General features: G+C 68.6%; 37 protein-coding genes, 1 pseudogene and 2 riboswitches. Of the genes and pseudogenes, 25 read left to right on the forward strand and 13 right to left on the reverse strand.

The genetic code is table 11. The features are described 5' to 3' along the window. From AC1D1G_RS15460 to AC1D1G_RS15475, 4 genes are all read left to right on the forward strand, one after another. The coding region (locus AC1D1G_RS15460) for a condensation domain-containing protein (protein WP_477952737.1) at positions 1 to 3,163 on the forward strand (3,163 nt) is incomplete at its 5' end. Between the two features lie 20 nt (positions 3,164 to 3,183). Continuing rightward, positions 3,184 to 7,614 (forward strand): condensation domain-containing protein, encoded by a 4,431-nt coding sequence (locus tag AC1D1G_RS15465; RefSeq protein ID WP_477952738.1) that lies wholly within the window; start codon positions 3,184 to 3,186, stop codon positions 7,612 to 7,614. Next, entirely contained in the window at positions 7,611 to 8,471 is an 861-nt protein-coding gene (locus AC1D1G_RS15470; protein ID WP_477952740.1) for a 3-hydroxyacyl-CoA dehydrogenase family protein, read from the forward strand. The genes AC1D1G_RS15465 and AC1D1G_RS15470 overlap by 4 nt, the downstream gene beginning before the upstream one ends. Next, positions 8,458 to 15,393, forward strand: a complete 6,936-nt coding sequence (locus AC1D1G_RS15475; RefSeq protein WP_477952742.1) for an amino acid adenylation domain-containing protein — start codon at positions 8,458 to 8,460, stop codon at positions 15,391 to 15,393. The genes AC1D1G_RS15470 and AC1D1G_RS15475 overlap by 14 nt, the downstream gene beginning before the upstream one ends. On the opposite strand, the gene AC1D1G_RS15480 is transcribed toward AC1D1G_RS15475, so the two are convergent. Then, positions 15,349 to 16,308 (reverse strand): alpha/beta hydrolase, encoded by a 960-nt coding sequence (locus AC1D1G_RS15480; protein WP_477952743.1) that lies wholly within the window; start codon positions 16,306 to 16,308, stop codon positions 15,349 to 15,351. The two genes, AC1D1G_RS15475 and AC1D1G_RS15480, sit on opposite strands and share 45 nt — an antisense overlap. Positions 16,309 to 16,400: 92 nt before the next feature. Here AC1D1G_RS15480 and AC1D1G_RS15485 point away from each other — a divergent pair, with 92 nt between their 5' ends. Further along, positions 16,401 to 16,742, forward strand: a complete 342-nt coding sequence (locus AC1D1G_RS15485) for a YidH family protein (RefSeq protein WP_005264833.1) — start codon at positions 16,401 to 16,403, stop codon at positions 16,740 to 16,742. Positions 16,743 to 16,797: 55 nt separating this feature from the next. After that, positions 16,798 to 17,805 carry a glucose-6-phosphate dehydrogenase (coenzyme-F420) gene (gene fgd, locus AC1D1G_RS15490; RefSeq protein ID WP_477952744.1) on the forward strand — a complete coding sequence of 336 codons (1,008 nt, stop codon included), beginning with the start codon at positions 16,798 to 16,800 and terminating at the stop codon, positions 17,803 to 17,805. 69 nt (positions 17,806 to 17,874) lie between these two features. On the opposite strand, the gene AC1D1G_RS15495 is transcribed toward fgd, so the two are convergent. Next, positions 17,875 to 18,789, reverse strand: a complete 915-nt coding sequence (locus tag AC1D1G_RS15495) for an AurF N-oxygenase family protein (RefSeq protein WP_283336664.1) — start codon at positions 18,787 to 18,789, stop codon at positions 17,875 to 17,877. A gap of 255 nt (positions 18,790 to 19,044) precedes the next feature. Here AC1D1G_RS15495 and AC1D1G_RS15500 point away from each other — a divergent pair, with 255 nt between their 5' ends. Beyond that, positions 19,045 to 19,305: a hypothetical protein gene (locus AC1D1G_RS15500; RefSeq protein WP_283336665.1), complete on the forward strand. Its 261-nt coding sequence runs from the start codon at positions 19,045 to 19,047 to the stop codon at positions 19,303 to 19,305. Between the two features lies 1 nt (position 19,306). Here the strand turns inward: AC1D1G_RS15500 and AC1D1G_RS15505 are convergent, their stop codons facing one another. After that, complete coding sequence (locus tag AC1D1G_RS15505) at positions 19,307 to 19,930, reverse strand: CatB-related O-acetyltransferase (protein WP_477952766.1); 624 nt, start codon at positions 19,928 to 19,930, stop codon at positions 19,307 to 19,309. 186 nt (positions 19,931 to 20,116) lie between these two features. Here AC1D1G_RS15505 and AC1D1G_RS15510 point away from each other — a divergent pair. Further along, positions 20,117 to 21,299 (forward strand): annotated as a pseudogene (locus AC1D1G_RS15510) (HNH endonuclease). Here AC1D1G_RS15510 and AC1D1G_RS15515 read toward each other — a convergent pair. After that, the gene (locus tag AC1D1G_RS15515; protein WP_477952746.1) at positions 21,245 to 21,754 is read right to left on the reverse strand and encodes a nitroreductase/quinone reductase family protein; all 510 of its coding nucleotides are present in this window, start codon (positions 21,752 to 21,754) and stop codon (positions 21,245 to 21,247) included. The pseudogene AC1D1G_RS15510 and the gene AC1D1G_RS15515 sit on opposite strands and share 55 nt — an antisense overlap. Before the next feature lie 62 nt (positions 21,755 to 21,816). On the opposite strand from AC1D1G_RS15515, the gene pta reads away from it, so the two are divergent. Continuing rightward, positions 21,817 to 23,937: a phosphate acetyltransferase gene (pta, locus tag AC1D1G_RS15520; protein WP_477952748.1), complete on the forward strand. Its 2,121-nt coding sequence runs from the start codon at positions 21,817 to 21,819 to the stop codon at positions 23,935 to 23,937. Continuing rightward, positions 23,934 to 25,127 (forward strand): acetate kinase, encoded by a 1,194-nt coding sequence (locus AC1D1G_RS15525; protein WP_477952749.1) that lies wholly within the window; start codon positions 23,934 to 23,936, stop codon positions 25,125 to 25,127. Before pta ends, AC1D1G_RS15525 begins: the two co-directional genes overlap by 4 nt. A gap of 3 nt (positions 25,128 to 25,130) precedes the next feature. Here AC1D1G_RS15525 and AC1D1G_RS15530 read toward each other — a convergent pair whose 3' ends face one another. From AC1D1G_RS15530 to AC1D1G_RS15540, 3 genes are read right to left on the reverse strand one after another with little or no spacing between them, the layout of a single operon-like run. Further along, a complete protein-coding gene (locus AC1D1G_RS15530; RefSeq protein WP_477952751.1) occupies positions 25,131 to 27,452 on the reverse strand; it encodes a serine/threonine-protein kinase in 2,322 nt (773 codons plus the stop codon). Between the two features lie 8 nt (positions 27,453 to 27,460). Beyond that, positions 27,461 to 28,441, reverse strand: coding sequence for a glutamate ABC transporter substrate-binding protein (locus AC1D1G_RS15535; RefSeq protein ID WP_477952752.1), 981 nt, complete (start codon positions 28,439 to 28,441; stop codon positions 27,461 to 27,463). Next, positions 28,438 to 29,820 (reverse strand): hypothetical protein, encoded by a 1,383-nt coding sequence (locus AC1D1G_RS15540; RefSeq protein ID WP_477952753.1) that lies wholly within the window; start codon positions 29,818 to 29,820, stop codon positions 28,438 to 28,440. Before AC1D1G_RS15540 ends, AC1D1G_RS15535 begins: the two co-directional genes overlap by 4 nt. A gap of 124 nt (positions 29,821 to 29,944) precedes the next feature. Here AC1D1G_RS15540 and AC1D1G_RS15545 point away from each other — a divergent pair, with 124 nt between their 5' ends. Continuing rightward, the gene (locus AC1D1G_RS15545) at positions 29,945 to 30,703 is read left to right on the forward strand and encodes an NUDIX hydrolase (RefSeq protein WP_280779799.1); all 759 of its coding nucleotides are present in this window, start codon (positions 29,945 to 29,947) and stop codon (positions 30,701 to 30,703) included. Here AC1D1G_RS15545 and thiE read toward each other — a convergent pair whose 3' ends face one another. After that, a complete protein-coding gene (gene thiE / locus AC1D1G_RS15550) occupies positions 30,704 to 31,402 on the reverse strand; it encodes a thiamine phosphate synthase (protein WP_144287983.1) in 699 nt (232 codons plus the stop codon). 24 nt (positions 31,403 to 31,426) lie between these two features. Then, positions 31,427 to 31,539: riboswitch (TPP riboswitch) on the forward strand. Here thiE and thiO point away from each other — a divergent pair. The 7 genes from thiO (at position 31,538) to AC1D1G_RS15585 (ending at position 37,947) form a co-directional block, all read left to right on the forward strand. After that, a complete protein-coding gene (gene thiO / locus AC1D1G_RS15555) occupies positions 31,538 to 32,605 on the forward strand; it encodes a glycine oxidase ThiO (protein WP_317568326.1) in 1,068 nt (355 codons plus the stop codon). Its footprint overlaps the riboswitch before it by 2 nt. Positions 32,606 to 32,607: 2 nt before the next feature. Beyond that, a complete protein-coding gene (gene thiS / locus AC1D1G_RS15560; RefSeq protein ID WP_280779801.1) occupies positions 32,608 to 32,832 on the forward strand; it encodes a sulfur carrier protein ThiS in 225 nt (74 codons plus the stop codon). Next, positions 32,825 to 33,592, forward strand: a complete 768-nt coding sequence (gene thiG / locus AC1D1G_RS15565; RefSeq protein WP_280779802.1) for a thiazole synthase — start codon at positions 32,825 to 32,827, stop codon at positions 33,590 to 33,592. Before thiS ends, thiG begins: the two co-directional genes overlap by 8 nt. Before the next feature lie 112 nt (positions 33,593 to 33,704). Beyond that, complete coding sequence (locus AC1D1G_RS15570; RefSeq protein WP_477952755.1) at positions 33,705 to 34,646, forward strand: ABC transporter ATP-binding protein; 942 nt, start codon at positions 33,705 to 33,707, stop codon at positions 34,644 to 34,646. After that, positions 34,646 to 35,440, forward strand: coding sequence for an ABC transporter permease (locus AC1D1G_RS15575; protein WP_280779804.1), 795 nt, complete (start codon positions 34,646 to 34,648; stop codon positions 35,438 to 35,440). The genes AC1D1G_RS15570 and AC1D1G_RS15575 overlap by 1 nt, the downstream gene beginning before the upstream one ends. A gap of 145 nt (positions 35,441 to 35,585) precedes the next feature. Continuing rightward, positions 35,586 to 37,040 (forward strand): M20/M25/M40 family metallo-hydrolase, encoded by a 1,455-nt coding sequence (locus AC1D1G_RS15580; RefSeq protein WP_477952757.1) that lies wholly within the window; start codon positions 35,586 to 35,588, stop codon positions 37,038 to 37,040. Between the two features lie 52 nt (positions 37,041 to 37,092). Further along, the gene (locus tag AC1D1G_RS15585; protein ID WP_005563843.1) at positions 37,093 to 37,947 is read left to right on the forward strand and encodes an adenylate/guanylate cyclase domain-containing protein; all 855 of its coding nucleotides are present in this window, start codon (positions 37,093 to 37,095) and stop codon (positions 37,945 to 37,947) included. A 32-nt stretch (positions 37,948 to 37,979) separates the two neighbouring features. On the opposite strand, the gene thiD is transcribed toward AC1D1G_RS15585, so the two are convergent. Beyond that, the gene (gene thiD, locus AC1D1G_RS15590) at positions 37,980 to 38,825 is read right to left on the reverse strand and encodes a bifunctional hydroxymethylpyrimidine kinase/phosphomethylpyrimidine kinase (protein ID WP_105421232.1); all 846 of its coding nucleotides are present in this window, start codon (positions 38,823 to 38,825) and stop codon (positions 37,980 to 37,982) included. A 10-nt stretch (positions 38,826 to 38,835) separates the two neighbouring features. Continuing rightward, positions 38,836 to 40,482, reverse strand: coding sequence for a phosphomethylpyrimidine synthase ThiC (gene thiC / locus AC1D1G_RS15595; RefSeq protein WP_477952758.1), 1,647 nt, complete (start codon positions 40,480 to 40,482; stop codon positions 38,836 to 38,838). Further along, positions 40,475 to 40,582, reverse strand: a riboswitch (TPP riboswitch). It overlaps the preceding gene by 8 nt. 133 nt (positions 40,583 to 40,715) lie before the next feature. Between thiC and AC1D1G_RS15600 the strand changes: the two genes are divergently transcribed. The 3 genes from AC1D1G_RS15600 (at position 40,716) to AC1D1G_RS15610 (ending at position 42,336) form a co-directional block, all read left to right on the forward strand. After that, on the forward strand, positions 40,716 to 41,102 hold the full coding sequence (locus tag AC1D1G_RS15600; RefSeq protein ID WP_280779808.1) for a GNAT family N-acetyltransferase: 387 nt from the start codon (positions 40,716 to 40,718) through the stop codon (positions 41,100 to 41,102). 101 nt (positions 41,103 to 41,203) lie between these two features. Next, a complete protein-coding gene (locus tag AC1D1G_RS15605) occupies positions 41,204 to 41,566 on the forward strand; it encodes a GNAT family N-acetyltransferase (RefSeq protein ID WP_477952759.1) in 363 nt (120 codons plus the stop codon). Between the two features lie 92 nt (positions 41,567 to 41,658). Further along, positions 41,659 to 42,336, forward strand: coding sequence for a hypothetical protein (locus tag AC1D1G_RS15610; protein ID WP_283336512.1), 678 nt, complete (start codon positions 41,659 to 41,661; stop codon positions 42,334 to 42,336). Here AC1D1G_RS15610 and AC1D1G_RS15615 read toward each other — a convergent pair. From AC1D1G_RS15615 to AC1D1G_RS15625, 3 genes are read right to left on the reverse strand one after another with little or no spacing between them, the layout of a single operon-like run. Then, positions 42,303 to 43,106 (reverse strand): exodeoxyribonuclease III, encoded by an 804-nt coding sequence (locus tag AC1D1G_RS15615; RefSeq protein ID WP_477952761.1) that lies wholly within the window; start codon positions 43,104 to 43,106, stop codon positions 42,303 to 42,305. The genes AC1D1G_RS15610 and AC1D1G_RS15615 overlap by 34 nt on opposite strands. Before the next feature lie 34 nt (positions 43,107 to 43,140). Next, positions 43,141 to 44,106, reverse strand: coding sequence for an N-acetylglutamate synthase, CG3035 family (locus AC1D1G_RS15620; RefSeq protein ID WP_477952763.1), 966 nt, complete (start codon positions 44,104 to 44,106; stop codon positions 43,141 to 43,143). Then, complete coding sequence (locus AC1D1G_RS15625) at positions 44,096 to 44,686, reverse strand: peptide deformylase (protein WP_317568332.1); 591 nt, start codon at positions 44,684 to 44,686, stop codon at positions 44,096 to 44,098. The genes AC1D1G_RS15620 and AC1D1G_RS15625 overlap by 11 nt, the downstream gene beginning before the upstream one ends. A gap of 178 nt (positions 44,687 to 44,864) precedes the next feature. Here AC1D1G_RS15625 and AC1D1G_RS15630 point away from each other — a divergent pair, with 178 nt between their 5' ends. The 4 genes from AC1D1G_RS15630 to AC1D1G_RS15645 form a co-directional block, all read left to right on the forward strand. Further along, complete coding sequence (locus tag AC1D1G_RS15630; RefSeq protein ID WP_144287974.1) at positions 44,865 to 45,203, forward strand: DUF3263 domain-containing protein; 339 nt, start codon at positions 44,865 to 44,867, stop codon at positions 45,201 to 45,203. Positions 45,204 to 45,227: 24 nt separating this feature from the next. After that, complete coding sequence (locus tag AC1D1G_RS15635) at positions 45,228 to 45,779, forward strand: LytR C-terminal domain-containing protein (RefSeq protein ID WP_477952764.1); 552 nt, start codon at positions 45,228 to 45,230, stop codon at positions 45,777 to 45,779. Positions 45,780 to 45,852: 73 nt separating this feature from the next. Then, positions 45,853 to 46,554: a superoxide dismutase[Cu-Zn] gene (gene sodC, locus AC1D1G_RS15640; RefSeq protein ID WP_280779814.1), complete on the forward strand. Its 702-nt coding sequence runs from the start codon at positions 45,853 to 45,855 to the stop codon at positions 46,552 to 46,554. A gap of 75 nt (positions 46,555 to 46,629) precedes the next feature. Beyond that, positions 46,630 to 47,687 (forward strand): glutamate--cysteine ligase (locus AC1D1G_RS15645; RefSeq protein ID WP_477952765.1); only part of this gene is annotated, 1,058 nt, incomplete at its 3' end.

Consider the following 47,687-nt stretch of genomic DNA (forward strand, 5'->3'; position numbering starts at 1 on the left):
CCCGCGGGGTCTGCGCCTGCTCCGCGCGCTCGTCGTCGGCGGCGAACGCTGCCCGCCGGAGTTGCTGGCCCGCTGGGCGTCCGGGCGCACCCTGCTCGTCGGCTACGGCCCGACGGAGACGACGGTGATGTCGAACATCGGCGACCCGATGACACCCGGCGACCCCGTGCGGATCGGTCACCCGATGCGCGGTGTCCGCGAACTCGTCCTCGACGAGTGGCTGCGTCCGGTGCCGGTCGGTGTGGTGGGTGAGCTGTACGTGCTGGGGGAGGGTCTGGCGCGCGGCTACCACCGGCGGGCAGGAACCACCGCGGCCTCGTTCGTGGCGAACCCGTTCGACCACCCGGGCTCACGCATGTATCGCACCGGCGATCTGATGCGGTGGACGAAGGAAGGCCGGCTGGAATATTGGGGCCGCAACGATTTCCAGGTCAAGTTGCGTGGCCAGCGGGTCGAACCGGGGGAGGTGGAGGCGGCGCTCACCCGCTGCCCCGGTGTCGCGCAGGCGGTGGTCGTGGTGCGCCGCACGCCCGCGGCCGAGGCGGTCCTCGCCGGATACGTCACCGCGGAGGACGGCGCGGACCTCGACACGACCGAGGTGCTGCAGTTCGCCGGATCCGTGCTCGCACCGTTCATGGTGCCGGCCTCGGTGACGGTCCTCGACCGGCTGCCGCTCGGGGCCAACGGCAAGGTCGACCGGCACGCCCTGCCGGACCCCGAATTCGCGCCCCGCATCTTCCGTGCACCCGGCACACCGTTCGAGTCCGCGGTGGCCGACGTGTTCGCCGAGGTTCTCGGGACCGGCGTCGTCGGAGCAGACGACGACTTCTTCGCGTCCGGTGGCAACTCCCTGACCGCGACGCAGGTGGTCGCGCGGATCAACTCCGCGCTCGGCACGGACGTCGGTGTGCGGGACGTGTTCGAGACCCCGACCGTGCGGGCGCTCGCGGCACGGATCGCGCGCGAGAGCGCGGGCGGCGACGCCCGGCCCGCGGTGACGGTGCCCCGGCGCCCCGACCCGGTGCCGCTGTCCTGGGCGCAGCACCGGATGTGGCTCCTCAATCAGTTCGACCCGTCCTCGCCCGCGTACAACGTCGCGATGATCGTCCGGCTGTCGGGTGACCTCGACGTCGACGCACTGACCGCCGCCCTCGCCGACGTGGTGGACCGGCACGAATCGCTGCGCACCCGGTACCCGTACGGCGAATCGGGACCCACCCAGGTGATCGTCGGTGCGGGCCACGTCGCGCAGCTCACCGTGTCGACGTCCGACGATCCGGTACGCGAACAGATCTCGGCACTCGTGTCCGCGGGTTTCGACGTCGCCACCGAAGTCCCGATGCGGGCAAGGCTGTTCGAACTCGGCGACCGGGAGCACGTCCTCGTCGTCGTGGTGCACCACATCGCGGCCGACGGGTTCTCGATGGTTCCGCTCGCCCGCGACGTGATGACGGCCTACACCGCGCGGTCCGAGGGCTGTGCGCCGGGATGGGAGCCGCTGCCGGTGCAGTACCCCGACTACGCCGTGTGGCAGCGAGAACTCCTCGGTTCGGAGGACGACGCCGACTCCCTGCTCTCGCGGCAACTGGACTACTGGCGATCCGCTCTCGCCGATGCGCCGGCCGTGACCGACCTGCCCACGGACCGTGACCGCCCGCCGCGGCGCTCTGCCGCCGGCGACCGGGTGACGTTCGGGATCGGCGCCGACCTGCACCGGGACACGGTGGCGTTGGCGCGGACCCGGCGGTGCACCGTGTTCATGGTCGTGCACGCGGCGCTCGCCGTGTTACTCGCACGGTCGGGCGGTACCGGCGACGTGGTGATCGGGTCGCCGGTCGCCGGCCGCGGCGAGGCCGTCCTCGACGACGTGGTGGGAATGTTCGTCAACACCCTCGTGCTGCGGACCGACGTGTCGGGGACCTTCGACGAACTGCTCACCCGGGTCCGCGAGACCGACCTCGCGGCCTACGCCCACGCGGACGTGCCGTTCGAGCGGGTGGTGGAAGCGCTGAACCCGCCTCGCTCCCAGTCGCATTCACCCCTGTTCCAGGTGTTGCTCGAGTTCCGGAACACCGAACACCCCGACCTCGCCCTCCCGCACCTGGAGGCCGAAGTCCTCGAACCCGACGTGGAGGTGTCGCTCTTCGACCTGCAGCTGACGGTGCGGGAGAAGTACGACGAGTGCGGAACACCGGAAGGGATGACCGCGGGATTCACCTACGCCACCGCCCTCTTCGATGCGGCGACCGTGCAGGCCCTGGCCGATCGGTTCACCAGGATCCTCGCCGCAGTCGTCGCGGATCCGAGTGTCGCCGTCGGAGACGTCGACGTGCTGGCCCCGGACGAACTCACCCGGATTCGCGAGTGGAGTGCGGCGGCCGAGACCGTCGTGCTCGATCCCCGGTTGCAGCTCACCCCCGAAGGCGTGACCGGTGCGGTGTACGTGGCCGATACGCGGGACCACCACGCCTCGGCGCGGGTGGCGGCCACGACGTTCGTGGCGAATCCGTTCGGCGCCCCGGGCTCCCGGATGGTCCGGACGGGCGCACTCGCGCGGTGGAACCGGTCCGGACGACTGCTGAGCGTCGGCGCCACCGGATCTCCGGCACGGTCGGTCACCGACGTCGTGGAGAGTCACCCGGCGGTCCGCGAAGCGGTGGTCCTCACAACCGCGACCGGTGTCACCGCCTTCTGGGTCCCGGCGGCCGCGGCGGCCGTGCTCCCGATGGCCGAAGACCTGCGGGAGTTCAGCGCCGGACGGCTCGACGCCCGATCGGTCCCCACGCGGTTCGTCGCACTCGGCGCGGTCCCGCGAACGCCGGACGGCGAGGTGGACGAGAACGCGCTGCGCACGCTCGTCTCCGAGACGGAGCCTGCGCGCGGCGAGTCGCGGCAACGCTGGACCGCGCTGCAACGGTCGGTCGCCGAACACTGGGCGGCCGTGCTGGGCCACGACGACTTCGGTTCCGAAGACGGGTTCTTCGACGTCGGCGGCAACTCGCATCGCGTCGTGGAACTGCAGCGTCGTCTCGACGAACAGTGGCCCGGGGCTCTGCGGGTGGGCCAGCTGTTCGACCTCGTCACCGTGGCGGCGCAGGCCGAGACGATTGCGCAGTCCACCGACACGAGCGAGGCGTCCGCGCCCGCCACCTACGAGTTCTGACCAGCAGGGAGGAGACAACCGTGAGCGTGCGACATCCCACACCGGGTGACGACGACATCGCCGTGGTCGGCATCGCCGCGCGCTACCCCGAGGCCGCGAACCTGGCGGAGTTCCGCGCCAATCTCGCGGCGGGCCGGGACTCGGTGCGCCCGCTGTCGCGGTCACGGGCAAAGGCGACCGGGCTGGGACCTCCCTCCCACTACCACGCGATGGGTTTCGTCGAGGACATCTCCACGTTCGACTACACCTTCTTCACCCTGTCGAAACGGGAAGCGTCGCTGATCGACCCGCAGCAGCGTCTCGCACTGGTCCTCGCGTATCAGGCGGTCGAGGACGCCGGTTATTCGGTGGCCGAGTTCCGCGACAGCGCGACGGCGGTGGTGTTCAGCGCCGCCACCTCGACGTATCCGGCGATGTGGGCGGAACCGGGCGTGCTGAGCACACTGGGCAACGTTCCGTTCGCCGTGCCGGCCCGGATCGCGTACCAGCTCGGCCTCACCGGACCCTGCTACGCCGTCGATTCAGGGTGCAACGGGTCGCTGATCGCGGTGCACCACGCCTGCCGGGAGCTGCGGTCGGGTGACGCCGATTTCGCCCTCGCGGGTGGAGTCAGTCTGCGCGTGAACGGCCTCCGCGCGGACATGGCCGAGGGATCCGCGGAACTGATGTCACCCGGCGGGCGCTGCCGCGCGTTCGACGCGAACGCGGACGGCACCGCGGTCGGGGAGGGTGGGGCGGCGCTTCTCCTCACCACGATGGCCCGCGCCCGTGCGGATCGCGTCCCGGTCCACGCCGTGATCCGTGGCACCGCAACGGTGTCCAGCGGTCATTCGTCCGCAACCATCAGCTCCCCGAGCGCGCGGGCGCAGGTGGCCGTCATCTCCCGGGCCTGGCAGAAGGCGGGTCTCACCCCGGACGATGCCGGGTACCTCGAGGCCCACGGATCGGGAACTCCACTGGGCGACGCGGTCGAACTCGAAGGGATCACGACCGCGTTCCGGGACCGTTCCGGCGTCCTGCCGATCGGTTCGGTGAAGACCAACATCGGTCACCTCGACCACGCCGCCGGGGTGTCCGGCCTCGTGAAGGCGATCCTGAGTGTCGAGCTCGGCGAGTTGTACCCGTCGCTGCACTTCGACCGACCCACCGGCGGAGTCGACCTCGCGGGCAACGGAATCGAGGTGGTCACCGAGGCCCGGACGTGGAGCGACGAGACCGGACCTCGGCGGGCCGGGGTGAGTTCGTTCAGCCTCGGCGGCATCAACGCACACTGCGTGGTGGAACAGCCGCCGGAGCGCGCCGCCGGATCCCGCGCGGGCACGACGGCTCGGCTGGTCGGGGTGTCGGCGAAGAGCGTGGGCGCCCTCGCGACGCTGTGCGCCGAACTGGCGACGGCCGTGCGCGGGCACGACCTCGACGATGTGGTGTTCACCCTCAATCGCGGTCGCCCGCACCACGACCACCGGGTGGCGGTGCACGCACGCAGCATTGCCGAACTCTCGCAGTCGCTCGCTGCGCGCGCCGCCGAACTGGGTGCCCGCGGCGAGGACTCCGCACCGCCCACCCGGCAACGCCCCGCCGTGGCGTTGCTGCTGTCACCCGACCGGATGCCACCCGCACTGCGCGGCCGCAGCCTGCCGTCGGAGCTTCCCGCCACCGGCGACGAGGCGGACCTCCTCGCCGGCCAGATCGCCGTCCACCGGGACCTCCGCGCCGCCGGGGTCACCGTCGACGCCGTCCTCAGCGGTGGCGTGTCCCGGTACGCGGCCCGGTATGTGCGGGACACACTGTCGGCGGTGGAGGCCGCCGACATCGCCGCCGCGGCCGCGGACCCCTCGATCGACACGGACCGGCTCGTCGCCGTCGCGAAGGGCATGCTCGCGGACGGACCCGTCGTCTTCGTGGAGCCGAGCCCGGAGGGACGCCTCGGGGCACTGCTCGCCGATGCCCTCCGCGACACGCCGGACGCCGACATACTCCGCGCGCCGGACACGTCCGACGCGGTCACACACCTCCTCGCCGGGCTGTACGAGCGCGGAATCGACCTCGACTGGGCAGCCGTCGACCGCGGTGACGACTCCGCCTGGCGAGTGCGACTACCCGGACACCCACTGCGCGGTTCGCGGTGCTGGTTCGACCTCCCGGGTCGACCCGACTGGGCCGACGCCCCGGACAATCCGTCGGCGGAACCGAGCCCGCAATCGGCGACGGCCGCGCCGGAAGACAGCCTCGACTGGTTGCAGACGACACTGCGCGAGTTGCTTCACAGCGAAAGGGACGTCGGCGCCGACGACGACTATTTCGACCTCGGTGGAAACTCGCTCATCGGCATGCAACTCGTCGACCGGGTGTCGGACCGATACGGGGTCCGGCCCAAACTCATCGACCTCTACGAAAGGCCGAAGGTCGCAGACTTCGCCGCACTCCTCGCGGCCGGCACGTCCGCGTCCGGTGGGCTGCCCCCGATCGTGCCGCGGGGGCGGCACGTGATGTCGTTCGGTCAGGTACGCATGTGGTTCCATCACCAACTCGACGCCGCGACGACCATCTACAACCTGCCGATGGTCAGCGAATTGCACGGTCCGATCGACGAATCCGCCGTCCGGGGCATGTGGGACGATCTCGCCGCACGGCATCGGGTGCTGCTGTCCAACTACGTCGAGGTGGACGGGGAGCCGGAACTGCGGATCCGCGAATCCCTCGGCGACTTCTTCCGCACCGCCGACGTGTCGGGCGAACCGGATCCGGTGGCCGCGGCCCGGGCACTCGTACACGAGGTCGCGGTGGCGCCGTTCGACCTGGCCGCCGACCCGCTGGTGCGGGCACTGCTCATCAGGATCGGCCCCGACGAGCACGTCCTGCAGGTCACCACCCACCATTCCGTCAACGACGGGGGTTCGCCGCGGATCTTCGAGCAGGAACTGCCCGCCCTGTACGCGGCACGCCGAGCCGGTCGCCGCGCCGATCTCGCCCCGCTCCCCATCGAGTACTGGGATTACGCCCTGTGGCAGCGGGAACTGATCGCGAGCGCCGCGCTCGACTCCGAACTCGAATACTGGAGAACCGTCCTGGAGGACGTTCCGCTGCTCCGGCTGCCCACCGACTTCCCGCGCCCGGAGCGGAAGAACTTCACCGGCGCGTTCCACACGTTCACCGTCTCCGAGGACCTGACACGGAGGCTGCGGGCCGTGGCGCGGAGGGAGTCCGTGTCGCTGTTCGTGGTACTGCTCTCCACGTTCTACCTCGTCATGGCGAGCCGCAGCCGCCAGCGCGACCTCGTGGTCGGGACACCCACGACCGGACGCAACCGGCCGGAACTGTCCGGCATGATCGGGTACTTCAACAGCACGGTGGCGCTGCGCGCCGACCTGTCCGGGGACCCGACAGTCGCGGAGTTGTGCGCACGCGTGCGTGATGTGGTGCTCGGTGCCCTCGAACACCAGGAGATCCCGTTCGACCGCGTCGTCACCGCACTCACCGGCGACCGGGACCTGAGCCGGACACCCCTGTTCGACGTCTGCCACGTCCATCAGGAACTGCCGGCGCTGCAGTCGCAGCAAGGACTCACCGAGACGCTGTTCGACCAGGAGGATCCCGCGGCGATCGCGTTCGGCGGGGTGCCGTCCGGCACGGCCAAGTTCGATCTCACCCTCGTCACCACGGAGCGGGGCGGCGAGGACGGCATGGCGGCCGGGCTCGAGTTCAGCACGGAATTGTTCACCGAGCAGACTGCCGCCGCGTTGTGCGCCGAGTACGTTCGCATCCTCGGCGGTGTCGCGGATTCTCGTCGTACACAAAACATTTCGGTGTTTCTGAACGACGCGGCGCCGGCGCCGATGTCGCGACTGGTGGCGCCGCCCCTGGTCCCGGCGGATCGGCCGCGGCAGCCCTCGACCGGCGCGGAACCGCCGAGCTACTCGACCGCACGGGTGACGGCCACGCTCGACGGTCAACCGGGCGACCCGGAACTGCTCGCCGCCTGGCTCACGCTCCTCGCCTGGTACACGGCGCAGGACGAGGTGGCGGTGGGCACGGCCGCAGGACCGGAGGCATCGCCGCGGATCGTGGCCGTGGACCTGTCCGGCGACCCCACCTACCCGGAACTGGTGGAGACCGTACGCCGGGAGCTGTCTTCGGGCAGTCGCGCGGCCGACACGGCGACGCAGCACTTCCCGGTGCGCTACGACGGGGAGCGCGACGACAATCCCGAGCGGGCAGACCTGTCACCCGTCGAACTCGGGCTGTCGTGGACCCGCGGCCCCACAGCCCTCACCCTCGAACTCGACTACGCCACCGACCTCTTCGACCGGACCACGGCCACCGCGATGCTCACCGACCTCCGGCGGCTGCTTGCCGGACTCGTGACTCATCCCGACCTGCCCACCCAGGAGGTGGCGATGGAGTACGTGCACCAGGACGACACAGGCTTTTCGACGGAGGCGGCGCGATGAGTGAAGGCAGTGCGATGAGCGTCGGTGTGGTGGGGGCGGGGACCATGGGCGCCGGGGTGGCCGAATGTCTCGCGCAGGCCGGCCACGACGTGATCGTCGTCGACCCCGACCCGCAGGCCGTCGAACAGGCGCGATCTCGGATGCGCGACTCGCTGCGGCTCGCGATACTCCTCGGCCGGGCCGGTGGTCCGAAACCCGCCGAGGTCACCGCGCGGGTGCACTGGACCGGGCAGCTGACCGATCTGCGGGACGCCGCCGTCGTCATCGAATGCGTCCCCGAGCGAATCGACCTCAAGGAGAAGGTCTTCGCCGAACTGGACCGTGTGTGCGCACCCGACGCGCTACTCGCGTCGTGTACCTCCGGCATCCCCGTCGACCGACTCGCCTCGAGTACCACGAGACCGGAACAGGTTGTCGGACTGCACTTCATGAACCCCGCCCCGCTCAAGGACACCGTCGAGGTGGTGCGGGGGCCGCGGACGTCGCCGCAGTCGCTGGACCGTGCGCTGACGCTCCTCGCCACACTGGACAAGACCGGCATCGTCGTCGGCGACGGACCCGGATTCCTGCTCAACCGTGTCCTCATGCTGTGTATCGTCGAGGCGGCAGCCGCGCTCGGCGACGGTATCGCCGACGCGGAGACCACCGATGCGTTGTTCGAAGGCTGCCTCGGCCATCCGATGGGACCACTGCGGACCGCGGATCTGATCGGCCTGGACAACGTCCACGACACGATGACCGCGCTGCGCGAATTGACCGGCGACGATCACTACCGCCCGCCCGAGTCGCTCGTCGCCCTGGTCGAGGCCGGTCATCTCGGGCGTAAGACCGGGCGAGGATTCCATGAGTACCGGTGAGGTGCTGCCCCTCACCTACGACCAACTCGCGGTGCTCCGTGCCGGGGCACACGACGCCTCCTTCGGTCAGTATCTCGAACTCGACGGGCCGCTCGACGAAGACCGACTCTGCCGGGCACTGCAGAAGACGTTGGCCGAATGCACCGGCCTGCACAGTACTTTCGTGCTCGACGGCCCGGAACCCGGCCAGGTCACCGGCGCCGCGGTGACCGGCCCGGACGTCCTCGACGCCGCCGGGTCCGACGATCCCGGCCGACTCGTGACGACGTGGATCGACCACGAGCTGAACCGGCCCATGGACCCCGGCACCGGACCGCTGTACGTGCACGTCCTGTTCCGGCTGCCGCACGGCGGATACGGGTGGTTCCAGCGTTACCACCGGCTGGTGAACGACGAACCGGGCATGACGGCGATCGTCCGCCGCGCCGCCGAGGCCTACGAGACGGGGGACGCCGCTCCCACCTCGCCGCCCGAGTCCCGGCCGTTCGTGTCGCCCTCCGTCCCGCTGACCGCGGATGCGCGATACCGCGAGAGCGCCGCGTGGGCGGACGACCGCCGCTACTGGGAGCACCTGCTCGCCGGAGCGCCGCGACACGAGACCCCGCCCGGACCGATCGCCGAAGGGGAGAACCTCGGCTCGTTCACCATTCCCGCCGACGGCGCGCTCGTGCGGCTCGCACGCCGCAGCGGTGGTGGTCCCGACGCCGTTCTGCTCGCCGCGCTGGCGGTGTACTGGCACAGCCGCACCGCCGTCGAAGATGTGCTGGTCGGGCATCGGTCGCACGGGTCCACCACACCCGTGAGGCTTTCCCTCGCACCGCAACTCACGTTCGACGCGCTGACACGGCACGTGGGTCTGCAACTGCGAAGATCCCGACGGCACCGGTACCTCGTTTCCGAAGATGGTGCGGCGGACTCCTGGCCGGTGGCGGGCGGCATGCGGGAACCGCTCGGCGTCGAGCGCATCGGTGAGGGTGCTGTCGCCGTCGTGAAGCGATGGGACTCCGGCGGCGACGGGATGGTCGTGGAGGTCGACGACCGCGACGGGTCCTGGACCGTCGACGTGCACGGTCCCGGCGACGCGCAACGTGTCGCCCACATTCTCGCCGCCGCGATCGGGGCACCGGATGCGCCGCTCGCCGGGCTGGATGTGTTGGGTTCGGGTGAGCGGGGTGTGTTGGTGCCGGTGMGGGGTGGGGTGGGTGTGGGGGTGCGGTTGTTGCCGGAGATTTTGGCGGGGGGTGTGGGGTTGGGTGGGGGTGGGGTGGCGGTGTCGTGTGGGGGTGTGGAGTTGTCGTATGGGGAGTTGGATGAGTGGTCGAATCGGTGGGCGCGGGTGTTGATCGGGCGGGGTGTGGGTCCGGAGTTGGTGGTGGGGGTGGCGGTGCCGCGGTCGGTGGAGTTGGTGGTGGCGGTGTGGGCGGTGGTGAAGTCGGGGGCGGCGTTCGTGCCGGTGGATCCGGGGTTGCCGGAGGTGCGGGTGCGGGAGTTGTTGGTGGATTCGGGTGCGGTGGTGGGGTTGTCGGTGTCGGGGGTGGTGTTGCCGTCGGTGGTGGAGTGGTTGCGGGTTGATGATGTGTCGGTGGTGGCGGGGGTGTCGGGGGGTGTGGTGTCGGATGGGGAGCGGACGGGGCGGTTGGTGGGTGGGTGTGCGGCGTATGTGATGTATACGTCGGGGTCGACGGGGCGTCCGAAGGGGGTGGTGGTGACGCATGGGGGGTTGGCGAATTTGGTTGAGGAGGTGCGGGTTCGGTTTGGTTTGGGGTCGGGGTGTCGGGTGTCGCATGTGGCGTCGCCGAGTTTTGATGCGTCGGTGTACGAGTGGTTGATGGCGTTTTCGGTGGGGGCGCGGTTGGTGGTGGCGCCGCCGGGGGTGTTCGGGGGTGCGGCGTTGGGGGAGTGGTTGGCGGTCAATGGGGTGACGCATTGTTTTGTGACGCCGTCGGTGTTGGCGACGGTGGAGGAGGGGGCGTTGGGGTCGGTGCGGGTGTTGGTGGTGGCGGGGGAGGTGTTGGGGCCGGAGTTGGTGGCGCGGTGGGCGCCGGGGCGGGAGTTGTTCGATGCGTATGGGCCGACGGAGGTGACGGTTCAGGCGACGGTGAGTGATGCGTTGGTGGCGGGGGGTGTGGTGACGGTGGGTGGTCCGGCGGTGGGGGTGGAGGTGGTGGTGCTGGATGGGTGGTTGCGGCCGGTGCCGGTGGGTGTGGTGGGGGAGTTGTATGTGGGGGGTGCGGGGTTGGCGCGGGGGTATTTGGGGCGGGCGGGGTTGACGGCGGGGTCGTTTGTGGCGGATCCGTTCGGGGGTGTGGGTTCGCGGTTGTATCGGACGGGGGATTTGGTGCGGTGGGATGGGTTGGGGTCGTTGGTGTTTGTGGGGCGGGCTGATTTTCAGGTGAAGGTGCGGGGGCAGCGGGTGGAGTTGGGGGAGGTGGAGTCGGTGTTGGGGCGGTGTCCGGGGGTGGCGGCTGCGGTGGTGGTGGTGGGTGAGGGTGGTCGGTTGGTGGGGTATGTGGTGCCGGAGGTGGGGGTGCGGGTGGATCCGGGTGTGGTGGTGGAGTTTGCGGGGTCGGTGTTGCCGGGGGGTGTGGTGCCGTCGGTGGTGGTGGTGTTGGGGGAGTTGCCGGTGACGGCGAGTGGGAAGTTGGATCGTGCCGCACTCCCCGCACCGGACGCTCCGGTGCGCCGATTCCGTTCTCCGGCAACCCCGTTCGAGGCCGTCGTCGCCGAAGTGTACGGCGACGTCCTCGGTGTCGACCGCGTCGGTGCCGACGACGACTTCTTCCGGTTGGGCGGAGATTCGCTGTCGGCCACCCGGGTCGTCGCACGGGTCGATGCCGCTCTCGGCGTCGACGTCGGCGTGCACGCCCTGTTCGAGGCGCCCACCGTGGCCGGGTTCGCGGAGCGCGCGGCGAAAGCCGGAGTGCTGACGCACCGGCCGGAGTTGCGGGCAGCGCCGCGCCCCGAGCGTATTCCCCTGTCCCTGGCCCAGACCCGCATGTGGTTCCTCAACCAGTTCGACACCTCTTCGCCCGCCTACAACATCGCCATGGCGTTCCGGCTCACCGGCGCACTCGACCTCGACGCACTGCGGGCCGCGATGACCGATGTGGTGGAGCGCCACGAATCGCTCCGAACCCGATTCCCGATGGCCGGCGACGAACCGGTGCAGGTGATCCTCTCCGCTGCGGATTCGATGCCGGACCTGCCTGTCACGACCGTGTCGAGCGACGAGGAGTTGCGGGAACGGCTGGCGGCGGCTGTCTCGGAAGGGTTCGACGTCACCGGGCAGATCCCCTTGCGGGCAGCCGTATTCGAGACCTCCCACACCGACCGGGTGCTGTTGGTCGTGGTCCACCACATCGTCGCGGACGGCGTGTCGATGGTCCCGCTCGCACGCGACATGATGGTGGCCTACACCGCGCGGGCGGCCGGGCACGCCCCGGAGTGGCACCCGCCGACAGTCCAGTATGCCGATTTCACGCTCTGGCAGCGTCAACTCCTCGGATCGGAAGACGATCCGCAGTCGATGGTGGCGCAGCAACTGGACTACTGGCGCACCACGCTCGCCGGTCTCCCCGCCGCCCTGGACCTGCCCTCCGACCGCCCACGGTCGATGCAACGCACACCCGACGGGAGCAGGGTCGGATTCGAGATCGAGGCCGGCCTGCACCGCCGGCTGCTGGCGACGGCGTCGGCGCACCAGTCGACCGTGTTCATGGTCGCGCACGCCGCCCTGGCCGCCTTCCTCGCGAGGATGTCCGGTACCGAGGACATCGCCGTCGGCACCCCGGTGGCCGGGCGCGGCGAGGCCGAACTCGACGACGTCGTCGGGATGTTCGTCAACACCGTGGTGCTGCGGACCGTCGTCTCCGACGCGAGCCGGTTCTCCGAACTGCTCGAACAGGTGCGCGACGTCGATCTCGGTGCGTACGCCCACGCCGAGGTGCCGTTCGAGAAGGTCGTCGAAGCGCTCGATCCGCCCCGCTCGACGGCACATTCACCGCTGTTCCAGGTGCTGCTCGAGTTCCAGAACGTCGAGCGCCCCGACCTTTCGCTGCCCGGCGTCGAGGTCGAGGGCATCGACCTCGGTGCCACGATCGCCAGGTTCGACCTGCAACTGACGTTGTCCGAGGAGTACACGGACGACGGAACGCCGGCAGGCATCACCGCCGGTTTCACCTACGCCACCGACCTTTTCGACGCCGAAACCGTCGCCGGCCTGGCCGACCGGTTCGTCCGGATGCTCGATGCGGCCGTGTCCGATTCGTCGATCAGGGTCGGCGACCTCGAGATCCTCGACGCCCTCGAACGGGACGAACTCGTGCCCATGCGAGGCTTCCCCGCGGTCGCGGAACGTACCCTCCCGGACGTCCTCACCGCGGGCGCCGCGCTCGCCCCGGGGGCCACCGCGGTGTCGTGCGACGGCGTCACCGTGTCGTACCGGGAACTCGACGAGCGGTCGAACCGGCTGGCCAGGGCGCTGATCCGTCGCGGTGCCGGCCCGGATTCCTTCGTCGCGATCGGCGTGCCGCGATCGATCGAATGGGTGCTGTCGGTGTGGGCGGTCGCGAAATCGGGGGCGGCCTACGTGCCGGTCGATCCCACCCTGCCGCCGGCGCGCACCGGCGGCATGCTCGAGGATTCGGGTGCGGTGCTCGGGCTGACGGTGACGGCGCACCGTGACCGGTTGCCCGGCGTGATGCCGTGGCTGCTGCTCGACGATCCCGACGTGGCGAACGGGTACTCGAGCGACCCGGTGACCGACGCCGACCGTCTGCGTCCGCTGAGAGTCGAGCACGCCGCGTTCCTGCTCTACACATCGGGATCGACGGGAACACCGAAGGGCGTCGTGATCACGCACGGCGGTCTCGCGAATCTCGCTGTGGAGGAACGGGAACGGTTCGCGTCGATGCACGGTGCCCGGGTGTCGCACCTGGCGTCGCCGAATTTCGACGCGTCCGTGTTCGAACTGCTGATGGCGTTCGCCGTCGGCGCGACTCTGGTGATCGTGCCGCCGAGAATCTTCGGGGGAAGGGAACTGGCCGAACTGCTCGAGGCCGAGCACGTCACGCACGCCTTCTTCACACCCACGATCCTGGACACCCTCCGCCCCGAGGACCTCCCCTCCCTGCGGATACTCGCGATGGGGGGCGAACGGTTCCCCCCCGAGTTGGCGGACCGCTGGACCCCGGGGCGCTTCGTCTTCAACGGGTACGGCCCGGCCGAGGCCACGGTCCAGACGACGATCAGCGAGGTGCTGTCCCCCGACGAACCGGTGAACGTCGGAGGCCCCGGGCGGGGCGTCGAGGTGATCGTGGTGAACACGTGGATGCAGCCCGTTCCGGTGGGCGTGATCGGGGAACTGTGCGTCGCGGGGCCGGGGCTCGCGCGCGGCTACCACCGGCGGTCGGCGCTGACGGCCGCGTCCTTCGTCGCGAACCCGTTCGGCGAACCCGGCTCCCGCATGTACCGGACCGGCGACCTCGTGCGGTGGAGCGAGGTCGGCAGGCTGGAGTATGTGGGACGCAACGACTTCCAGGTGAAGATCCGGGGCCAGCGGGTGGAACTCGGCGAGATCGAATCGGTGCTGGCCCGCTGCGACGGCGTCGGCCGCGCGGCGGTCACCGTGCACAGCGGCACCGGCGACCGGCTGGTGGGATACGTGACCGCCGAAGCCGGTGCGAGCATCGACACCGCCGAGGTGCTCCGATACGCCGGATCCCATCTCGCCCCGTACATGGTGCCCACCCAGCTGGTGGTGCTCGACCGGCTGCCCGTCGGCCGCACCGGCAAGCTGGACCGGCGAGCGCTACCCGCACCGGTGCTCGCGCCCAGAGAGTTCCGGGCACCCGCCACCCCGGTCGAGGAGGCGGTGGCGGAGGTCTTCGCCGACGTCCTCGGCATCGACCGCGTCGGGGCCGACGACGACTTCTTCGAACTGGGAGGGAACTCGCTCGTCGCGACCCGGGTGGCGTCCGCGCTCCGCGACCGGCTCGGCACCGACGTCGTCCTGCAGTGGATTTTCCGCAACCCCACGCCGGAGGGCCTGGCCCACCGCATCGTCGACCCGTCGGCGCTCGGAAGCATGCCCGCCGACGACGTGCTGAACGTCGTCGTTCCGTTCCGGGCGTCCGGTGCACAACCCGCGCTGTTCTGCGTGCACCCGGCGGGCGGACTCGCGCTGGGATACGCCGGACTGATGAAGTACGTCTCACCCGACCGTCCGGTGTACGGGCTGCAGCTGCCGATCCTCAGCGGCGGAACGACGTTCGAGTCGATGGAGCAGCTCGCCCACCGGTACGTCGTCGAGATGCGCGCAGTGCAGCCCCAGGGCCCCTACCACCTGCTGGGCTGGTCCCTCGGCGGTGTCATCGCCCAGGCCGTCGCCGTCGAACTCCGCGAGTCCGGCGCCGAGGTCGGCACGCTCGCGATGATGGACAGCTACGTCGCGGAGGGCGAAAACTTCGGTGACCTGGAGGTGAACGCCGAGGAGTGGCTGCACGGGCTGGGTGTCGAGTTCGAGGGCGAGGGCGAGGGCGGCACGTCGTACCGCGAGCAGCTGGTCGAGATGCTCGGACGATCCTTCGGCCGCGACCCCGCGTTCGCGTCGACCCTCCTCGGTCGCATCAGCACCGGCCTGGAGAACTCGAAGCAGATCTCCACCGGATACCGGCCGCGGGTGTTCGACGGCGACCTGGTGTTCTTCAGCGCCGCGCAGTCCGCCGACGGGGAGGAAGGCGAACGGCCGTCGCCGAGCGTCTGGCAGCCCGCGATCACCGGCGTGATCGTCGAGCACAAGGTGGAATGCGACCACCTGCGGATGACCACGCCGGAAGCCCTCGCGGTCATCGGGCCGATCCTGGAACACTCCCTGGGGTCACGCCCCGATCGCACTGCCGATGACGGGCCAGGACTCCCGTAACTCGGTCTCGAACAGCCCCCACGAATGCGTGCCCTGCGAGACGTAGGCGAACGTGGCGGGAATCCCCAGCGAGTGCAGCCGCGACTGGAACGCGGCCGCACACACGTTGGTCACCATCTCGACGACGCTGCCGCCGATCGTCTGGGGCACCACCAGCACGGGGTCGTGGTTGTCGATGCTGCCGGGAAGCCCGTTGCCGCTCGAGACGAACAATTCTGTGCCGCGCAGTCGTTCGGCATTCAGCATCGGGTCGTGTACCCGCCACCGCGGATCCATGGCGGAGCCCCACATGTTGGCCGCATTGCCGCCGCCCCGCAGTTCCACCATCGACCGCACCATCGCCTGACCCAGCAGTCCGCTCGTCGCGGCACACCCGCTGTACGAGCCGACGGCCCGATAGAAACCCGGAGCCTGAACGGCGAGGTCGAGTACCGCGCCGCCCGCCATCGACACCCCGCCGATGGCGTTCGCCCCGGTGGTCTCGAATCGGCTGTCGATGGCTGCGGGGAGTTCACTCGTCAGGTACGTCTGCCACTTGTTCCGGCCGAGGACCGGGTCGTCGGCATCCCAGTCGGTGTACATGCTGTACTGGCCGCCGATCGGCATTACCACGTTGACGTGCTTGTCGGCGAAGAAGTCCCGCACACCGGTGTTGTTGAACCAGGAGATCCCGTCCGACCCGCCACCGATACCGGTGAGCAGGTAGAAGGTGGGCGCCGGAGCGCCCGATGCGGGAGAGATGACGTCGTTGGCCACCCACCGGCCCATCGACTCCGAATACACGTCCACCCTGGTGATGCGGGGCTCCGCCGAAACCGACACCGGGCCGAGCGCCGCCCACCCGGAAACAACCAGCAACATCACCGCCAGCACACGCAGAGAGAACGCGGATCGCAGAGCTTCGAACGGTCGCATGGACGCTCCCTGGCTGTGGCCTGCCCTTCCAATCTAGGACTGCGGGGTACCTGCTTGGTGCGGTTCCATCGAACCGGTGTAAAGATGATTCGGTGACCGACAACGACCGGCCCGACGAACGTTTCACCCTCGCAAGCGAGCGGACATTCCTCGCCTGGATGCGGAGTTCTCTTGCACTTCTGGCCGGTGGCATCGCGATGATCCACCTGGTCCCCGAATTCAGCACCGGGTGGGTGCGGACGACCCTCGGCCTGATCCTGATCGGTCTCGCCGCGGCAGCCGCCCTCGTCGGCATGCGGCGGTGGTCGCAGGTCGAGAAGGCCTTGCGCGACGGCGCACCGATGCCGCCGCCCCACGAGTTGTGGCTGTTCGCGGTGACACTGACGGTGGTGGCACTGGGAGCGGCGCTCGCCAGCCTGGTGGCCGCGCTCTAACCTGCAGAAGAGGTTTGCATCTCGCGAACCGGACGTGAAGACGAAGGAGTACACGGTGGCCCACGAACTCAAGCTCGGTTACAAGGCGTCCGCGGAGCAGTTCGGTCCGCGGGAGTTGGTGGAGCTGGGTGTTCTGGCGGAGGCACACGGTATGGATTCGGCGACGGTGTCGGATCATTTCCAGCCGTGGCGGCACGAGGGTGGTCATGCGCCGTTCTCGTTGGCGTGGATGACGGCGGTCGGGGAGCGCACGGAGCGGCTGCAGCTGGGGACGTCGGTGATGACGCCGACGTTCCGGTACAACCCGGCGGTGGTGGCGCAGGCGTTCGCGACGATGGGGTGTCTGTACCCGGGGCGGATCATGCTCGGCCTGGGTACCGGTGAGGCGCTCAACGAGATCGCGACAGGCTTTGCGGGGGAGTGGCCGGAGTTCAAGGAGCGGTTCGCGCGGCTGCGGGAGGCGGTCCGGTTGATGCGTGAGCTGTGGCTCGGCGACCGGGTCGACTTCGAGGGTGAGTACTACACCACGAGGGGCGCGTCGATCTACGACGTGCCCGAGGGTGGGATTCCGGTGTACATCGCCGCCGGTGGTCCGGTGGTGGCCCGGTATGCCGGTCGGAGCGGCGACGGGTTCATCTGCACGTCCGGTAAGGGCATGGAGTTGTACACGGAGAAGTTGATGCCAGCGGTCGCGGAGGGGGCCGAGAAGGCGGACCGTGATGTGGCGGAGATCGACAAGATGATCGAGATCAAGATTTCGTACGACACGGATCCGGAGTTGGCGCTGGAGAACACGCGGTTCTGGGCGCCGTTGTCGTTGACGCCGGAGCAGAAGCATTCGATCGACGATCCGATCGAGATGGAGAAGGCGGCGGATGCGTTGCCGATCGAGCAGGTGGCGAAGCGGTGGATCGTGGCGTCGGATCCGGATGAGGCGGTGGCGCAGATCCGCCCGTATCTCGATGCCGGGTTGAACCACCTGGTCTTCCACGCTCCGGGCCACGATCAGAAGCGGTTCCTGGAACTCTTCGAGCGGGATCTGGCGCCGCGGTTGCGGGGGTAGGCGGCTTCGCCGCCCGTGCGCCTTTTTGGTAGTGGGTGCTACCAGAAAGGCGCACGGGTGCGGAGCGCCTCAGAGCATGTTCACGCGCTTGTAGAGGTGCCGGGAAGGACCGCCCAGCAGATCGGCGTCGTCCAGGAACCGCATGAGCGGCTGCGAACTCTCGCGGATCTTCTCGGCCCGGAATCGGTTGTTCTTCGCCTCGCGGAGCGCGCGTTCGGTGTCAAGTCCGGCTGCCGCGTAGACGGCGGGATTGATCATGCTGGAGACGATCAGATTGGACGCGATCGCGATGCAGGCGCGGCTCGCAGCACGGTGCGCCTTGCTCATGCCCTGGGCCCGTCGCAGGGTCTCCTCCCGGGCGAAGCGCATGTGCCGGGCTTCTTCGACCACGTGAATCTTGCTGGTGACGCGGACGATCGGCTGGACGCGTGTGTCCTTCATCCAGTCGCGCTGCATGACGTCGAGGATCTCCTCGGCGACGAGAATGCCGGCGTACGCGACCTCCCCCGAGGCGAGTGCCTTGAACCCGCGACCCAGCGTGACCACCGACTTGCGTGGAACGTAGGAGGGGCAACCGAACTTCTCGGCGGTGCGAGCGAACATCACCGAGTGCCTGCACTCGTCGGCTACCTCGGTCAGCGCGAACTGGAAGTGGGCCTGCGACGCGTCCTTGGCGTACATGTCCCGGATGACCATCTGCTGGAGGATCATCTCGAACCAGATTCCGGTGCCCATGATCGAGGACACCTCATGCTTCGTCAGCGTGATCTGCTGCTCGAACGTCATCTCGTCCCACATCGGCGTGCCGTACAGCGAGGACCACTCGGGGGTGAGGCCGTACAGGTCGTCGGGGACGGGCGCGTCCCAGTCCACCTCGACCGTCGGGTCGTACGACATGCGGGCGGAGGACTGGAGGAGCCGGGCGCCGGTGTCCTGGCGATCCGTGATCTTCGGATTGCGGATATCGAGCGTCGAGCGTGCCATGAAATTCCTCCATGTCAGTGTGACCGGCAGTTACACCTAATCATGTCGAAGAAGTCTCTTGACGTCAATGCCTCTGGTGTACAAACAGTGGACAAAAGTCGGGTCGTTCTGCGTACGTCAAGGTCTCGGTGATGATCCCCACAACTCCGACGCAAGGCTTGCTCAAAATTTGCCGATCGTCTGTAGTGAGTTCTCGGCAGCGGGCCCGGATGATCCCTTGCCCCGGCATCACCCTGCAGAAAGCGGAATGAACCCATGTCTGATCAGAAGAGTGCCGCCCAGCCCCACAGCCCCGACGTCGTCGTCGGCGCTCGCGTCCGGGTCCGCCGCGACTCCGATGCTCCCGCGCCCGGTGTCGTGATCGAGGATTTCGCGGACCTGTCCCAGTCGGAGGGACTGCTCGGACGTGATTGGGCGCCCGTGCACCGCTGGGCCGTCGCTCTCGACGACGGACGCCTCGTATTCGCCGACGACGGCGAACTCGACCTCGAAGCACCGCAGGCGGCGCGCGGCTGATTCAGCCGAGTCCGTCGGCGACATCCTGAAGTTGCTCGACGGTGCCTGCGGCGATGGTCCGCACATGTTCGGTAACGATGGAAATCGGCCAGTCCCACCACGCGATCCGCACCAGCGCGGCGATCTCGGTTTTCGAATAGCGGTCCTTGATGTGGACGGCCGGATTCCCGCCCACGACCGCATAGTCCGGCACGTCCCGCGTCACTACCGAACCGGTCGACACGATCGCACCGTGCCCGATGCGGACGCCGGGCATGATCGTCGCGTTGCCTCCGATCCACACGTCGTTGCCGACGACGGTGTCGCCGCGCGACGGTAGGTCGGCGAGTAGATCGGAATGCTCGGCCCACGCCCCTCCCATGATCGGAAACGGGAAGGTCGAGACTCCGCTCATTCGATGATTCGCGCCGTTCATGATGAACGTCGTCCCGGTCGCGAATGCGCAGAACTTGCCGATGATCAGCCGGTCCGGCCCGTAATGGTGCAGGACATTGCGCGTTTCGAACTCGTCCGCGAACTCGGGGTCGTCGTAGTAGCTGTACTCCCCGACCATGATCAGCGGGTTCTCGATCAGAGGTTTGAGCAGGACCACCCGAGGCTGACCCGAAACAGGGTGCAGGGTCATCGGATCCGGTGCGGCATTCGTGGGCAACTACTTCTCCATTCCTCGGCGCAGGCGTGCGCGATCTCTTGTATAGCGCCGTACGGTCCTGTGCTGCACGCACTTTTACGGCGTGCGGCTATTGCCATTGTTCACGAACTGTTGCTAGAGTCGAACATGCATTCGAACGACCTTGGGGGAGGGTTGGTTGTGGGGGAATCGATGGCGCCGGATCTGGATGAGCTGCGTGCGTTCGCGGCGCGGTTGCGGGTGGTGTCTGCTGACGGGGATGCGGGGTTGGGGATCGAGTGGCTCGATGCGCTCGAGGTGTTGAAGTCGGTCGGGTGTGCGGTGCAGGCGGTGATCACCGATGGCGTCGCCACGTGTATCCGTGCGGATCGCAGGGCTCGGGGGTTGCCGCGGGTGGAGTGGGACCGCGGCATTGCCTCGCAGATTGCGTTGGCGCGCAGGGAATCCCCGAACCGTGGTGGTCGGCATATGGGGTTCGCGCAGGCTTTGGTGCACGAGATGCCGCACACCCTGGCGATGTTGCGGTCGGGCAGGTTGAACGAATGGCGAGCGACGTTGTTGGTGCGCGAAACGGCCTGCCTATCAGCTGCGGATCGGGCGATCGTGGACCGCCGGTTGTGTTCGGACCCGGCCACTCTCGACGGGGTCGGCGACCGCGGTCTGATCGCACGCGCGAAAGCGTTGGCGGTCGAACTCGATGCCGCAGCGGTCGTGGCCCGGCACCGCAAGGCGGTGTCGGAGCGTCGGGTCACGACGCGGACGGCCCCAGATTCGATGGCCTACCTGAGTGTGTTGATGCCGGTGGAGCAGGCGGTGTGTGTGCGGGCCACGCTGGGTCGGGATGCCGACAATCTGATCGCCACCGGCAACAGTGGCGGCCGGACTCGCGGGAATTGCCCGGCAGCTGGTGGCCGAGGCCGTCGACAGTGGCACCGAGACGTCGTTGCGGCGCGTGTATTCGTGCCCGCAGTCGGGTGCGTTGACGGCGATGGAATCGGAGTCGCGCACGTTCCCCAAGAGCCTGCGACAGCTGATCGACCTGCGGGATCGGACGTGCAGGACTCCGTGGTGCGATGCGCCGATCCGGCATCACGACCACATCCGCTCACGCCGAGAATCCGGTGCCACGACGGCGGACAACGGGTCCGGCCTCTGCGAGGCATGCAACTACGCGAAGGAAGGCGACGGATGGTCCGCCCGCCCCGTAGACAACCCCGGTGTCACCCACCTCCTCGACTTCGGCACCCCGACCGGACACCACTACCGATCGGCGGCGCCGCCGCTTCCGTCTGCCGCGCGATGGTCTGCTCACGAGGCGGTGAGAGCGAACACCCGCATCGTGCGGTTCGTTCGGTGCTCGTAGACGCCGTAGACGCGCACCATCTCGTCGAATTCGCGATAGATCCGTGTCCGCTCCGGTTCGGCGAGGAGGGTCGCGGTGACGGGGATGTCCTTCCCTCCGATCGTGACCTTCGCGTTCGGCTGGGCGAGGAGGTTCCCCGACCACGCCGGGTGGTGATCCTGCCCGAAGTTGCTGCCCACGACGAAGATCTGCTGTCCCTCGCAGTAGTACAGGAGCGGGCTCGTCCGCGGTGCGCCCGACTTACGACCCGTCGTCGTCAGCAGGACCACCGGTGCGGCGATCGGACCGAGGATCGTGAAGCGTCCTCTGCTCTTCTGGAGGAGCCGGCGGTCGACCCCGGCGAGATTCCGGATCACCCACGATCCGGGTCGGGTGGCGGCAAATTTCGCGGCGGGTTCGCGRAGGAAGCTGTTCCCGCTGCCCCACCGGACGTCGGGGAAGGGTGATTCGGCCATAGGTCATCTGACCGCCGGGCGGGTGCGGTGTCAATCGCCGGGCGGCGGCGGCCGGATACGCTATGGCCATGGCTGCGCCAGCGACACCCTCACCCGTGAATCCGCCCGCACGTCCCCAGCCGTCGAGCGTCTACATCGCCTCACCGGAGGGGGACACCGGCAAGTCCACCATCGYGCTGGGTGTCCTGCAGATGCTGTGTGCGTCCGCGGCGAGGGTGGGCGTCTTCCGTCCCATCGCCCGATCGACACGGGAACCCGACTACATCCTCGAGCTGCTCCTCGAACACACGACGGCCGACGTCGGCTACGAGGAGTCCCTGGGGGTCACGTACGAGCAGGTCCACGCCGATCCCGACGGGGCGCTCAGCGAGATCGTCTCCCGGTATCACCAGGTGGCGGCGCAGTGCGACGCCGTCGTGGTGATCGGCAGTGATTACACCGACGTGGCGAGCCCGAGCGAACTCGGCTACAACGCGAGGATCGCCGCCAACCTGGGCGCACCCGTGCTGCTCGCCGTGAAGGGAGCGCGGCGCACCCCCGAGGAGGTCGCGCAACTCGCCCATCTCGCGATCGGTGAACTGACTTCTCACCACGCCCATCCGCTCGCCGTGGTCGCGAACCGCTGCGACCCGGATCAGCTCGATGCGGTCACCGCCGCGTTGGCGTCCACCGGTGTGCCCGCGTGGAGCCTGCCCGAGATCCCGCTGCTGGTCGCACCGACCATGGCCGAACTCCTCGAGTCGATCGACGGCAGCCTGTTCAGCGGCGACCCCGAGCTTCTCCACCGCGAGGCGCTGCGGGTGATGGTGGGCGGAATGACGGCGGAGCACATTCTCGAACGGTTGACCGAGGGCACGGTGGTGATCGCCCCGGCCGACCGTTCCGACGTGCTACTGGCGATGGTGAATGCGCATGAGGCCGAAGGTTTCCCGTCGCTGGCGGGCATCATCATGAACGGCGGCCTGATGCCGCACCCGGCGATCGCGAAGCTGATGGCCGGCCTGAAGCCGCGGTTGCCGATCCTCACCACCGGACTGGGCACGTTCGACACGGCCAGTGCGGCCGCGCAGACCCGTGGCCGGGTGGCGGTCGGTTCGCAGCGCAAGATCGACACCGCGCTGAGCGTCATGGAACTGCGGGTGGACGCACCCACACTGCTGGAGCGGTTGAAGTTACCGATCCCCTCGGTGGTGACTCCGCAGATGTTCGAATACCAGCTGATCGACCGTGCCCGCCGCGACCGCAAGCACATCGTGCTCCCGGAAGGCGACGACGACCGCATCCTCCGCGCGGCGGGGAGACTGTTGCAGCGGCAGGTGGCGGCGCTGACGATTCTCGGCGACGAGGTGCAGGTGCGGCGCCGCGCGGCGGAACTCGGCGTCGACCTCGGTGACGCACAGGTTCTCGACCCCCGGACGTCCGACCACGCCGGGCCGTTCGCCGAGGAGTACGCGCGGCTCCGCGCCCACAAGGGCATGACCGTGGAGCGGGCCCGCGAGGTGATGGGCGACATCTCGTACTTCGGAACCATGATGGTGCACTTGGGAATCGCGGACGGCATGGTTTCCGGTGCCGCGCACACCACGGCGCACACCATCCGGCCGTCGTTCGAGATCATCAAGACGCAACCGGGGGTGTCCACGGTGTCGAGTGTCTTCCTGATGTGCCTGTCCGATCGGGTGCTCGCGTACGGGGACTGCGCGGTGGTACCCGACCCCACCGCCGAACAGTTGGCCGACATCGCGATCTCCTCGGCGCAGACGGCGGCTCAGTTCGGCATCGATCCGCGCATCGCGATGCTGTCGTACTCGACCGGCGACTCCGGCAGCGGCGCGGACGTCGACAAGGTGCGCTCCGCGACGAAACTCGTCCGCGAGCGTCGCCCGGACCTCCTGGTGGAGGGCCCCATTCAGTACGACGCCGCCATCGAGCAGAGCGTGGCCGACAAGAAGATGCCCGATTCGGCGGTGGCCGGGAAGGCGACGGTCTTCATCTTCCCCGACCTCAACACCGGGAACAACACGTACAAGGCCGTGCAGCGCAGCGCCGGCGCGATCGCCGTCGGACCGGTGTTGCAGGGCCTCGACAAACCCGTCAACGACCTTTCGCGAGGGGCGCTGGTCGAGGACATCGTGAACACCGTGGCCATCACCGCCATCCAGGCGCAGGGAGCAGAGCAGTGACCGAGGGGTCCGTACTGGTAGTCAATTCCGGTTCGTCGTCGATCAAGTTCCAGCTGATCCACCCGGACACCGGTAAGGCCTCGGCGTCCGGGCTCATCGAGAGGATCGGGGAACCCGAGGGGCGCATCGTCTACCACCACCGCACCGGATTGGCGGAGCGCCACGTTCACATCGCCGACCACCGGGCCGGGCTGAAGATGGTGTCGGACATCGTCGCGGAGGTGGGCCGACCGCTGAGGGAGGCCGGGATCGTCGCGGTCGGTCATCGCATCGTCCACGGCGGCGACGTGTTCTTCGAACCTACGATCATCGACGACGCGGTGGTGCAGTCCATTTCGGATCTCTCGAACCTTGCACCGCTGCACAATCCGGCGAATGTGATCGGGATCGAGGTGGCGCGGGAGGAGCTGCCGGACATCCCGCACGTCGCGGTGTTCGACACCGCGTTCTTCCACACCCTGCCCGCGGAGGCGTCGACGTATGCGATCGACCTGCAGGTCGCGAAGGAGCACTCCATCCGGCGGTACGGCTTCCACGGCACGTCGCACCAGTACGTGTCGGCGCGCGCGGCCGAGTTCCTCGGCAGGGACCTGTCCGAGCTGAACCAGATCGTGTTGCACCTGGGGAACGGCGCCTCGGCGTCCGCGATCCGCGGGGGGCGGGCCGTCGACACGAGCATGGGGCTGACCCCGCTCGAGGGGCTCGTCATGGGCACCCGGTCCGGGGACGTCGATCCCGGTGTCATCCTGCACCTGCACCGCAGCGGGATGGGTGTCGATCAGATCGACGACCTCCTGAACCGGCACTCCGGACTCAAGGGCCTGTCGGGGGTCAACGACTTCCGGGCGCTCCTGACGCTCGTCGGTGAGGGTGACGAGGCCGCGGCGTTGGCGTACGACGTGTACGTGCACCGACTCCGCAAGTACATCGGCGCCTACCTGGTGGAACTGGGCGGCGTCGACGTCATCACGTTCACCGGGGGAGTCGGTGAGAACAATGTCGACGTCCGCCGCGACAGTCTGGCCGGGCTGGGGCGGCTCGGCATCGTCGTCGACGACGACCGCAATCGCACGGATTCCCGGGACGCACGCCGTATCTCGGCGGACGAGTCCGACGTGCAGGTGCTGGTCGTGCCCACCAACGAGGAGTTCGCGATCGCCCGTGCCGCGGCGGACCTGATCGGGGCCTGAGCGTTACAGCAGGCTCTTGGGCCGGATGGCGTTGGCCAGATCCACCAGCGTGTACCGGTGAGTGCGCTCGGGGGCGTTGCGGGCCAGCGCCCGCAGGCCGGCCTCGGCGCCCTTGCGGAGGCCCCGTTCGGTGAACGGCACACCGAGGATCTGGTCGCGTTCCGTCGCCGACGTGTGACCGGCGCGCATCCAGTCCAGTGCGGTGCCCAGTACGAGCGTGCGCATCTGCAGTGCCCGGCTCTCCTCGGGTGCGAGCGCGGCGACACGGAGTGCGGCCTCCCGGAGGGCTGCTTCGTCGATCTCCTCGATCGGCTTGCCGGACAACAGCATCAGCACACTCGTCATCCGGGCCATGGTGAAGTGCCGGGAGGTCGCGGGAACCTGATCGAGGGCGGCGATGGCACCGGGCAGGTCTCCGCGTTGGGTGAGTTGCCGCGCCAGCCCGAATGCCGCACTCACCATGCTGTGGTCGGTCCGCCACACCGTCCGGTAGTACTTCTCGGCGAACGTCCGCCACTGATGGGGATCGGAACTCTCCCAGTGCTGCAGAATCAGTTCGGCGGTGGCGGCCAGCGCAAGCTTGGGAGCCGTCTCCCCGGGCATCGCCTTCAGCACGGATTCGAAACGGGAGAACGCTGTCTCGTATTCGCCGGCGATGAGCGTCGCGAGTCCGGCGTACCAGTCGACGCGCCAGTTCCCGCCCATGTCTCCCTCCACGTCGCGGAGAAGTTCGGTGGCGGTGGCGGCGTCACCGAGATCGAGGTGCGCCTTGATCTCGGCGAGCGTGAGTTCCCGGGAGAACGACACGTCCAAGTCGCCGACGACTCGTTCGATACCGTTCTCGCGCGCGTGCCGAATGGACTCCAGTGTCTGCTGCGGTTCGCTGTGCACCGCGGCGGCCAGGAGTGGGGCATTGGGATCGGTCGGGTCGATCAGGGGCACCGCCAACGCCTGCGCCACGGACTGCGGATCGAGATTCTCGTCCCGTTCGACGCCGTCGACGTACACGTCGGTCTGCTCGACGGCCTCGTTCGTGCCGAACGTCGTTCTCTGCTTGCTGAACACGGTCGACAGTCCGGGATGCTCCTCGCCGGTCTGCTGCGCGAGCACCTCCCGCAGTACTGCCGTGAGCTGACCCGCCATCTCCTCGGCGGACGCGAAACGCCGGCTCGGATCGGGGTCGGTGGCGCGCAACAGGAGTCGGTGGAAGAACTCGTATTCCGCGAGGAGCGGCGCCTGCTCGGGGGACGGGATCCCGTCGAGGTACCGGCCCTTGTCGGACGGCATGTCGAGCGTCAGGACGGCGAGTGTGCGCCCCACCGTGTAGATGTCGGACGCCACGGTCGGGCCCGTCTTGACGATCTCCGGCGCCTGAAACCCGGGTGTGCCGTACAGGTAGCCGTAGTCCTCGATGCCCGCGACGGCCCCGAGGTCGATCAATTTGAGGGCGTCCTCGGTGACCATCACGTTGTCCGGTTTGAGGTCGTTGTACACCAGGCCGGTGGAGTGCAGATACGCCAGTGCGGGAAGGATTTCGAGCACGTAGGCGATGGCCTGCTCGACCGGCATGCGCTCGGGCTTCTCGTGCGTCGACAGCACGTCCCGCAGCGAGTGACCGCCCACGTACTCCATGACGATGTAGCCCATCGGGGTCCCGTCCGACCGGGGATGCTCCACGAAGTTGAAGATCTTCACGATGCTCGGGTGGGCCACCTCGGCGAGGAACTGGCGTTCGGCGACCGCCACGGCCTGAGCCTCGGCGTCGCCGAAGTGCAACAGGCCCTTGAGGACCACCCACCGGTCGCTGACGTTGCGATCGATGGCCAGGTAGATCCAGCCGAGGCCGCCGTGCGCGATGCAGCCCTGCACCTCGTACTGGCCGCCGATCAGCTCGTTCGGGTCGAGAAGCGGCCGGAAGTCGTAGGTGGCTCCGCACGAGGGGCACAGACCGTACTCGGAGCCCTCCGACGTGGCACTGGTGCGGCCGACCGGTTTGTTGCATTTCCAGCAGAAGCGCTTGCTCTCGGGGACTTTCGGGTCGGTCATCACGGCGGACGCCGGGTCGAGCGTCTTCACGACGGGAACCTCGACGAGACCGCCGCCGAGTCGCAGGCGCCGCCCGGACCGGGTGCGCGGTGAGCGCGTCGAGCGGCCGGTGCCGGACGCATCGGACGGCCGGGACGTCGGCGTCGCCTGGGTGGCCGGACCCTCGTCCGGTTCTTCCCGGACCGCGGCCTGTGTGGCCTCCTCTTCCGGCTCCCGGACGGCGGCCTGGGTGGCGATGTCCGGGTCGGTGGACTCCGGGTTCTTCGAATGCTGCGGCATGTGTCCCCTCAGTCCTGGTACACGGCGGACGGCGGGGCGGGGGACGGCCCCAGCATCGACAGCCACTGGTCGTACATCCTGGTCCAGGTACCGTCGCGGCGGATGCGTTCGAGCGTGCCGTTGACGAATCGCACCAGGTCCTCGTTCGCCTTGGTGATGCCGACGCCGTACGGCTCGGCGCCCATGCTGTCTCCGACGATCTCGAGATACGGGTCCTGGGACGCCAGGCCGGCGAGGATCGTGTCGTCGGTGCTCACCGCATCGACCTGCCGTTGTTGCAGGACCACCAGGCAATCCGACCACATGGGCACCGTCAGGATGTCCGCGGTGGGCGCCACCTGCTGCAGCCGTGTCAGCGACGTCGTGCCGCGGACGACGCAGACCCGCTTGCCGTCCAGGTCGGCRGCGCTGCGGATCGGGGAGCCCTTCACGACGAGGACCCGCTGCTGCGCCTCGAAGTACTCGGAGGAGAACGCCACCCGTTCCTTCCGATCGCAGGTGATGGTCATCGTCTTGGCCACGATGTCGACCATCGACTCCTGCAGTGCCTTCTCACGATTCGCCGACGTGAGGATGCGGTACTCGAGCCGGTCGGGATCGCCGAACAGGTCCCGCGCGATCTCGCGGGCGATGTCGACGTCGAAGCCCTGGATGGCGCCGGTCGCCGGGTCGCGGAAACTCATCAGGTTGCTGCCCGTATCGAGGCCGACGACGAGACGGCCCCGCGCGCGGATGGCGTCGACCGTCGGCATCGGCGGTGCGGCGTCGGCATCGGGGAACGGGCGCAGGCTCGCGGTGGGATCGCCGCAGTCCTTCTCCGGAGTCGGCGGCGCAGCGCTGGTCTCGGGCGCCGGCGTCGCGGCCGCGGGTAGCGGGGGCTCGGTGTACGACACGCTCGGCGATCCGACGTGCTCCGGACTCGACTCGGCGCACCCGCCGATCAGCAACGTGGCCGCCACCAGCGCCAGCGCGATCCGGCGCCCCCTCACTGGTATTCCCGCAACCGAGGCCACAACCCGATGATAATTCCGCCGAACGCGATGAGCGTCAGGACGAGGGCACCGGAACCGAGCGCGGTCAGCACGCGGGCCGCGGATTCGACATGCGACCGCAGACGGTCGCGGGCGGTGCCGATTCCGTCGGTGAGCGCGTCGTCGACGGCGGTGAACTGCGCCGCGGAATCCGACGGTCCCGGTCCGATGGCGACTGTTGCCGCCGAGGCGAAGTCGCCCTCGGCGAGGATCTCGTTCATGCGGTCGTGCGCCGAGGACCAGAGCGTCCACGCCTCCTGCGCCCGCGCCACCTCGTCGTGGCCGACCGCGCGGTCGCCGTCGTGGGGGTAGCTCGACAGCAGGGTGTCGAGCTGACCGGACTTGTCCTCGAAGACGGCGTCGTAGTCACCGTTCGAGTCGCGGCGGACCAGTTTGAGGGTCTCCTCGGTGCGCGCCTGCTGGGCCAGGATGCGGGCGGCGGTCAACTCGTGCATCGGGCGGGCGCCCTCGGTCAGTGCCCGCTTGGTGTCGACGGAGGAGACCAGACCGGCGACCAGCATCCACACCAGGAGGATCGCGGTGCACGACGACGCCACGATCAGCCCGAGATTGAACGTGCGCCGACTGAGTCTCGCGATGACGATCTGCGCGACGAGCAGCGCGACGAGTGCGACGAGGATCAGGATCAGCGCCAGCCAGGGCGGACGAGAGTAGTCCCGTTGCGTGTCCGCGACGTCAGCCTCCTGCTGGGCGTGCAACTGCTGCGCCATCGGCAGCATGCTCGTCTGCATCAGCGTGGACGCCTCGCTGAGGTAGGCCGCGCCGACGGGATGGCCGGTGCGATTGTTGGCCCGCGCGGTCTCGACGAGACCGGCGTAGACGCTGAGGTCGCTGGAGATGGAGGCGAGCAGTCGGCGGCTGTCCACGTCGCTCGCCGCGAGACCGCCCGACGCGTACACCAGGTCGGCGGAGGCCGTGCCGATCGCCTGCGCGTAGGTGTCGCGGAGTTCGGGAGGTTCGAGACCGCCGGAGATGAACGCCGTCGTGGCCGCGGCATCCGCCACGGACAGGGCGCTGTAGAGGTTCTGCGCCGAGAACGACAGTGGTTCCGTCTCCGCGAGGACGCTGTCGAGAGTGGCTTCCCTGCTGTTCACCGTCGAGGCGGCCACCAACCCGGCCGCGAGTGTGAGCAGGACCAGGAGGGCTCCGAGGGCGGTGAGTTTGGCGGGAGTCGACTCCAGGAACGCGCGCAGTTCCTTGCGGCGTGCCACCGCGGGGTCGACGTCGTCGTCCGCGACGGCAGACAATGCGCGGCTGCCGTGGGGTTCGATCGACGGTGCCTCACGCAGAACCACCTCGCACCCCTCCCGTGTCATGGCCGCACCTTGTGGGGAGCATATAAGCAGCGGTCGGTTCACGACTGCCGACGGGCAGTTCCGGAAGAAACCGTTAGTGTGAGGGAACTGCAGGGAGACCCATCAGGTCGGACAGGGGTAGTCGATGCGTGGTGACGGTGACGGTTGGGCAACCGGGCCGGACGGCAGTCGTCATTGGGGCAAGCACGGTGCGGCCGGGTTGTTGCTGCGTGCGCCGCTCCCCGACGAGACGCCGGCCGTGCTGCTGCAGCACCGTGCGGTCTGGAGTCACCAGGGCGGTACGTGGGCGTTGCCCGGCGGTGCCCGGGACAGCCACGAGACCACCACCCACGCCGCGGTACGCGAGGCCCACGAGGAAGCCGGCATCGAGAGCGCGGCCATCCGCGTCCGCACCGAGGTCGTCACGATGAAGGCCGCGAGCGGCTGGAGTTACACCACGGTGATTGCCGACGCCGAGCGCCCACTGCCCACCGTCGCGAACGGCGAGAGCACCGAACTGCGCTGGGTGCGGGAAACCGACGTCGCCGGGTTGCCGCTGCACCCGGGATTCGAAGCGGGGTGGCCGCAACTGCGCACCACCGAGGTGCGATTGCTGCTCGACCGGCACGACGTGCTGGGCGAACGCGGCGCGCTGGCGCAGTTGTCGAAGGCACTGCCCCGCACGGTGCACCTGCCCGACGGCACCTACGGGTGGTTGCCGCGCGTCGAGGTGCTCGAAGCCCTGGACGCGGTCGGCAGCCTCGCCGAACCGGCCGGCCACGGCACCACACTGGGAACGGTGACGGCATTCGTCACCACCGACCCCGACCTGATCGAACAGTTGCCGGCCACAGTCGTGGTCCTGCCGCCCGCTACGGTGCTGGACTGGCTGGACCAGCCGTAACTACGCGTTCTGCTGCAACAGGGCGGACAGCGAGCGCGCGGCGGCCTGCGGGTCGCGGGCCTCGGTGACGGCCCGCACGACGACGATGCGGGAGGCCCCCGCGGCGAGGATCTCCGGAACGCGGGACTCGTCGATGCCGCCGATCGCGAACCACGGGCGGTTCGGCTCCGAGTCGGCGGTCGATCGCACCAGATCGATGCCCGACGCGGTCCGCCCCGGCTTGGTGGGGGTGGCCCACACCGGACCGGTGCAGAAGTAGTCGACGCCGTCCTCGATCGCCGCGAGACTGGCCTGCGCGCGACTGTGGGTGGAGCGGCCGATCAGGACGTCGGAACCCACCACGGTCCGTGCGTACGGGACGGGCAGGTCGCCCTGGCCGAGGTGCAGCACGTCGGCCCCGGCCGCCAGCGCCATGTCGGCGCGGTCGTTGACCGCGAGCAGCGCTCCGTGCCGCCTGGCCGCGGCCGCGAGCACCGACAGTGCCGCCAGTTCGTCCCGGGCGTCCATCGTGCCGAACTTCTTCTCTCCGGCCGAGCCCTTGTCGCGGAGCTGGATGATGTCGACGCCGCCGGACAGTGCGGCCTCGGCGAACTGCGCCAGGTCGCCCTTCTCGCGCCGAGCATCGGTGCACAGGTACAAACGTGCTGTTCCGAGGCGGCGCCGACGGTCCGTGAGGTTGCTGTGATGCGAGGTGGTCACGGCATGACGGTAGCCTCTACGGTGAAAGTGCAACACGGGAGTCCCGGGGAACGTGGGGCTGAGAGGGGCTCACGCCGAGCCCGACCGTCATACCTGACCCGGATCATGCCGGCGCAGGAAGTGAGGTGGAGTTCAATGGCGAGATCGGTATCCGTCGTCGGAGGCGGAGTGATCGGCCTGTCCATTGCGTGGCGCGCAGCCCGCAACGGGTGGTCGGTACGGCTGTACGACCCGTCGATCGGTTCGGGAGCGTCCTGGGTGGCGGGCGGCATGCTCGCCCCGTTGTCCGAGGGCTGGCCCGGCGAGGAGAGCGTCCTCGAACTGGGGAGCGCGTCGCTCGACCGGTGGCCCGAATTCGGGAAGGAACTCGAGGCCGGGGCCGGCGTCGAGCTGTTCACGTCGGAGAGTTCGCTCACCGTCGCGCTGGACGGCGCCGACGCGGAGGACCTGCGGACCATCGCCGAATGGGTGGGTGCGCAGGGGCGGGAACTGCAGATCCTGGGTCGCGCCGAAGTTCGGGCCCTCGAGCCGATGCTGGGTCGCGGAGTCCGGTTGGGACTTTTGGCCGTCGACGAACTGGCCGTGGACAACAGGCTGCTGTTGCAGGCGTTGCAGCGGTGCGCCGTCGACGCCGGAGTGGAGCTGATCGGGGAGGCCGTGCACAGCCTCGACCGGCTGAGCACGGACCAGATCGTCGTCACCGCGGGCATCGCGTCACCGGCCCTGTGGCCCGGGCTTCCGGTTCGCCCCGTGAAGGGCGAGATCCTGCGGTTGCGCTCGCGTCCCGGGGTGACCCCCGCGCCCGGCCGCACCATCCGCGGCAGCGTGCACGGCAGGCCCGCCTACCTGGTGCCACGGGCCGACGGCATCGTCGTCGGTGCCACCCAGTACGAGTCGGGCAACGACACGCAGGTCACGGTGGCCGGCGTGCGAGACCTGATCGCGGACGCCGAGGCGCTGATGCCCGCCATCGGCGAGTACGAACTGCGCGAGACCTCGGCAGGTCTGCGCCCGATGACCCCGGACAACCTGCCGCTGATCGGCCGGGTGTCCGATCGGGTCGTGGTGGCGACGGGACACGGCCGTAACGGCATCCTGCTCACCCCGGTGACCGCCGACGCGACGGTGGCATTGTTGGAGGGCTCGGCACTGGTCGAGGCGAAAGCCGCCGACCCCGAACGTTTCGAGAAAGTAGCGAGGTAGAGATGAGTGAGCAGCAACTAGTGGTGCCGATCGGCATCAGCGTCAACGGCGAGGACCACGAGTTCACGGAACCGTTGACCGTCACCGGGCTGCTGGAGGTGCTGAACCTGCCCACCAAAGGCATCGCGGTGGCAGTGAACGGCGCCGTGTTCCCGCGCGCCCGGTGGGACGAGCTCGTGGTCCGGGGCTGGGAGATCGAGATCCTCACGGCGGTGCAGGGTGGCTGACGCGACGCCCGGCGTGCAGAAGGGCCTCACGATCGCGGGCCGCACGTTCGGTTCACGGTTGATCATGGGCACCGGCGGCGCCGCCAACCTCACGGTGCTCGAAGAGGCGCTCGTCGCGTCCGGCACCGAGCTGACCACGGTCGCGATGCGCCGCGTCGACGCCGCAGGCGGCACCGGTGTGCTGGACCTGCTGCGCCGGCTCGACATCGCGCCGCTGCCCAACACGGCCGGGTGTCGCGGTGCGGCCGAGGCGGTGCTGACGGCGCAACTCGCCCGTGAGGCGCTCGAGACCGACTGGGTGAAGCTCGAGGTCATCGCCGACGAACGCACCCTGATGCCCGACGCCATCGAGTTGGTCAGCGCTGCAGAGCAACTGGTCGACGACGGTTTCATCGTCCTGCCGTACACCACCGACGACCCGGTGCTGGCCCGCAGGCTCGAGGACGTCGGCTGCGTGGCCGTGATGCCGCTGGGTTCGCCGATCGGCACCGGGCTCGGTATCGCGAACCCGCACAACATCCAGATGATCGTGGAGGGTGCCGGGGTTCCCGTCATCCTCGACGCCGGCATCGGGACCGCCAGCGACGCGACCCTCGCGATGGAACTCGGCTGCGATGCCGTGCTGCTGGCCACGGCTGTGACCAGGGCGAAGGACCCGGCACTCATGGCTTCGGCGATGCGCGGGGCCGTGGTGGCGGGCTACGAGGCACGTCACGCGGGCCGCATTCCCAAGCGGTTCTGGGCGCAGGCGTCGTCGTAGTTCTCGGGGTCGCGTCGGGTCCCGCTCAGGGTCCGACCGGTACCAGGGGACGAGTCAGGTGTAGACCTGCGGCCGATGCGCGCCGGCCGCAGGTTCCGGCATCCTTCTCACCATGATTGAAGTGAGGGGACTTTCAAAGACCTTCGGTGCGACGAAGGCGGTGGACAACCTGACGTTCAACGTGAAGCCGGGTATGGTCACCGGCTTCCTCGGCCCGAACGGTGCAGGCAAATCGACGACCATGCGCATGATCCTCGGGCTGGACCGCCCCACGGCGGGCACCGCGTTGATCGACGGCAAACCGTACGGAGACCTGGTGCAGCCGCTGCGGACGGTGGGGGCACTGCTCGACGCGAAATGGGTGCACCCCAACCGCTCGGCCCGCGCCCACCTGCAGTGGATGGCGGCGTCCAACTCGCTGCCCAAGAGCCGGGTCGACGAGGTGCTGCACCTCGTCGGGCTCACCGAGGTGGCCGGAAAGAAGGCAGGCGGGTTCTCGCTCGGCATGTCCCAGCGACTGGGCCTGGCCGCCACGCTCCTCGGCGACCCGAAGGTGCTGCTGTTCGACGAGCCGGTGAACGGGCTCGACCCGGAGGGCATCGTCTGGATCCGGAAGTTCATGCAGCGCCTCGCCGCGGAGGGACGCACCGTGCTGGTGTCGAGCCACCTGCTGTCCGAGATGGCGCTCACCGCCGAACATCTGGTGGTCATCGGCCGGGGGCGTCTGATCGCCGACACCACCGTGTCCGAGTTCGTCAGCAAGTCCTCGGAATCGACGGTGCGCGTGCGGAGCCCACAGCTGGACGCGCTGCGCAGCGCGCTCACGTCCAACGGGCTCACCGTGCGCGAGGACGGATCCGACGGGCAGCAGGCGCTCGTCGTGGTGGATTCGTCGACGGACGTCGTCGGCGGGATCGCCGGTTCGCAGGGCATCGTCCTGCACGAGTTGGCATCTCAGCRTGGATCGCTGGAGGACGCCTTCATGAAGTTGACCGGAGACGACGTGCAGTACCACGCAGAGGGCGTCGAAGATGTGATGAGGGGTGCACTGTAATGGCTGTTCTCAATGCCGAACGGATCAAGATCACGTCGACGAGGTCGCCGTGGTGGTGCACGGTCATCATCATCGTGCTGGGTCTCGGCCTCGCCGCGGTCATCGGGCTGAGCGCCAAGGCGAGCATCAACTCCTTCAACAACCAGATCGCCGACGGTAAGCAACCGGATTTCGATCCGTTCCTGCCGCAGATGTCGGACGCGGTCGGCGGGGTCTCCGGATTCGGCGTGCTGGTCCTGATGATCCTCGCGGCGCTCGCCGTGACCAGCGAATACCGGTTCGGCGTCATCCGCACCACGTTCCAGGCCATCCCGAACCGCGCGTCCGTCCTCATCGCGAAGGCCGGCCTGATCGGCGCGTTCGGCGCCGTGCTGACGTTCGTGCTCACCTTCGGTGCGTACGCCATCGCCAAGGCGACCGCGGGTGACGAGGCCGGAGCGGCGCTCACCTTGTCGGGTGACGACGCGTGGCGGTCGATCTACGGCGTCCCGATCTACGCGTTCCTGTGCGTGGTTCTCGCCGTCGGTGTCGGCACACTGCTGCGTCAGTCGGCGGGCGCGATCGCACTGCTGCTGCTGTGGCCGCTGCTGATCGAGAGCCTGTTCAACCTGTTCGGCTCGTTCGGCGAGAAGATCATGCCCTTCCTGCCGTTCCTCAACGCCAACAACTTCCTGGGGGCGCCGCAGGGGGTCGAATTCCACTGGGGCCCGTGGGGCAGCCTGGTGTACTTCGCGGTGTTCGTCTTCGTGATCTTCGGGGCCGGCCTGGTGGTCGTCAACAAGCGCGACGCCTGACACCCGATACAGTACTTTCGCCCCGCTCCTCCGCCAGGTGATCGTCGGGAGACCTGGCTGAGGGTGACGGTGGGGTGGGAGCCTGTGGGCCGGTGCGAAATCCATTCGCGCCGGCCCACCGGTGCTTCTGCGTTAGGCTCCCGACATGCGACTACGGGGAGCCTTCACAGTCGGAGTGGCCGGTGCGGTGATCTTGGCCGGGTGCTCGTCGACGAGCGAACCCGATTCGCCGCCGGTCGACGCGAGCGCTCTCGCGGCCTCGGTCACCGAGGGCGGTGTGGTGGCACACCTGGAGCAACTGCAGACGATCGCCGAGAACAACAACGGCAACCGCGCGGCTGGAACCTCCGGCTACGACGCCAGCGTCGACTACGTCGCACAGGTGCTGGAAGACAAGGGCTTCGACGTCGAGACGCCCGAATTCGAGTTCCACAAGTTCGACGTCCGGACGGAGGCACTCAGGTCCGGCGACCGTGACTTGGAGGTGCGTGCGCTGTCGTATTCGCCGTCGACCGGTCCGGAGGGGATCACCGCCCGCCTGGTACCCGCCCCCAAGGACGAGAGTCCGGGATGCGAGGTCACCGATTACGACGGCCTCGACGTGACCGGGGCGATCGTCCTCGTCAACCGCGGGGTGTGCCCGTTCGCGGCCAAGCAGCAGTTCGCGTCCGAGCGCGGCGCCGCAGGCGTGATCGTCGTCAACAACGAGGACGGACCGATGAACGGCGGAACCCTCGGCGACCCGGACGTGGGCAAGGTGCCGACCGGCGGAGTGAGCAAGGCGGACGGCGCCGCACTCGAGCAGGCCGGGGGCGACGTCACCCTCACCCTCGACACCACCACCGAGTCGAGCACCGCTCGTAACGTCATCGCCCAGACGAAGACCGGTTCGGCCGAGGACGTCGTGATGGTCGGCGCCCACCTGGACAGCGTCCCGGACGGTCCCGGCATCAACGACAACGGCACCGGCGTCGCCGCGACCCTCGAAACGGCGGTGCAGCTCGGCGGTTCGCCCGACGTCGACAACGCGGTGCGCTTCGCGTTCTGGGGCGCCGAGGAATTGGGTCTGCTCGGTTCGGAGGCCTACGTGAACAGCCTCAGCCAGGACCAGCGGAACGACATCGCGCTGTACCTGAACTTCGACATGCTCGGTTCCGAGAACGCCGGCTACTTGGCGTACGACGGCGACAACTCCGACAACGTCGGCGAGGGGCCCGGACCGGAGGGTTCCGCGGGCATCGAGCGCACGTTCATCGAGTTCCTTAAGGGCAACGGGGTCGCCGCCGACGGCACGGACTTCGACGGCCGATCCGACTACGGTCCGTTCATCGAGCACGGCATCCCCTCGGGCGGCGTGTTCAGCGGCGCCGACGAGACGAAGACCCCCGAGCAGGCACAGAAGTGGGGCGGCACCCCGGATGTGGTGTACGACGAGAACTACCACAGCGCGACCGACACTCTCGAGAACGTGAACCGGGCCGCGCTCGCCAAGAATGCCGCCGCGGTCGCGTATGCCGTCGGGGTCTATGCGGAGTCGCTCGCCGGGCCGAACGGTGTCCCCACCGGCGCGGACCGGGAGAAGGCGCGGGCGGCGGAGTGATGTCCGATTCGACACGGGTTTGTGCATGTGACGCTGGGTTACCCTTACTCTCGTGAGCGACGACCCGGCCGAAGAGGACAGTGCCGAACTCGACGCTGCGCAGACACCGAAACGAGGCGACAAGGTTCTGGGCTGGATGGGATCGGTGAACCGGCAGCCACAGCTGATCGAAGGGCTGCGGAGGGTTCGTCGTGCGCTACCCGGCGATCCGGCGTTCGGCGATCCACTGTCGACGGCAGGCCCCGGCAGCGCACGGGCCATCGCCCGCGTCGCCGATCGCTTCCTCGACCACCAGCCGGGCGCGTCCCGCGAGATGAGCCTCGGCGCGCTGCAGGTGTGGCAGGCGCTGCTCGAGCGCACCGGACGCGGCCGGGGAACGCAGGAAGTGACCATCGTGTTCACCGACCTCGTCGGGTTCTCCAGTTGGTCGCTGCCCGCCGGTGACAGCGCCACCCTCGCCCTGCTGCGTGACGTCGCCCGAGCCGTCGAGACCCCCATCGTCGACCGCGGAGGACACGTGGTGAAACGCCTGGGGGACGGCGTGATGGCCGTCTTCCCCAGCCCGGACCGCGCGATCGACGCCGTCTTCGCCGCGCAGGAGGCGCTCGCGGAGGTGGAGGTGGACGGCTACCGCCCCCGGATGCGCGTCGGCATGCACACCGGGGTGCCCCGGCAGATCGGCAGCGACTGGCTCGGCGTGGACGTGACGATCGCGGCACGCATGATGGAACTGGGCGGCGACGGCAACGTGATGGCGTCGTCCGCCACGCTGGAGAGTCTGCAGCCGGGCACCCTCGACGAACTGGGTGTCGGCGTCAAACCGTGGCGACGCGCCTTCTTCGCCCCCGCGCCGAGCGGGGTGCCCTCCGACCTCGGTATCTGGCGGTTGCGGCTCCGCCGCCCGTGAGTACTTCTCAACCGCCGGACGTTAATAAGTACTCACGGGTGACGGAGTCGCCACAGTGGAGAGACGGGGCCGTGACCGGCACCCAGGTCGTACGACGCCTCCAGGCACTTGGTGACCCATTCCTTACCGAACGCCACCGCATCGGGCACGGACCACCCGTGGGCGAGCGCGCTCGCGATGGCGGCCGCGAGGGTGTCACCGCCGCCGTGGTCGTTGCCGGTGTCGATGCGGGGACTGCTGAACTCGAGGAACCTGTCGCCGTCGAACAGCAGATCGGTGCTCGACGCCGACGTCCGGAGATGCCCGCCCTTCACGATCGACCACTGCGCCCCGAGCGCGTGCAGCGCTTCGGCGGCGCGGCGTGCGGTCGCGTCGTCCACCACCTCGATGCCGGTGATCAACCGGATCTCGTCGAGGTTCGGGGTGACCACCGTGGCGATCGGGATCAGCGTGTTCCGCACGGCGTCCAGCGCCTCGGCGTGCAGGAGCGGATCGCCGTGCATCGACGCGCACACCGGGTCCACGACCAGCGGGACCGGTAGGTCGCGGCCGATCCCGACCTCGGTGCACACGGCGGCGACGGCCTCGATGATGGCCGTCGACGCCAGCATGCCCGTCTTCGCTGCCCCGACCCCGATGTCGTCGACGACGCACCGCACCTGCGCGGCCACCGTCTCCGGCGGAATCTCGTGGAAACCGCTGACGCCCACCGAGTTCTGCACCGTCACCGCGGCGACCGCGACGCATGCGTGGACGCCGCACAGCGCCATCGTCCGCGAGTCGGCCTGGATCCCGGCGCCACCGCCGGAATCGGTGCCTGCGATGGTGAGGACTCGGACGGGGGTCTGGCCGTCGGGGGTCAGGGGCAGCAGCTTCACGAAGGGGACCTTACCGATTCTCTGAGGTGACGGACTCGACGGGCAGATACACGCGACCACCTGCGTCGACGAACTCGCTCGACTTCTCGGCCATGCCCGCCTCGATGGCTTCGACCGAATCGAGTCCATGTTGCTGTGCGTACTCGCGCACGTCGGCGGAGATCCGCATCGAACAGAACTTCGGGCCGCACATCGAGCAGAAGTGGGCCGTCTTTGCCGGCTCGGCGGGCAGCGTCTCGTCGTGGAACTCCCGCGCGGTATCCGGGTCGAGGGACAGCGCGAACTGGTCGTGCCAGCGGAATTCGAACCGGGCCTTCGACAGCGCGTCGTCCCGCTCCTGCGCCCGCGGATGCTGCTTCGCGAGATCCGCCGCGTGCGCCGCGATCTTGTACGTGATGACCCCGGTCTTGACGTCGTCCCGATTCGGCAGTCCCAGGTGTTCCTTGGGTGTCACGTAGCAGAGCATCGCGGTGCCGGCCTGCGCGATCATCGCCGCGCCGATCGCGGACGTGATGTGGTCGTACGCCGGCGCGATGTCGGTGGCGAGCGGCCCGAGCGTGTAGAACGGCGCCTCCTCGCACAACTCTTCCTCGAGGCGCACGTTCTCCACGATCTTGTGCATCGGGACGTGCCCGGGGCCTTCGATCATCACCTGCACCCCATGGGATTTGGCGATCCTCGTGAGCTCGCCGAGGGTGCGCAGTTCCGCGAACTGGGCTTCGTCGTTGGCGTCCGCGATGGAGCCGGGACGCAGGCCGTCACCGAGCGAGAACGTGACGTCGTAGCGGTGGAGGATCTCGCACAGTTCGTCGAAGTGGGTGTACAGGAACGATTCCCGGTGATGGGCCAGACACCAGGCGGCCATGATCGACCCACCGCGGGAGACGATGCCGGTGACGCGGCGCGCGGTCAGTGGGATGTAGCGAAGCAGTACACCGGCGTGGACCGTCATGTAGTCGACGCCCTGCTCGCACTGTTCGATCACGGTGTTGCGGTAGATCTCCCATGTGAGCGCGGTCGGGTCGCCGCCGACCTTTTCGAGCGCCTGGTAGATCGGCACGGTTCCCACGGGCACGGGCGAATTGCGCAGGATCCATTCCCGTGTCTCGTGGATGTTCTTGCCGGTGGACAGGTCCATGATGGTGTCTGCACCCCACCGCGTCGCCCACACCATCTTCTCGACCTCTTCCGCGATCGACGACGTGACCGCGCTGTTGCCGATGTTCGCGTTGATCTTCACCGCGAACGCCTTGCCGATGATCATCGGCTCGAGTTCGGGATGGCAGCGGTTGGCCGGGATCACGGCGCGTCCCGTCGCGACCTCGGTGCGCACCGTCTCGGGTGAAACACCCTCGCGTGCAGCGCAATACTGCATCTCGGCGGTGACGACGCCGGCGCGAGCGGCGTCGAGTTGGGTGCCCTCCCGGCCGGCGATCCACGGTGCGCGCAGATGCGGCAATCCCGCTTCCAGGTCGATCGTGGCGTCCGCGTCGGTGTACGGACCCGACGTGTCGTACACGTCGAGGTGTTCACCGTTGGTGAGGTGTACGCGCCGGACCGGCACCCGGATGTCGTCGCCCGACAGCAGGTACTGCTTGGTGCTGCCCTCGATCGGTCCCGTGGTGACGGACGTGGCTGTAGATACGTGTGTGCTCATCGATGATGCTCCCTACGCCGGCATTACCCGGACAGGTTCGACGGTCGACGGCCCTAGCCGTCCTCTCAGCCCGCTGGTGCGAGCCCCCGTGGATGTGTAGTTGTCACACAAACTGTAACCGAGATCTCTGTGAGCAATCATTCGGGTGAAACTTGGACAGCGGTTCCCGGCATCGGTATAAAGGGTGATGAACATCACATTTCGATTACGACACATACCCCCAGGAGATAGCCATGCTGACAGACGCGCAGGTTGTGGACGTGATCGACAACGCCGATCAGAACCGATTCGAGCTACGCCTGAGTGGTGACCTCGTCGGGATCCTCGGGTATTTCGACCTCGCGGACACCCCGCCCGGCGCCGGTGCCGGCGTGGGCGTGGTGGCCGCTCGGCCGCCGGGCCCGAAGAGTCGAGGGCGGCAGGGGCCCGTGGTCTCGTTCATGCACACCGTGATCGTGGAGGACTTCGGCCACCGCGGACTCGCCGCCCTCATGGTGGGTCGCTCCCTCGACCTCGCCCGCGGGTACGGCTGGAAGGTCCGGCCCGTGTGCACGTACGTGCAGCGCTTCGTTTCGGCGCATCCCGAGTACCGCGACCTCGTCGTTCCGGTGGATGGCTGACTGCGGTCGGACCACGAATCGGGCACTCGTCGGCAACGAAACGGTTCCGGGAGCGGCGATTCCGCTCGCGAGGATGCCGCCTTACTGATTCCATGAGTGGCATGGATCACATTTCGAACAGTTCCGAGTCGTCGGGGAACATCACGGCCGCTGATGCTCGCGTGCTCGACAACCCTGCCCATGAACGATTCGATCTGTGGCTGGGGGACGAGTTGGTCGGCATCCTCGGCTACCGGGACGAGGACGACATTCCCGGATTCACCGCGAAGCCGGGCGAGGTGGTCGCGTTCATGCACACGGTCGTCAAGGAAGAGTTCGGTGGGCGCGGGCTGGCCGCGGTCCTCGTGGGCGAGGCGCTCGGCTCGGCGCGTCGGCGCGGCTGGAAAGTGCGTCCCATCTGCACGTATGTCCAGCGCTACTTGGCGCTAAATCCTGAGCACCTCGACGTCCTGGTTGCCGAGTAGCCCCACTCGCGAGAGCACTGCTCTTGCCATCTGCGACTTTGCTGTGAATACTGCTCTACATAGAGAGCGGTGCTCACAATGGAGGAGTCGTCATGACCGTGTCGGATCGGATCGAGAGTCGTACCGGGGTCGCACGGATCTGCGCCGCGGCGCTGTTCGCCCTCGCCGGCGTCCTGTTCGTCGTGTACCCCTTAGTGCGTCCCTACGCAGCGGGCGGGGCGCCGGACGGGCGGGCCGAGTTCGCCTCACCGTCGTGGCTCGTCGCACACCTCGCCGCGGTCGGCGGATTCATCGCGTTCGGGCTTGCGCTCGTCGCGCTCAGCGGACTGCTGAAAGGGACGGGCGGTGAACGGGCGGCGGTGGTCGCGGTGGCGGCGTCGTGGATCGGGACAGGGCTGACGCTGCCCTATTACGGGGCCGAAACGTTCGCGCTGCACGCCCTGGGCGGCAGCGACCTCGACGAGAATGCGGTCACAACCCTCACCGAAAGCGTGCGGATGGGGGCGGCGCAGGCGACGCTGTTCGCCACCGGTCTGCTCCTCGTCGCGGTCGGCGCAGCCGCTGCCGCCGTGGCGATCGCCCGGTCCCGGCTACTCGCCGGGTGGGCGGGGATCCCGATGGCAGTGGGGTTCGCGCTGTTCATCCCGCAGTTCTACGTCGACGCCCCACTGCGCATCGGGCACGGAGTGCTCATCGGATTCGGGTGCGCGGTTGTGGCGCTCGGTGTGCTGCGTTCTCAGTCGCCGAGGTCGACGATGACCGGCGCATGATCGCTGGCGCCCTTGCCCTTGCGTTCGTTGCGGTCGATCTCGGCCTTGTCGACGCGGCCGGCGAGGGCGGGCGAACCCAGCACGAAGTCGATGCGCATTCCCTGCTTCTTCGGGAACCGCAACTGGGTGTAATCCCAGTAGGTGTAGACACCGGGACCGGGGGTGTGCGGCCGGACGACGTCGGCGAATCCGGATTCGACGAATGCCTGGAACGCCTCACGCTCGGGTGCGGACGTGTGCGTCTTGCCTTCGAACAGCGCCGGATCCCAGACGTCCTCGTCGGTGGGGGCCACGTTCCAGTCGCCGACCAACGCGATCTGCGCGTCCGGGTTCTGCCCCAGCCACCCGACCGCGTCGGTGTGCAACTTCGCCAGCCAGTCGAGCTTGTACGTGTAGTGCGGATCGGTCAGCTCACGACCGTTGGGGACGTACAGGCTCCAGATGCGGACGCCGTTGCACGTGGCGCCGATGGCGCGGGCTTCCTGCGCGGGCGCGACCTCCGGGTCCTTGTGGAAGCCGGGCTGATCCTCGAACCCGATCTGCACGTCCTCGAGACCGACGCGGGACGCGATCGCGACGCCGTTCCACTGGCTGAGGCCCACGTGTGCGACCTCGTAGCCCAGTTCGAGGAAACGCTCGTACGGGAACTGCTCGTCCTTGCACTTGGTTTCCTGCATCGCCAGCACGTCGACGTCGGACCGCTGGAGCCAGTCCAGGATCCGGTCGGTACGGGCACGAACAGAGTTCACGTTCCAGGTTGCGATGCGCACGGCAGCCACCCTAGCGGCACTCTCCGACAGGTCGTCAGCCGCCAGGTTCGGTGGCGTAGCGGTACCGGTGGTGCGCCACGAAGCCGAGGTTGCGGTACATCGCCTGCGCGCCCTCGTTCTCGACGGCGACCTGCAGACACGCGTGGGTCGCGCCGTGTTCGCGTCCCCAGTTGATCATGTCGCCGCAGATGAGGCTGCCGATTCCGTGGCGGCGGTGAGCCTCCGCGACCTCGACCGCGGTGAGCCCGACCCACCGGCGGTCGTCGGGCGCGGACGTGACGGATCCGCGGGCGACGGCCAGCAGCGTCGAGTCGGCGGCGCCGATCCGGCCGAACCCGAGGGTGCCGCCGCGGACCGAGTCCAGCACGTCGACGGCGAAGTCGGGGAGCGCGGACCCGCGGTAGCGGTAGAGGGCGAGCCAGTCCGGATCGGGGTGATCGGTGACGGTGGTGGTTCGTGGGCCCTCGGGCAGTGCCAGGTTGTCGATGTCCGCCGCCATGACGACCACTTCGTCGCTGACGTTCCAGCCGAGCGGCACCTCGCCCAGCCGGTCGGGGATCAGCAACCGCAGGGGGCGGTCGCGCTCGGCGTACCACTCGCGCAGACGGTCGAGCGTGCCGCCGGGGGAGGCGTCGTCCAGGCTGCCCACCGGCCCACGGTCGCCGAGCGGGGCCGCCGAGTTGGCGCGTCCGGTGAAGCCGTGACCGTAGCGGGCGAGCCACCCGTCGATCCACGTGTACTCGACACCCGGCCAGCCGTCGGCGGAGGCCAGTTCGAGGGATCGGATCTCGCTCGCGCGCACCGGTCGTGCGGGGACGGCCTTCAGCGCGACCACCCGCTCCGGATCCACCTCGACGACCGAGCCGTCCGCGGCGCGGACGATCACCACCGGGTCGACGCTCTCCAGCACCCCGATGACGTCGGTCATCGGATGGCTGTGGCCGGGTGGCAGCTGGTATCGCAGCACCACCCGGCTTCCGAGCGGAATGTCAGTCGTCATGCCCGAACGGGTCGTCGACCGTTCCCGGCACCCAGCTGAGGCCGGGAACGCCCCAGCCGGCGCGCTTGATGGTCTTCTTGGCGGCGCGCGCGTTGCGGCCGACCAGCATGTCGACGTAGAGGAAGCCGTCGAGGTGACCGACCTCGTGCTGGAGCATGCGTGCGAAGAAGCCGTGCCCCTCGATCTCGACGGCGTTGCCGTCGGCGTCGGTGCCCGTGACCTTCGCCCACTCGGCCCGCCCGGTGGGGAACTGCTCGCCCGGCACCGACAGGCAGCCCTCGACGTCGTCGTCCGGATCCGGCATGGTCTCGGGTCGTTCCGACGTTTCGAGGACCGGGTTGACGACGCAACCCCGGCGGCGCAGCGCCGTGCCGTCTCCGTCGACGTCCGGGCAGTCGTAGACGAACAACCGCAGCGGCAGGCCGACCTGGTTGGCGGCGAGCCCGACGCCGTTGGCGGCGTCCATCGTGTCGTACATGTCGGCGATGATCTCAGCGAGTTCCGCAGGTGACTGGGACACTGCCTCGGTCGGTTCGTGCAATACCGGGTCGCCCACGATCCGGATGGGGAGGATGGCCATGGTCGTCAAGGATAGTGCGGCGCGCCCGAGCCGTTCGCACTGCCCGCGGCGTTCGTCGTGGTTGAATAGTCGCTGAAGTACAGCGGTGTAATTCGTTGCTCGGTCGGCCACGCGATCGAGGAGCCGGGGGAACGTGGTTTCGCTGAGGTCGAGCGAGAGCTAGTAGTCGAGGAGTGAGATGGACGGCGCAACAGCGCGTAGTCGGACCCAGTCCGAGCGCATCGACGGCGACAACTCGGCGGGGGTCAAGGACGTCGGCGACGACGGCCTCTCGCGTCGGGAGCACGACATCCTGTCCTTCGAGCGCCAATGGTGGAAGTACGCCGGCGCGAAGGAAGAAGCGATCAAAGAGCTGTTCGACATGTCCGCCACCCGGTATTACCAGGTTCTCAACGCACTGGTGGACCGGCCGGAGGCACTCGCGGCCGACCCGATGCTCGTGAAGCGGCTGCGACGGCTGCGCGCGAGCAGGCAGAAGGCCCGCGCCGCCCGTCGCCTCGGGTTCGACGTCACGTAGCACCCGGTCGCTAAGGTCGACATCGTGAGTACTCCGAAACCCGAATCGTCCGGCCCGCCGTTACGTGCCCTCGCGATGGTGCTGATCGCCCTCGCGATTCTCTTCGCGGGTCTCGGGTTCGCCTCCCTGGGAGGCTCGGACTCGGAGGAGACCGCCGCCACCGTCACGACCACGGCGGCCGCCACGACCACTCCCGCCGCGCGCCCGACGACGGCTGCCGGAGCGGCGGGCGCCACCTCGACGTCCGCGGCGAGCACCACGTCCGGTGCCTCGAGCACCTCGAAGTCCGCCGCCGCGGCGTCGGTCCCGGTGCGGGTGCTCAACAACAGCAACGTCACCGGTCTCGCGAGTCAGACGGCCACCGAACTGATGTCCTCGGGGTGGACGGTGTCGGAAACCGGCAACTACAGCGACGGCACCATCTCCGAAACCACGGTGTACTACGGCACTTCCGCCGCCGAGAAGGAAGCGGCCACGGAGATCGCCGCGCAGCTCGGGGTATCGGCCCAGCCGCGGTTCCCGAGTATCGCCGATTCGTCCGCCGGTGTGATCGTCATCGTCACCTCCGCGCAGTAGACCGGACGGTCGGTGCACCGTCGCCGCGGTTATGATCAGATGCACTTCTTCGCCACCCCAAAGGAGCGGTTTGATGGCCTCGAGTTCTACCCGTCGGATGTCCTGGCGCATTGTCACCCCGGTGGTGGCCATTGCAGCACTCGGACTGACCGCCTGCAGTAACAACGAGGAGCCGACCGACGTTCCCGGCACCACTCCTCCCGTCTGGACCGGCGCCGCCGATCCCAGCGCCGCAGGCGTTCCCGGCGACGCCGAGAGCGGTTCCGGTGAAGCCGCGGAGAGCGGCGCGGTCAGCGCGGCGCTGAAGAACGCCGAGGGCGAAGACGTGGGCACCGCCACGTTCAAGCAGGCAGGCAGCCACGTCGAGGTCACCGTTTCCGTCAAGGATCAGACACCCGGATTCCACGGTTTCCACGTGCACTCCGTCGGCAAGTGTGAGACGAACTCCGTGGCACCAACCGGGGGTGCGCCCGGAAACTTCCTGTCCGCCGGCGGGCACTTCCAGGCCGAAGGCCACTCGGGGCACCCCGCGAGCGGTGACCTCACCTCGCTGCAGGTTCTGGCCGACGGCACGGCCGAATTGGTCACCACCACCGACGCCTTCACGGTCGAGGACCTGAAGAACGGCGACAGCGGCACCGCCGTCATGATCCACTCGGGTTCCGACAATTTCGCCAACATCCCCACCCGTTACGCACCCGCCCCCGATCAGGAAACCCTGAACACCGGGGACGCAGGTTCCCGGGTGGCCTGCGGTGTCATCGGCGCCAGCTGAGTCGCGTGACATCCCGGCTTCGGTCGGGATGTCGGTGCGCTGCCGTGCACTGCGGCCTGTGGTTGGATCGAAACCGTGGTAGTTCCTTTTCCCGGTTCGCCGCGGCCGACACTGGGCGTCGAGTGGGAGATCGCGCTGGTCGACAGGGTCACGCGGGATCTCTCCAACACGGCCGCGGAGGTATTCGACGCGGTGGCGAATCTCGCCGGTCCCGAGGATCCGCGGATCACCAAGGAGTTGCTGCGCAACACCGTCGAACTCGTCACCGGTATCCACTCCACCGTCGGTGAGGCGATGGACGACCTCGACGAGTCGCTCGACCTGTTGCGGCGGGCGGCGAACCCGCTCGGCGTGGATCTGATCTGCGCGGGAACGCACCCGTTTGCACAGTGGTCGACCCAATTGGTCACGCGCACACCGGATTACGACGAGCTGATCGAACGCACCCAATGGTGGGGCCGTCAGATGCTCATCTGGGGTGTGCACGTCCACGTCGGTGTGTCCTCGCCGCAGAAGGTGTTCCCGATCCTCAACGCGCTGCTGCAGCGGTACCCGCATCTGCTCGCGCTGTCGGCGTCCTCACCGATGTGGGCCGGCGTCAACACGGGGTACGCGAGTAATCGTGCGCTGATGTTCCAGCAACTTCCCACCGCTGGACTGCCGTACCAGTTCGCGAACTGGGGGCAGTACGAGGATTTCATCAGCGACCAGATGAAGACCGGGGTGATCACCAAGATCGGCGGGATGCACTGGGACATCCGGCCGGCGCCGCGGTGGGGCACCATCGAGGTCCGCGTCTTCGACGGCATCTCCACCCGCGCCGAACTCAGTTCCCTCGTCGCGCTCGTGCACTGCCTGATCGTCGACCTGGACCGGCGTTTCGAGGCGGGTGAGAACCTGCCCAACTTGCAGCCGTGGCACGTGAAGGAGAACAAGTGGCGGGCCGCGCGGTACGGGCTCGACGCCGAGATCATTCTCGACGAGGACAGCAACGAGCGACTCGTCACCGACGACCTGAACGACCTGCTCGAGAAGCTGGCCCCGACCGCCGTGCGACTCGGCTGCGCGGACGAATTGGCCGCCGTCGCCGAGATTCCCCGTCGCGGGGCGTCCTACCAGCGGCAACGTCAGGT

Source organism: Rhodococcus sp. P3_B8 (assembly GCF_056402775.1).

Bases quoted from the DNA above. Each gene is read 5' to 3' on its own strand.
- thiO (WP_317568326.1), top strand. From the start codon at position 31,538: ATGGCGAGATCGGTATCCGTCGTCGGAGGCGGAGTGATCGGCCTGTCC.
- AC1D1G_RS15575 (WP_280779804.1), top strand. From the start codon at position 34,646: ATGGCTGTTCTCAATGCCGAACGGATCAAGATCACGTCGACGAGGTCG.
- AC1D1G_RS15630 (WP_144287974.1), top strand. From the start codon at position 44,865: ATGGACGGCGCAACAGCGCGTAGTCGGACCCAGTCCGAGCGCATCGAC.
- AC1D1G_RS15500 (WP_283336665.1), top strand. From the start codon at position 19,045: ATGTCTGATCAGAAGAGTGCCGCCCAGCCCCACAGCCCCGACGTCGTC.
- AC1D1G_RS15600 (WP_280779808.1), top strand. From the start codon at position 40,716: ATGCTGACAGACGCGCAGGTTGTGGACGTGATCGACAACGCCGATCAG.
- AC1D1G_RS15530 (WP_477952751.1), bottom strand. From the start codon at position 27,452: ATGCCGCAGCATTCGAAGAACCCGGAGTCCACCGACCCGGACATCGCC.
- AC1D1G_RS15610 (WP_283336512.1), top strand. From the start codon at position 41,659: ATGACCGTGTCGGATCGGATCGAGAGTCGTACCGGGGTCGCACGGATC.
- AC1D1G_RS15470 (WP_477952740.1), top strand. From the start codon at position 7,611: ATGAGTGAAGGCAGTGCGATGAGCGTCGGTGTGGTGGGGGCGGGGACC.
- AC1D1G_RS15545 (WP_280779799.1), top strand. From the start codon at position 29,945: ATGCGTGGTGACGGTGACGGTTGGGCAACCGGGCCGGACGGCAGTCGT.
- AC1D1G_RS15620 (WP_477952763.1), bottom strand. From the start codon at position 44,106: ATGACGACTGACATTCCGCTCGGAAGCCGGGTGGTGCTGCGATACCAG.
- AC1D1G_RS15605 (WP_477952759.1), top strand. From the start codon at position 41,204: ATGGATCACATTTCGAACAGTTCCGAGTCGTCGGGGAACATCACGGCC.
- thiC (WP_477952758.1), bottom strand. From the start codon at position 40,482: ATGAGCACACACGTATCTACAGCCACGTCCGTCACCACGGGACCGATC.
- AC1D1G_RS15480 (WP_477952743.1), bottom strand. From the start codon at position 16,308: ATGCGACCGTTCGAAGCTCTGCGATCCGCGTTCTCTCTGCGTGTGCTG.
- AC1D1G_RS15625 (WP_317568332.1), bottom strand. From the start codon at position 44,686: ATGGCCATCCTCCCCATCCGGATCGTGGGCGACCCGGTATTGCACGAA.
- AC1D1G_RS15540 (WP_477952753.1), bottom strand. From the start codon at position 29,820: ATGACACGGGAGGGGTGCGAGGTGGTTCTGCGTGAGGCACCGTCGATC.
- AC1D1G_RS15580 (WP_477952757.1), top strand. From the start codon at position 35,586: ATGCGACTACGGGGAGCCTTCACAGTCGGAGTGGCCGGTGCGGTGATC.
- AC1D1G_RS15495 (WP_283336664.1), bottom strand. From the start codon at position 18,789: ATGGCACGCTCGACGCTCGATATCCGCAATCCGAAGATCACGGATCGC.
- thiS (WP_280779801.1), top strand. From the start codon at position 32,608: ATGAGTGAGCAGCAACTAGTGGTGCCGATCGGCATCAGCGTCAACGGC.
- sodC (WP_280779814.1), top strand. From the start codon at position 45,853: ATGGCCTCGAGTTCTACCCGTCGGATGTCCTGGCGCATTGTCACCCCG.
- AC1D1G_RS15505 (WP_477952766.1), bottom strand. From the start codon at position 19,930: ATGACCCTGCACCCTGTTTCGGGTCAGCCTCGGGTGGTCCTGCTCAAA.